We start from the raw sequence: 57,671 nt of genomic DNA on the forward strand, positions 1-57,671 counted from the left end.
GGCCGCTCGTCTGCGTTCATCCCGCCTGGAGCTTCGCCGACGCCGCGTCGATCCGCGCGAGCGTCCGCTCCCGCCCCAGCACCTCGACGGACTCGAACAGCGGCAGGCCCACGGTCCGGCCGGTGACCGCCACCCGTACCGGGGCCTGTGCCTTGCCCAGCTTCAGCCCGTGCTCCACGGCGGCCTCCTCCAGCCCGGCCTTCAGCGCGGCGGCGGTCCACTCCACCTCGGCCCAGCGGGCCCGGGTGGAGGCCAGGATCTCGGCGGCGCCGGGTTTCATCGCCTTCGTCCACGACGCCTCGTCCTCCACGGGGACGTCGAGGAACAGGAAGTCGACGTACCGCGTGATCTCGCCCAGCACGGTGATCCGGGTCTGCGCCAGCTCCGCCACCGCACGCCACGCGCCCTCGTCGAAAGCCTCCGGAGCCCACGTTGCGTACGGGGCCTCCAGCCAGCGTCGGCACACCCGGACGAACTCCTCCAGAGGCAGCGCCCGGATGTACTCCCCGTTGAACGCGGACAGCTTCTTCACGTCGAAGAACGCGGACGACTTGTTCACGTCCTCCAGCCGGAACAGCTTCTCCAGCTCTTCGTACGGCCGGATCTCGACGTCGTCACCCGGCCCCCAGCCCAGCAGCATCAGGTAGTTGACCAGCGCATCGGGCAGGTACCCCTCCGCGAGGTAGTCCTCCAGAGCCACCTTGTCCCGCCGTTTGGACAGCTTCTGCCGTTTCTCGTTCACGATCACCGGCAGATGCGCCCACACCGGAGGGCGCTCCCCGAACGCCTCCCACAGGAGCTGCTGCTTCGGCGTGTTCGACAGGTGCTCCTCGCCGCGGATCACGTGCGTGATGCCCTCGCGGATGTCGTCCACCGCGTTCGCCAGGACGAACACCGGAGACCCGGTCCCGCGTGCGATCACGAAGTCCTCGATCGCCACGTTGGGAAACTCGGTGCGCCCGCGCACGACATCCTCGACGACGGTGACGCCCTCGTCCGGCGTACGGAAGCGCAGCGCCCGCCCCTCCCGGTACTCCAGAGCGCGTTCCCGGCAGAAGCCGTCGTACCCCAGATGCTGCGAACCCGTCCGCGCGGTCAACTCCTCGCGGGTGCAGTCGCAGTAGTACGCCTTCCCCTCACCGAACAGCCGCAGCGCCGCCTCACGCTGGCCCTCGGTGTTGTGGGACTGGAAGTACGGTCCCTCGAACGTGGGGTCGTCGGCGTTGATGTGGATCGCAGACAGCGCGTTCAGGATGCCGTCCACCCATTCCGGCCGGTTCCGGGCCTCGTCCGTGTCCTCGATCCGGAGCACGAACCGGCCCTGCTGCTGTCGCGCGACGGCCCAGTTGTACAGGGCGGATCGAGCGCCGCCGACGTGGAACATGCCCGTCGGGGACGGGGCGAATCGGACACGGATGGTGTTGGACATGGCCACAGAGTAATGGCGGCAGGGCACTCGGACGTCCTCGATCAGTGACGTACTCGCAGGGGTCCACCGCACCGGACTTCACCAGCCGGCTCAGCTCCTCGACGATGTGCGTCTGCGGGGAGATCGGATAGGCGGCGACCATCTCGGGCCGGCAGCGCGCGACGCTCTCGGCGACCGCGCGCGACCCCTCAGTCTGCTTCAGCATGGGAGTGCTCCTCACACAGGTTGCGCACGAGCGCGTACGCCTCCCGGGCGGCGTCCGCGTTGGCCGGACCCAGCCGGCCCGGGAAACGGTCGCGGATCGCCTCGGTCAGCGCGTCGATCCCGACACAGCCGGCCAGCGCGGCCAGCCCGCCCAGCAGGGCGGCGTTCGGCACCGGGCGGCCGATACGGCGCAGGGCGAGCGCCGTCGCGGGCACGGTGGGGACCCGGCAGGACAGCGCGTCGAGGCCCAGTTCACGGGTGTCCAGCGGGGAGTTGACCAGGGCGGCGACACCGGGGCGCACCCCTTCGAAGACGTCCACCTGGTGCAGCAGCGTCGTGTCCTGGACGACGATCGCGTCGGGCCGGGTGACCGGTTCACGCACCCGGATCGGCCGGTCGTCGATCCGGCAGAACGCCGTCACCGGCGCGCCGGTGCACTCCGAGCCGAAACTCGGGAACGCCTGTGCGTGGCGGCCCTCGTCGAAGGCCGCCACCGACAACAACTCCGGGGCGGTGACGGCTCCTTGACCGCCGCGGCCGTGGATACGCACCTGGAACAGAGGACGAACAAACAGTCGGCGAGGTCCGCAGACGGCTGCGGAAGTCCGGCGTCCACCTCGGCTTCGCGCTGCGGCTCAGGAACGTCCGGCACGCCTTCGTGCAGAGGTCCTCGCGCTCCGCCGTGCCGGGAGAGCGGAGCCGGTGCGGCTCGTTCTCCGCCAGTTCGTCGTAGCGGTGCTGGAAGGCGGGCCACCACCGGCCCTCGTGCCGACTGGTCGCCAGCCCCCGGACCTTCCCCGCGTCACCATGGTGCCGGAGCAGGACGTCGAGTTCACCGACCCTGCCGTCCGCGTCGTCGACCACGATCAGCCGGTCCTCGTCCAGGTCCATCAGGCGTACGACGTCCTCCGGCTTCGCCAGGGGTGCGAGCGGTCCCGCCACCCAGCCGAGCCCCGTCATCCGCTCGCACAGCTCCCGGGTGAGACGAGTCTTGCCCGCCGAGCGGTCGCCGGTTGACCGGTCGCAGGGCCCGCAGCCTGAAGGGGTTGGCGTCGCGCGCACGCAGGAGGGCGAAGCCGTCCACCCCGGTCTCGCGGACGCCGTCGCTCAGCGCGACGCCCTCGAACGCTGCGGCCGGACTCGCCTGCCCGGGGCACGACGCCAGGTCGATCCGCTCGTTCTCGGACACGGGTCCTCCTCGTAAGGCGTGTGCCGTCCCCCTCAGGGGGATGGCCGTTCCTCACCCTCCGACCGTCACCGGCCCGCAGACCCCTGCCCCAGCTCATCGGCGATGCCGGACGCCCACTCCTCGACGGCCTCCCAGTCCCGGTAGTCACGGAACCGGCCGCCCAGGAGGTGGAACAGCAGCCGCCCGACGCGCGACAGCTGGTCACGTGACACGACGCCGGAGAACAACCGGTGCTCCCGGTACGACAGTTCGCCGGGGAGTGCCGCGAGGATCAGCGGTATCTCCTTCGGCCCCAGCCGCCGCCACGGCCCGCGCAGCGCGGCCGGCATCCCGACGCTGAACAGCCACACGGGCCGCGCGGCCAGGACACCGAGGTTGTCGTACGCGAAGTCCCGCGCGGGCACCAGCCACGCCTGGCCGTGCACGGCGCTGCCGAGGACGAACGCCCGGTACGCGTCGGCGTCGTCGACCGACTCCACCGGCCGGGCCTCGGCGCTCAGCCCCGCCGTGCGCAGCCGGGACGCGATCCGTTCGGCGACCTCCCGCGTGGAGCCGTGCGCGGTCGCGTATCCCACGAGGACGTCCATGGCCTTCCCCCTCCGTTCCCGCGCACAGCGCCGTGCACGGTGTGCCCAGGCCACCCTGGGCCGCCGACGGCGGCGCCCGGCAGGGGCCGTACGGTCCTCTCCCGCCGTACGGAGGGACCCCGGGAAAGAGCCGTACGGACCAACGCCCCCTGCCCGTCCGGCACTTGGAGTGCCTGGGGGAGAGGTGTCGGATGGGACCGTCGGGAGGAGACCGTCATGAGCACCGCGAAGCCGGCCACGCGCCGGATCCACCGTTCACTGCTCCTCGCCACGGCCGTCGCGCTGACGGCGTCCCTGGCGACGGCGTGCGGGAACAGCACCGCCGGGACGTCCGCCGGGAACACCGGGAACACCGGGAACACGGACGGCACGAGCGGGGGAGTGACCGGCAGCTCCGGCTCCCTGTACGGCCGCGGCACTCCCGGGTGCTCCGGCGCCGTCGGGACGCCCGGCGGCTTCGGCATGCCGATGCACCCCGGAACCGGACCACACCCGATCCGGACCTCGGTGTACTTCCTGCACGGCGAGCAGGTCTCGCCCGCCCCGCGCACCGTGGCCATGCCCACCACGGCGGCCGGCGCCCTGCGCGCGCTCCTCGTCGGCCCCGACCGCTACGAACGCGACCACGGCCGCACCACCGCCATACCGGCCGGTACCCGGCTGCGCTCCGTCGTGGTGCGCCGGCACGTCGCCACGGTCGATCTGACGGGCCGGTACGACGACGGCGGCGGAAGCCTCTCCATGCGGGCCCGGCTCGCGCAGGTCGTGTTCACCGCGACCCGCTTCCCGTCGATCCAGAAGGTCGGCTTCGCCCTCGACGGCAAGCCGGTGACGGTCTTCGGCGGCGAGGGCATCGTCCTCGACCACCCCGTGGGCCGCGCCGACTTCGAGGACCTCGCGCCACTCGTCCTGGTCGAGTCGCCGCTGATCGGCGACACCGTCCGCACCCCGGTCCGGGTGTGGGGGAGCGCCAACACCTTCGAGGGGACGCTCAGGCTGAAGTTCACCGACGCCGCCAAGCACACCGCGGCCGACGTCCGGGTCACGGCCACCTCCGGAACCGGCACCCGCGGCACGTTCGACGTGACGATCCCCTACAAGGCGGCCCGCTCCGGCGCCGGGACGCTCACCGCGTACTGGAACTCGCCCAAGGACGGCCGCCCGGTGATCGAGGACACGGTCCCGCTGAACCTCCTGCGGTGACCGCCGACGGCGGGAGCCAGGACGGCCGCCCGGTCGGTGACCTTGCGGGACAGACCGGAGAGGAAGCGCGGCACCTCGCGCCGGAACCGGGCGCCGCCGGCGATGAGCAGCCCGGCGAGGGTGGTGCCGATGGCGGCGTTGCGCACGGTGAGGTGCCCGGCCCCGAAGAGGCCGAAGTCGGCTCCCTCCTCCCTCCCCCTCACTGCCGCGCGCGTGGGGGAAGTGGGCCCTTCGGACCGGCAAGTGAGCCGTTCGGCCCATGCTCCGGTGCCGCCCGGGATGAAACGGTGGGAGACGTGCCCGTGAGACGCGCGGTCTCTCGGGAAGGGGAGTGAGCCGCCCACCCCGGTGCCGGGTCCGCACCGGTCGGGACGGGGAACGACGTCGTCGTCGGAGGGGATCCCCGTACGGCCGAGGGGGCCGGCACTCACAGGGAGGGCGGCCGTCTCCTCAGGGACGGGACGGTGACATCCTCACGGCACGCCCCCCGCGATGCGCGCTGGTCGGACACGCACGAGGTGACCGGACCCGACGTCCCGGCCTCAGCCGATCTCGACCGTGATCCCGGGAGGAGCCCACAGGCTGTTGTGCACGGCGCAGCGGTCGATGACGGCCCGCAGGCCCTGGTTCAGGACCGCGGTGAGAGGCGCCGGCGGCAGGACGCGCAGGCGGACGGCCGCGATGCGCGGTGCCGGAGCGTCGGCGAGCGTGAAATCGGCCCTGACCCGCAGGTGTTCGTACGGCTGCTCCAGGAGCCGCAGGAAGCGCGTCGCGTCCGACGCGACGCAGGAGGCGAGCGCCGCGACGAAGAGCTCCAGCGGGGTGGGCCCGTCGTTGTCGCCGCCCTCCTCGACCGGTTCGTCCACGGTGAGTTCGTGGTCGCGTACGAAGAGGGCGAACGCCCGGTCCGCGACGTGGGTGACGTCGATCCGCCCGGGAGACTCGGCGAGCGCCCCGCCAGGCGTGAGGACATCGGTGTCACGGACTGGGGAGAGCTGGTTCATGGGACACCTCCTGGGGCGCGGTGGACGCGGGTGCGGGCCGACGCCCTCCGCTCGCGCAGCGCGTCCGCGCGGCCGGCCGCTGTCTTCATCGTGCGACGGCGGACCGCACCCGCGGACGGGCCGGTCGGACCCTTGCGAGGGCCGGTCGGCCCCCACCGGGCGCACGAAGGGCGCCTCGCGGCACGGAACAGGCTGCCCCGCCCGACAGGTGAGCGTGACCAGGCTCCCGCAGCGTCCGGCGCCGCCGTCCCGGGAGACGGACCACTGGACGGGGACGAACATGCCGTCCTGGTCGCGTTCCGTGACGGACGGGTGCCGAAGGTCCGGACCCAGGACGGCGGGCCGGAGCGCGGCGGGGTGGACGCGCCTCACGCGTTCGTCCGAGAAGGAGCGGGCTGTTTCGCCCTGTCGTTCTGGTCGGTTCGGCGTATTCGTGCCATCACCGCCCAGGTGTTGCGGCGGTTGCCGAAAACCGACTCCTTCCAGGACCCGGAGCGGCCGTAGTCTCCTGTTCCGCGCCCCGGACCCCGGCCGTCCCAGCACGACCAGCGCAGCGGAGATGACTCGCAGTGAGGGGATTCCTCGGCGCCGTGCCGTCCGCTGTGCCAGCGACGGCCGAGTCCCGGTCCGGGTGTCCCCGCAGTGCTGCCCGAGTGTCCGGCCCCCGCCGCCGCGCACGATGCCGCGCGCCACCCCGACCCGTACCCCGCAGTGTCGTCCGGCCGTGCCGTCCCGCGTCGCGGGTACCCGGCCGAGGGGGTGACGGGGGTGATCGATGACCTGGTACACGACGAGCCGATCGGAAGTTCGCGGCGACCGGTGCCGTACCCGGTTGTGCCGAGAGCGCGGGCCCGGTCGAGCCGTCGACCGAGGGTGGGGAGACGAACGTGAGCACGGAGAGCGGCGGACTGCTGCCCAGGCTGCGACTGGACGACTTGCTGGACGACCTGCACGCACGCATCGGCGAGGTCCGCAACGCACGCGACCGGGTGCAGTCCCTGCTCCAGGCGGTGCTGGACGTGGGTCACGGACTGGAGCTGTCTCAGGTGCTGCATCGGGTCGTGGAGGCGGCGGTGACGCTGACGGACGCCGAGTACGGAGCGCTGGGCGTGATCGGCGAGGACCGGAGTCTGTCGGCCTTCGTGCCGGTCGGGATGGGCGACGAGACACAGGAGCGGATCGGACCGTTGCCGCGGGGACACGGCCTGCTGGGCACGCTGATCCGGCGCCCGGAACCGGTCCGGCTCGCGGACGTCGCCCGGCACCCGGACTTCCAGGGTTTCCCCGAGCACCACCCTCCCATGCGGTCGTTCCTCGGGGTACCCATCAAGGTCCGCGACGACGTCTTCGGCAACCTGTACCTGGCGAACAGGCGCGGCGCGCACGGGTTCGACGCCGAGGACGAGGCCGTGGTCTCGGTGCTCGCCGCCGCGGCCGGGGTCGCGATCGACAACGCCCGGCTCTACGAGGAAGGACGCCGCAGGGAGACCTGGCTGGCCGCCGGCGCGGAGATCACCTCCGCCCTGCTGGCGGGCAGGCCGCAGACGGAGGTGCTGCGGACGGTCGCCTGGCACGCCCTGCGGAACGTCTCGGCCGACCTGGGCGCCGTCCTCGTCCGCACGGACGGCGGCCAGGCGCTGCACACGGCGGTCGCCGTCGGAGAAGGCGCGGAACTCTTCGCCGGCCTGCTACCGCTCCCGCGGGCGGGCCCCCTGGCGGCGGCGCTCACCGGTCGCGGGGCCGTCGTCGTCGACGACCTCGTCCGCGAACTGCACGCCGACGAGGAACTGGGGCTCGGAGCGGCCGTACTCGTGCCCCTGAGAGGCGCCGGACCGGCCCGCGGCGTCCTGCTGCTCGCCCGGGGCAAGGGACGCGCACCCTTCGGGACGGCGGAGACCGGCCCGCTGGCCGGGTTCGCCGCCCAGGCGGCCGTCGGCATCGAACTCGCCGAGCGCGGGAAGCACGCGCGCCGGACCGCCACGGACGAGGAGCGCGAACGCGTCATGGACGACCCGCACGATGTCGCCGTACAGCGGCTGTTCACCCTGGGGATGGGGCTGGAGAAGCTGCGGCGGCTCGTGAGGTATCCGCCGCAGGCCGTCGAACGGCTCGCACGGCTGGTCGACGACCTCGACACCACCATCAAGCTGATCAGCTCGGAGGCCCTGAGGCTGCGCCTGCGGGAGCAGCCGGGGGCACCGACCCTGTGGGCGCGAGTGGCGGCGACGGTGGCGGAGGCGGCCGGGCCCCTCGGTCTGGCCCCCGTCCTGCGGATGGAAGGCGTACCGGACGGCGCGACGCCCGGTCCCGTCGCCGACCAGGCGACCGCGATGCTCACCGAGGCGCTGGACAACGTCGCCCGCCACGCCCGCGCCCGGTCCGTCGACGTCCGTCTCGTCGCCGGGGACGGGATGCTGGCCGTCGACGTCACCGACGACGGCACAGGGATCCCCGAGGGCGCCGTCCTCGGGGGACTCGCGGACCTGGAGGTCCGGGCAGCCGCACTGGGCGGCGGCCTCGTGCTGGAGATACCGCCCGGTGGCGGCACCCGCCTGCGCTGGCGTGTCCCCCTCACCGGCCGTCCCACCACCGGCGGACCGTCCCACATGGTCCGCCGGTGGTGGGACGGCCGACGGCAGTTCGTGGAACTGCACGGCGAGATCGACTTGCTCGCGGCTCCCCCCGGCAGCGACTTCCTGGACGACACTCCCGGCGCGCGGGCCGACACCGTCGTCGACCTGCGGGACGTCACCTTCATCGACGGCAGCGGCATCAACGCCCTGCTGCGTACGGCCGTGCGGCTCAGCGCCGCCCAACACCGCCTGGCCGTCGTGGTCACCGATCCGCTGCACCGGCGCCTCCTGCACCTGGTCGGTCTCGGCCCGGACACCACCCTGCACACCACCGTCCCCGAAGCGGACCCGGCGCCGGACGTGACGCCCCCGGGTCCGGGCCACGACGCGTCGGAGTCCGGTACGGGCGGCGGCGGACTGCGCACCGGGTGACGGGCCGGCCACGAGGACACCGGCCCGCTGTGACCGTCACCCCGGCGGGTCCCCGTCCATCGCCTGCCCCACCGGTCGGCGCGGTGTCGCGGCGCCCTCCGGGCCGTAGCCCAGCCGGATCACCATCTGTGCATGGGCCTTGCGGCCGTCGGCGCCGGGGACGAGCTGTTCGCGCAGGTCGGGCCATTCCAGAGCCTGATGCAGCAAGGAGGCGCGCAGCCCGTGGACGGTGGCCACCAGCAGGACGCGTTCCAGGGCCTGACCCGCCCGCAGCCAGTCGGTTCGCCGGTCGTGCGCGGTCGACAGCACGGCGAGCCGGGGCCTGCGCTCGAACGGACGCGAGGGCAGGTCCGACGGGTGCCGGTGGGCGCCGAAGTCCCGCACGGGAAGCTGTTCCCGGAAGTCCTGCGGCCCGAGCACACCGGGCGGCATACCGAGCCGCCCCCCGTCCGGCCCGCGCACCCAGTGACGGCTCTCCTCGGCCCGGTCGGAGTCGGCGGTGTTGCGGTGCTCGGCGTCCCAGGTGAGCCGCAGCAGCCGTTCGGTCTCGCGCGGACCGGGACAGCTCAGCACGGCGCCCTCGTAGTGCGCCGCCTCGGCGAGCTCCGTCAGGACCGCCCAGGGAAGCGGTACGTCGTAGAAGGGGAGCCGGCTGCTGTGCCGGTACCACAACGCCTCGTACAGCCGGGCGGCCGGGGCGCCCCGTGCCGGCCCGCCGAGCCGCACGGTGGCGAGCAGCTCCGGTTCACCGGGGGAGGGCAGCAGCCGGGTCACCGGCTCCCGGCCGAGCCGGGCCACCGCCACCCGCAGGTTGAGGACCGCACAGCCGACGGACAGGTGCAGGGCACGGCCCATGGGGTCGGTGTGCCGCAGTCCGCGGTGCGCCGCGGCCAGGACCTCGAACGTCGCGCCGTCCGGGGCGAGGCGGAACCGCCAGGGCTGGGTGTTGTGCAGGGACGGTGCCGTCACGGCCGCCGAGACCAGTGTCTGTGCCGTGGGTGCACCGAGCGTCGCGGACCACATCGGGACCTCCTTCCCGCCCCGTGCCACGGGGCCGGTGGGCCTGGGAAGCGACCCTGCCCAGTGTGCTGACGGCGCGGCACCCCCGGCAGGGGCCGTCCGGCACCCCGGGGTGGCCCCATCGGCACCCTGTGGCGCGGTCCGGCCCGTGATGGTCTTGGAGGAGACGGCCGAGAGGAGGCGTGACGTGCACGGATCACCGTGGTCGGCGGGCCTGGGGCCCTACACGCTCCTCGCGGTGGGCTCCGCGGGCGTCGCCTTCGTCCTGAGCGCCCTGCGGGACGCGCGGGTGCCGCGCCGTGCGGAGGAGCCCGCCGCTCGGCCGGAGACAAGGACCGGGAGGTGCTCATCATGCCGCGTCACGTGACCGCGGGGATCGACGGATCGGCGGAGAGCCTGGCCGCCGCCCACTGGGCGGCCAGGGAGGCCCTGCGACGGGGTGTCGGACTGAGGATCGTCCATGTGTGGCCGCGCCCCCTCATACCGGGCCGCGCCGGCGCCGTCCACGAACAGGCCGAGCACACCCTCGACCGGGTGGCCTCCGGCGTCCGCACCAGCCATCCCCGGCTGGCGGTCGTCGAACGGCTCGTGCGGGACGCCGCGACCGACACCCTGGTCGCGGAAGCGGTCCGAGCCGATCTGCTGGTGCTCGGCTCCCGGGGACTGGGCGGGCCGCACGGGTTCGTCGTCGGATCGGTCTCCCACCGGGTCCTGGCCCGGTCGACGGCTCCCGTGGTGCTCGTCCGCGCGGGGGTGACGTACGCGGCCGAGCACCTGCCGGCCGCGCACGGGGTCTCGCCGGAGGAGATTCCCGGCCTGCCCTACCGGGACGTCGTCCTCGGCCTGGACACCTCGCACCCGTGCGACGAACCGGTCGAGTTCGCCTTCGCGTCCGCCCTGCGCAGGGAGAGCGGACTGCGGGTCGTGCACACCTACCGGGTCCCGGACGGCGAGAGCGCTCACGGCACGGCACCCGGGCGGCTGCGCGCGCGGGAGGAGCAGGCGCTGGCCGTGGCGCTGCGGCCGTGGCGGGAGAAGTTCCCGGCGGTGACCGTGACCGGGACGGTCACCGAGGGGAGCGCCGCCGCGGAACTCACGCACGCCTCGGCCCGGGCCGCCCTGCTCGTCGTGGGCCGGCGGACCCGGGACGGCCGCGCCGGGCCGTACCTCGGCGCGGTCACGCACGCGGTGCTGCACCACGTGGGCTGCCCCGTCGCCGTCGTCCCGCACGCCTGAAGCCGGCGGACTCACCGGCCCGGACACGGGGCCGGACGGCCCTATCAGACAGTCCCGCCGCACCGGGACGCTGGAGACGGTCCACGGAAAGGTGGAACACCATGCCAGCGCCGCACGCAACCCCTGTCTCCGCGAGGCCGGGCCACGCGGCCTTCCACCTCGCCCGCGCCGCCGGCACCGCGCCCTCGGTGCACAACACCCAGCCGTGGTCCTTCGTCGACGAGGGCGGCGACCACGGGTTCGAACTGCACGCCGATCCCGGACGGTGGCTGCCCCTGACCGATCCGGGGGGCCGGCAGATGGTCATCAGCTGCGGGGCGGCCCTGTTCAACGTGCGGATCGCCGTGCGGCACCTGGGCTTCCGGCCCGTGGTGGCCCTCTTCCCCGACCTCGCACGCCCGGACTTCCTGGCCCGCGTACGGTGGGGTGCCCACGCCCCGGTGACCCGTGAGGTGGCCGTGCTGGAACGGGCGATGGCCATGCGCCACACGCACCGCGGGCCGTTCGGCCCCGGGCTCCTGCCGTGGACCCTCGTCGAGGAGCTGCGGGAGCACGCCCGCGCGGAAGGCGCCCTGCTACAGACCATCGACCATCCGGAGAAACTGGGGATCCTCGCGGCGGCGGTACGGGAAGCGGAGTCCGCGCACCGCGCCGCCCCCGGGCACGTCTCCGAGATCGCCGGGGGATTCGGTCCCGCCGTACGGCCGTGGCAGGAACGGGTGCCCCACGACGCCTGCCGTCTCGATCCGGACCGCACGCTTCTCGCCGGGCGCGACTACACCGGCCGCCTGACCGAGTGCGCGAGCGGGGTGCGCCGCTGGACGGAGCGCTCCGGCACGGTCGCCGTCCTGTCCACCGCCCACGACACCCGCGCGGACTGGCTGCGGGCGGGGCAGGCGCTCCAGCGTGTCCTGCTGTGCGCGGCGGCCAACGGCGTGCTGGCGGCCTTCCACACCCAGCCGCTGGAATTCCCCTCGCTGCGCGCGGAGTTGCAGGACAGGCTGACGGGAGACCGCTTTCCCCAGATGATCCTGCGGCTCGGCCGCACCCCGGACTCCTGGACCTGCCCACGCCGCCGCCCCGCACAGACCCTGGCCCCGGCGGCCGGGTGACCCAGCGTCACTCCCCGGTCGGGCCTGCGCCGGCTGAGGCAGGTGGCGGCGAGGGTTCTTCTTGATGGCCGGGCCCGGCCGGGCTGCCGTGGCCCGAGAGTGGACGCGTCGTGTGGGCGGTACCGGCGCGGGGAACGGTGCGGGGGCTCCTGGAAAAGACGGAGGGCCGTCGTCACGCGGGCCTGGCATCGGGCCCTGGCGCACGAGGACCGCCCTCGCGGCGTGTTCCCCGGCCGGCTGCCGTGGCCGTTCGAGGTCACGCGGGAAGCGAAGCCGCGCCCTCCGGTTCCGTGCCGCCCTGGTCCAGCCGGAACGGCGGGTAGACGTCGGTCAGCAGGAGGGCGTAGGCGAGGACCCGTACCGTCCACCGGTTGAGGCCGGTGACCAGGTCGAAGATGCCGCGCGGATAGACCCCGGTGAACAGGAGGGCGACCCCGGCGAAGAACACCAGGACCGAGATGAGGCCGCCCGAGGCCCACAGCACCCTCGGACCGCCGCACAGGAAACTCAGGACCACGTAGTGGGGAAGGGCGAGGAGCCACCACTTCACCAGGACCAGGCCGCGGGAGAGCTCCTTGGGGTAGGCCACCTCCAGGCGCGCGGGGTAGTCGGGGACATCGGCGAGCGTGAAGGGCGGGTAGCGGTCGGTGCCCAGGGCGGCGCCCGCGTAGTAGCCCACCCGCCAGCTCCAGCGCAGGACACCGGCGGTGAAGTCGAACAGGGCCCGCGGATAGCGGCCGGTGAACAGGACGGCGAAGAACGCCACCACGCTCACCAGGGCGCAGGCCACCCACAGCAGGACGAGGACGAGGTAGTGCGGGAGGGCCAGCAGCCACTTGACCAGCCACAGCCAGCGCGACAGCCGGGCGTCGAGGACGGCCGTGAGCCGGACCGGATGAACCGGAGGCGGGGCGGCTTGCGGGGATGCGTGCGATGTCATGGTTGTCGTTCTCCTCAGGATCGGGATCGGAACAGGACGACCTCCCGGGCCACCTCGGCCGTCGTGTGCGGGGAGGTGACCGCACCGGTGCCCTCCACGGCACCGACCGCCCCGGCGCACCTCTGGTTCGAGATCGTGGACGGCGGGCCGGTCCGTCTTCGGGAAGCGGCGGGTGACCTTGTCGAAGACGACCCTTGCCATGCCCCTCCCTCCCGTGCCGCGCCCCGGGCCGCAGGTGTGCTCCGGCCGGGCGGCACGGCTCCAGCGTCGTACGCCCGGCCCGGTCCGCAGCAGAGGCCGGACGGCCCCCGCCCCCGGCCGAACGGCTCCCGAAACCTGCGGGCCTGCGCACCGTGCGTGGCCGGGGTGATGGTGGGGCAGGGGGCTGCGGGGTGGGCGCGGCTGCCGTGGTGGCTCGCCCCGCAGCACGAGCCACCGGCCGACGGCGGCGTCCGGGGGCTCCAGGGCGCCGCCCCTCTCTGCTCCCTGCGCGTCCACCTGCTGTCACCGCCGTCACCGGTGCGTGGACGAGCGTGGCCGGTCCCGCCCTGCCGGTCCGGTGCGGCGGATCTCCAGAAATCGATGCCTTGTCGAAGCGAAGTGGACAGGTTCGGCAGCCGGGGAACCAGTAGAGGGCATGCGGGAACGCGGGGCCCGCCGATGCGCTGTGATGGCCCGATTCACCGTAGATGTGCCAGCCGGTTGGGATCGACATGGACGACAAGGTCAGGACAGCGTCAGCGGGCGAGGAGCGGTTTCGGGGGCTGTTGGAGGCGGCGCCGGATGCGATGGTGATCGTGGATGATGTGGGTCAGATCCGGTTGGTGAACGCGCAGACGGAGTCGTTGTTCGGGTATCGGCGGGCGGAACTGCTGGGTCAGCCGGTGGAGTTGTTGATTCCGGGGCGGTTTCGGGTGCAGCATGCCGGGCATCGGGAGGCGTATGCGGGGGCGCGGCAGGTGCGGCCGATGGGTGCGGGTCTGGAGTTGCACGGGCTGCGCAAGGACGGTACGGAGTTCCCGGTCGAGATCAGTCTCAGTCCGCTGGAGACCGCGGACGGGCTTCTGGTCTCCGCTGCCGTCCGCGACGTCAGCGACCGCAAAGCCGCCGAACAGCGGTTTCGGGGGCTGTTGGAGGCGGCGCCGGATGCGATGGTGATCGTGGATGATGTGGGTCAGATCCGGTTGGTGAACGCGCAGACGGAGTCGTTGTTCGGGTATCGGCGGGCGGAACTGCTGGGTCAGCCGGTGGAGTTGTTGATTCCGGGGCGGTTTCGGGTGCAGCATGCCGGGCATCGGGAGGCGTATGCGGGGGCGCGGCAGGTGCGGCCGATGGGTGCGGGTCTGGAGTTGCACGGGCTGCGCAAGGACGGTACGGAGTTCCCGGTCGAGATCAGTCTCAGTCCGCTGGAGACCGCGGACGGGCTTCTGGTCTCCGCTGCCGTCCGCGACGTCAGCGACCGCAAAGCCGCCGAACAGCACATCAACCAGCTCGCCGCCCTGGTCGAGTCCTCCCAGGACGCGATCCTCGCCAAGACCCTCGACGGATACATCACCTACTGGAACGCCGCCGCCCAGCGGCTCTACGGCTACAGCGCCGAGGAGGCACTCGGCCACCACGTCGGTATGCTCGCCCTGCCCGACCACACCCACGAGATCACCACGCTCCTGGAACGCCTGGCCCACGGCGAGAAGATCGAGCACTTCGAGACCCTCCGGGTCACCCGCGACGGGCGGTTGCTCGACGTCGATGTGACGCTGTGGCCCACGCGCGCCGCCGACGGCACGGTCGAGGGCGCGTGCGCCATCGTGCGTGACATCAGCGACCGCAAGCGGGCCGAGGACGAACTCCAGGCCCTGTACGAGCAGCAACGGCACATCGCCCTCACCCTCCAGCGCAGCCTGATGGGCACCCCGCCCGCCATCCCCGGCCTGGCCACCGCCAGCCGCTATCTGCCCGCCACCCAGGGCGCCGGCGTCGGCGGCGACTGGTTCGACCTCATCCCGCTGGGGGCGGGCCGGGTGGGCATCCTGATCGGCGATGTCATGGGACGCGGTCTGGAGGCCGCCGCCGTCATGGGCCAGCTGCGGGCCGCCGCCCACGCACTGGCCAAGACCGGCATGGAGCCGCGCCAGCTGATGCAGGCCCTCGACGCGATCGTCGCCGACCTCGGCCAGCCCGAACAACTCGTCACCTGCTGCTACCTCGTCCTGGCACCGGACACCGGCGAGGTGACCCTCTGCTCAGCCGGCCACCTGCCCGCCCTGCTGGCCGACCCCGCGGGCGGGGTACGGGAGCTGGAGGCCCCCACCAGCGCGCCGCTCGGCGTCGGCGGCGTCCCGCACGAGCAGACCCGCACCGCGGTACCCCCGGGCGCCGCGCTCGTCCTCTACACCGACGGCCTGATCGAGACCCCCGGCAGCGACATCGGCTACCGGCTCGCCGAACTCACCCGCACCCTCGACGCCGCCTTCGCCACCGTCAGCGGCCTGGAAACCATCGCCGACGGCGTCCTGGCCGCCCTGCTGCCCGACGTCGAGGACCACAACGACGACGTCACCCTGCTCTTGGCCAGGCTGCCCGACGCACCACTGGCCAGCGCCACCACCGCCCTGCCCGCCCTCGCCTCCTCCATCGGTGACGGACGCAGTTTCCTCACCAAGACCCTCACCGTGTGGAACTGCGCCCACCTCGCGGACGATGCCCGGCTCCTGGTCTCCGAGGTCCTCACCAACGCCCTCCAGCACGCCCAGGGCCCCCTCGGCCTCCACCTGCGCCGCACGACCGCCGACGTCACCATCGAGATCAGCGACCACAGCCCCCACCTGCCCCAGCCCCGCCTGGCTGCCCCCGACGACGAATCCGGCCGCGGACTCCTGCTCGTCGACACCCTGGCCGACAGCTGGGGCGTGCGCCCCACCGACGACGGCAAGACCACCTGGTTCACCCTCCAGACCCGCCGCGGAGCTCAGTGAGGGACCACCACGAGCAGCCCAGTGGAGCGCGAGGCGTGCACCGGCGCCGCGCACATCCGGGCACTCGTCGCACGGCGTGTGCCTCCTGGCCTCAGGGCGCGAGGGAGAAGTAGTTCTCCTCCTCCTGCGTGAAGTGCAGGCGCAGCACCGTGTACAGCCCGTACAGGCAGGCCCGCAGGTCGTCGAGTTGCTCCGGCAGCGGGGCGCCGCCCGGCGCGGCGAGCGCGAGGTGGGTGGCGAGGCGGCCGGTGAGACGTTCGATCTCGGCGTGGGCACGGCTCATCGTGGCGGTCGCCTCGGGCCCGCCGAGCATGGGGGAGAGCGCCGGGTAGAGCTGGTGCTCCTCGGCGTACTCGTGCGGCAACAACCGTTCGGTGAGCAGCCGGTGGGTCCGGACCAGCGCGGCGTACGACGTCGGGCCGGGGTCGTCGCACAGGAGGTCCGCGGCCGACCGGACGGCCTCCAGTACGTCCTGGAGGTCGTCGTGCTCGGCGGCGAAGCGCCGGACCAGCGCCTGGGCGGAGGGGCGCAGCGCCGGGTGCGCGGCCCGGCCGCCGCCCAGCGCGCGCAGCGCGTTGAGGATCACCACGACGTCGATCCCCTCCTGGAGGAGGGCCCCGGCGGCCGGCGGGAGCAGCCCGAGGCCGGCCGCCGCCATCGCGGCCAGCGACAGCGCCATCCCGCCGAGCGCGCTCTGCACGGCGATGCGCCGCGACCGCACGGCGACGCCGACCGTGTCGGCCAGGCGGTCCACCCGGTCCGTGGTCAGCACCACGTCGGCGGCCTCCGAGGACGCCGTGGAACCCCGCGCCCCCATCGCCACCCCGACGTCGGCGGCGGCGAGCGCGGGCGCGTCGTTGACCCCGTCGCCCACCATGACCGTGACCGCCCGTCCGCGTTCCGCGCGCACCGCGGCGACCTTGCCGGCCGGATCGAGCCCGGCCTGCACCTCGTCCAGTCCGAGCACGGCGCCGACCTCCGCGGCGGCCTCGGCCCGGTCACCGGTGAGGAGCGCGATCCGGGTGACGCCCGCCGCGCGCAGCCGGCGCACGGTGCGTGCCGCGTCCGAGCGCAGCGGGTCACGCAGCAGGACGGCGCCGACGGGTTCCCCGTCCACGGTGAGCCAGGCCACGGCGGCTCCGTCGAGGACGGCCCGGTTGGCCGCCGTGCGGGCCCAGCCCGGCAACCGTGCCGACGGGTCGAGGCGGCCGACGGCCGTGCGGCGGCCCGCGAGGGTCCCGGCGGCACCGCGTCCGGGCAGCTCCGACATGTCCTCGGGCACGGACAGCCGCAGTCCCCGCCGGTGGGCCGCGTCCACGATCGCGCGGGCCAGCACGTGCGGCGAGAACTGGTCGAGGGAGGCCGCCAGCCGCAGCACCTCGGCCGGGCTGCGGCCCGGTGCGGCGACCACGTCCAGGACCTCGGGCCGGCCCCGGGTGAGGGTGCCCGTCTTGTCCAGCAGCAGGGTCCGGGCCCGGCCGAGCGTCTCCAGCGCCCCGCCGTCGCGCACCACCACGCCCAGCCGCGAGGCCCGCGACAGCCCGGAGACGACGGCCACCGGCGCCGCCAGCAGCAGCGGACAGGGTGTCGCCACCACCAGCACCGCCACCGCGCGCACCGCGGAACCGGTCACCGCCCAGGCCAGCGCGGCGGCGCCCACCGACAGCGGCAGGAACCAGGCCGCGTACCGGTCGGCCAGCCGCACCACGGGCGCCGCCTCGGCCCCCGCCTCCCGGGCCAGCCGGACGATCCCCGCGTAGGTGCTGTCCCGCTCGGCCGCCGTGGCCCGCACCTCGAACGCGTCGCCCGCGTTGAGCACGCCGCTGCGCACGGCGTCGCCGGGCGGGCGGCGGACCGTCGCCGCCTCGCCGGTGAGCGCCGACTCGTCCAGCACCGCTGCCGCGCCGCTGACCCGGCCGTCCACGGGGACGACCTCGCCGGGACCCACCACGACCAGGTCACCGGCCACGAGGTCGGCGCACGGCACGACCCGCACCTCGGAGCCGGTGCGGCGCCGCGCGGTACGGGGCGCGCGCTCCAGCAGGGCCCGCAGGTCGCGGGAGGCCCTGCGCTGCGCCGCGGACTCCAGGGTGCGGCCGGAGGCGAGCATCACCGCGACCAGCGCCCCGGCCAGGTACTCGCCCACGGCCAGCGTGCCGGCGAGGGCCAGCACCGCGATCACGTCCACCCCCGCCCGCCCCCGGCGCAGGGCGCCCAGCACCCAGCCGACCGAGGGGACGACGGCGACGGCCGTGCCCAGCGCCCAGCACAGGCCGGCCGGGCCGTGGGCGCCGGACAGCCAGGCCGCGCCGCCGGCCGACAGCGCGGCGGTGGTCACGACGAGGAGGGTGGGTTCGGCGCCCGGGAGCCGGAGCCGCCGGGCCTGCGTGGGCTGCTGCATGGTGGACCTCGCTCGGGCGACGAGGGCGACCGGACCCGCGCGGCGCCCCGGGGAAGGGACCGGTGCCCGCCGCGCGAACGCCCTCCCGCCCCAGCCTGTTCGCGCCCCGGCCCCCGGACGAGGGCCGACCGGTGCGCTCCCGAGGGCCGTACGGCCCCGGGCCGTGGCACACCGGGGAGATCCGGCGCCCGGACACGGCGGCCCGGGACCCCGGGCGCGGACCCGGCGGGAGCAGGACCCGCCCGAGGCGGGCGGGAGGGACGGGACCGGCCCGCCCCGGGACCCTCGGCCGGCTGCCGAGGGCCGTTCGGCCCCTGGAGGGGACCCGCGCCGCAGCCCACCGTGGAGGTCATGACACAGAGTCGGCCCGTCGTCGTCATCGGCGTCGGCAACGAGTTCCGCCACGACGACGGCGTGGGCCGGGCCGTGATCGCCCGGCTGCGCGAACGGGCGAAGCAGCGGCCCCTGCCCCCGGGCACCGCGCTCACCACCTGCGACGGAGACCCCGGCCGGCTGATCGGCCTGTGGGACGGCGCCGCCCTCGCCGTCGTCGTCGACGCCGCCCACGCCCACCCCGGCACACCCGGCCGCGTGCACCGCCTCGCCCTCGACGGGGGCCGCCTGGCGCCGCCGTCGGCCACCAGCTCCCACGGACTGGGCCTCGGCGAGGCCGTCGAACTCGCCCGGATCCTGGACCGCCTGCCCGAGCACGTGATCGTGTACGCGGTGGAGGGCGCCGACGGCTCCTTCGGCACGGGCCTGTCACCCGCCGTCGCCGCCGCCGTCCCGGCGCTCGCGCGAGCCGTCGAGGACGACATTGCGACCGGGCAGCGGCCATGACCGTACGCCGCTTCCACGTCGAGGGCACCGTCCAGGGCGTCGGCTTCCGCCCCTTCGTCCACCGCACCGCCGCCGAACTCGGCCTGGACGGCTGGGTCGCGAACGTCGACGGCCACGTCGAGGGCGAGGTCGCGGGCCCACCGGCCGCCGTCCGCAGCTTCGCCGCCCGCCTGCGCGGCGACGCACCACCCCTCGCCCGGGTCCGCCGGGTACGGCTGACCGACAGCACCGCGCGCCCGGCCCCCGGCTTCGCGGTCCGCCCCAGCACCCTCGCCGGCCGAGGCCCCGGCAACCGCGAGATCCCGCCCGACGCGGCGATCTGCGCCGCCTGCCTGCGCGACCTGCGCGACCCCGCCGACCGCCGCCACCGCTACCCGTTCGTGAACTGCGCGGACTGCGGCCCGCGCGCCACGATCATCGAGGACCTGCCCTACGACCGGATCCGCACCACCATGGCCCGCTTCCCGATGTGCCCGGACTGCGCGGCCGAGTACGCGGACCCCGCCGACCGGCGCTTCCACGCCGAACCCGTCGCCTGCCCCGCCTGCGGCCCCTGCCTGGCCTGGGACGCGCTGCGCGGCGAGGCCGCCCTGGACGCGGCCGTCAAGACGGTCGCCGACGGCGGGATCGTCGCCCTCAAAGGGCTCGGCGGCTACCAGCTCGTGTGCGACGCGGGCGACCCGCGCGCCGTCGCCGAACTGCGCCGCCGCAAACACCGGCCGGCGAAACCGTTCGCCGTGATGGTGGGCGACATCCACGCCGCCGCCCGGCTGGCACGCATCAGCTCCGGGGAACGCGCCGCCCTCACCTCCCCGCAGCGCCCCGTCGTCCTGCTCGCCCGCCGCCACCTGCACGGCACGCCGCACCTGGCACCCGGCGTGCACCCCGGACTGGCCCGCATCGGCCTGTTCCTGCCCACCACGGGCCTGCACCACCTCCTCCTGGACGGACTCGGCCGCCCCCTCGTCGTCACCAGCGGCAACCTCGGGGACGACCCCATCGCCATCGACGACGCCACCGCCCGGGCCACCCTGGAGGGGATCGCGGACGGCTTCCTCACCCACGACCGCCCCATCCGCGCCCGCCACGACGACTCCGTCGTCCAGTTCGCGGGCCGCACCCGCCTCACCCTGCGCCGCGCCCGGGGCCTGGCCCCCGCCCCCCTCCCGAGCGCCGCCAGGCAACCGGTGGCGGGCCTGGGCGCCCACCTGAAACACACCGTCACCCTCGCCGCCGACGGCCGCGCCCACCTCGGCCCGCACACCGGCGACCTCTCCGGCCCGGCCACCTACGACGCGTTCCTGTCGGCCTACGACCGGCTGCGCCACCTCACCGGCATCCAACCCCGCCTCCTCGCCCACGACCCGCACCCCGGCTACCTGTCCACCCAGTGGGCGCTGCGCCAGCCCCTGCCCCGCACGGCCGTCCAGCACCACCACGCCCACGTGGCCGCCTGCGCCGCCGAGCACGAGGTGCGCGGCCCCTTCCTCGGCGTCGCCTACGACGGCCTGGGACTCGGCGACGACGGCACCCTGTGGGGCGGCGAGATCCTCGTCGCCGACCTGCGCGGCTACCGCCGCGTGGGCCGGTTCGCGACCGCCCCGCTGCCCGGCGGCGACGCCGCCGTACGCCACCCCTGCCGCACCGCGCTCGGCCATCTCCTCGGCGCCGAGGCGCTCGGTTCCCCGCTCCCGCCCGACCGGCTCACCGCCATCCTCACCGGCCGGCTCGACCCGAGGGAGAGCGCCACCGTCCGCGCCATGGTCGCCCGGGACGTCAACTGCCCGCGCGCCTCCAGCGCCGGACGCCTCTTCGACGCCGCGGCCTGCCTCCTCGGCCTCGCCGACCGGGTCACCTACGAGGGCGAGGCCGCCGCCCTGCTGGAGACGGCGGCCGGCGACACGCACGCGGCGCCGCTCGCCCACCGCGTGGTGCGCGCCGGCGGACTGTGGGTGTACGACTCCACCGCCACCCTCACCGACCTGCTGCGCCGCCGCCTGGACGGGGAGCCGGTGGACCGGTTGGCCGCCGCCTTCCACCTGACGCTGGCCGCCGCCACCGCCGACCTCGTGGCTCGTGCCGTCGCCGAGGGCGCGCCGCGCACGGTGTGCCTGGGCGGGGGCTGCTTCGCCAACCGGCTGCTGCTGACCGGCGTCCGGCGCCGCCTGCACGCCCAGGGCCTGCGGGTCCTGGTCGGCTCCGAGGTCCCGGCCGGGGACGGCGGCATCAGCTACGGCCAGGCGGCGGTCGCCGCCGCCCGGCTCACCGACAGGGAGTGAGGACCCATGTGCCTGGGCATCCCCGGACGCGTCCTGGAGATCCACGACGACGCCGGACTGCGCATGGCCACCGTCGACTTCGGCGGCGTGCGGCGCGAGGCGTGCCTGAGCTGCGTCCCCGACGCGGACATCGGCAGTTACGTCGTCGTGCACGTCGGCTTCGCGATCACCCTGGTCGACGAGGCCGAGGCGCACCGCACGCTCGACGTCCTGCGCGCCATGGCGGGCGCGGTCGAGGGCGAACTCGGCGAGGAACTGCCCCCGAGGTCCGGCGGGCCCGCCCCGCAGGGCCGGTCGGCCCCTGCCCCGGGCACGGGCGGGGCCGCAGGCTGGCGGTGCAGGAGCACGGCACCAACCCCCACGACGAAAAGCGACGAAAGGTGTGGACCGTCATGACCGTCACCGTGCCCCCGGCCGTGATCGACGAGGACGGACTGGAGGTGCTCGTCGCGACCCTGGTGGCCCAGGACCGCACCGTCGTCGGACCGACCGTGCGCGACGGCGCGATCGTGCTCGCCGAGCTGACCTCCGCCGCCGAACTCCCCTACGGCTGGGGCGTCGAACTCGACGCCGGCCGCTACCGGCTCGTCCCCCGAGCGGACCGCGCCGCCTTCGCGCACAGCGCCGGACCCCAGTCCTGGAAGTCCTGGCTGCACCCGGCGCGCGAACGCCTGTGGAGCGCCGACCGGACCTCCGGGGGCGACGTCACCTTCACCCCCGCCGACCCCGAACCCCCCGCCTACGCGTTCCTCGGCGTACGCCCCTGCGACCTGCGGGCCATCGCCATCCAGGACCGCGTCCTGACCGGCGGCCGGTACCAGGACACCGGGTACGGCCGGCGCCGGCGGCGCGCCCTGCTGATCGCCGCCGAGTGCACCGAACCCGGCGCGACCTGCTTCTGCGTCTCCACCGGCGGCGGCCCCGCCGCCGACCCCGGCTACGACCTGGCGCTCACCGAGATCGTGGACGACGCCGGGCACCGCTTCCTGGCGCGCGTCGGCAGCGAGGAGGGCGCCCGGCTGCTGGACGCCGTACCGCACCACCGGGCCGACACCGGCACCGAGGCCACTGCCCGGGGCGCCGTGGACGCCGCCCGCGACCGCATGGGCCGCGCCCTGCCCCCGGTCGACGTCCGCGCCCTGCTCGGCGAGAGCCTGGACGCCGAGCGCTGGGACGACGTCGCCGCACGCTGCCTGACCTGCGGCAACTGCACCATGGTCTGCCCCACCTGCTTCTGCGTCACCACCGAGGAGGTCACCGACCTCACCGGCGACCACACCGAACGGTGGCAGCACTGGGACTCCTGCTTCGACGTGGACTTCTCCCTCCTGCACGAAGGTCCGGTCCGCGCCTCGGGCCGGTCCCGCTACCGGCAGTGGCTCACCCACAAACTGTCCACCTGGCACGACCAGTTCGACAGCTCCGGCTGTGTCGGCTGCGGCCGGTGCATCGCCTGGTGCCCGGTCGGCATCGACCTCACCGAAGAGGTCGCCGCCCTGGACGCCGAGCACGGGACGGAGACTCCCCGATGACCGTCGCGAGCAGGCTGCGCATGGCGAAGGCGCTGGGCGACGAGCACCGGGAGCGGCTCCTCAGGGCCGCCCGCGAAACAGACCTGCGCCCGGGGACCAGGCTCTTCGACGAGGGCGAGTACGCGGACCGCTTCTGGGTCCTGCGGGAGGGCACCGTCGCCCTGGACGTGCACATCCCCGGCCGCCGCGCGGCCGTCGTCGAGACCCTTGGCGCCGGGGACCTGACCGGCTGCTCCTGGCTCTTCGAGCCCTACGTGTGGCAGCTCGGCGCCACCGCCACCACCCCGGTGCGCGCGTACGCCTTCGACGCCGTCGCCGTGCGCCGGATGTGCGACGAGGACGCCGGCTTCGGGCGGGCGGTCGGCCAGTGGGTCGGCCAGGTGCTGGCCGGGCGTCTCGCCGCCGCCCGCACCCGCCTCGTCGACCTGTACGGCACCACCGGCACGGGAGGCGCCCCATGAGCGCACTGCCCGTACCGCACGTGGTGACCGACCGGCGTGTCGAGACCGCGGACACGGTCACCCTGCGGATCGAGCCCGTCGGCGGGGAACTCGCCGGGTTCACGCCGGGCCAGTTCGCGATGGTGCACTGCTTCGGCCGCGGTGAGATCCCCCTGTCGGTCAGCTCCGTCCAGTCCACCGGCGGCCTGGCGCACACCGTGCGCGCCGTCGGCGCGGTCTCCGCCGGGCTGTGCGCGACCCGCGTCGGCGGTGTCCTCGGCGTGCACGGCCCCTACGGCACCGGCTGGGAGCTGGAACGGGCGCGCGGCCGGGACGTCCTCGTGGTGGCCGGCGGCATCGGACTCGCCCCGCTGCGCCCCCTGGTCCTCGAAGCGCTCGCCGAACCCGGCCGCTACGGCCGGATCAGCGTGCTCGCCGGGGCCCGCACCCCCGCCGACCTCATCGTCCGCGACGACCTGGAGAAATGGCGCACGGCGTACACCGGGGTGACCGTCGACCGCCCCGACCCGGACTGGGACGGCGACGTCGGCGTCGTCACCCGCCTCCTCGACCGTGCCCCCTTCGACCCCGCCCGCACCTGGGCGTTCGTCTGCGGACCCGAGCCGATGATCCGCGCCACCGCCCGCGACCTCGTCCACCTCGGCGTGCCCCCCGAGCGCGTCCGCGTCTCCCTGGAACGGAACATGCGCTGCGCGACCGGCCACTGCGGCCACTGCCAGCTCGGCCCCCTCCTGGTGTGCCGGGACGGCCCCGTCGTCGGCTGGGACCGCGCCGAACCCCTGCTGTCGGTGAGGGAGCTGTGAGATGAGCACACCGGACACCCCGACGCTCGCCGTCTTCAAACTGGCCTCCTGCGACGGCTGCCAGCTCACCCTGCTGGACTGCGAGGACGAACTCCTCGGCCTCGCCGGCGAGGTGCGGATCGCGCACTTCCTGGAGGCCACCAGCGCGGTCGAGCCGGGACCCTACGACCTGACCCTCGTGGAGGGCTCCGTCACCACCCCCGAGGACGCCGAACGCGTCCACGCCATCCGCGCCGCCTCCCGCCGGCTCGTCACGATCGGCGCGTGCGCGACCGCCGGAGGCATCCAGGCCCTCAGGAACTTCGCCGACGTCGACGCCTACCGGCGCGTGGTCTACGCCCACCCCGAATACATCTCCACCCTGGCCACCTCCACCCCCGTCTCGGCCCACGTGGACGTCGACTTCGAACTGCGCGGCTGCCCCGTCGACCGGCGCCAGCTCCTCGAAGTGATCACCGCGTACCTCGCCGGCCGCAAGCCCGACATCCCCGAACACAGCGTCTGCTTCGAGTGCAAGCGGCGCGGCACGGTCTGCGTCACCGTCGCCGACGGCACCCCCTGCCTCGGCCCCGTCACCCACGCCGGCTGCGGCGCCCTGTGCCCCGCCTACCGGCGCGGCTGCTTCGGCTGCTTCGGGCCGTCCGGGTCGGTGAACCTGCCCGCGCTCATCCCGCTGCTGCGCCGCGACGGCCTCGACGAGGACGCCGTCGGACGCTTCCTGCACACCTTCAACGCCACCGCCTTCGACAAGGAGCTGAACTCGTGACCCACCGAGGTTCCCGCGTCCTGCACGTCGGCTCCCTCTCCCGCGTCGAGGGCGAGGGCGCGCTGAGCCTGCGCGTCCACGACGGCACGGTCACCGAGGCACGCCTGGAGATCTACGAACCGCCCCGCTACTTCGAGGCGTTCCTGCGCGGCCGGTCGTACACCGAGCCGCCCGACATCACCGCCCGGGTCTGCGGGATCTGCCCGGTGGCCTACCAGATGAGCGCGTGCGCGGCGATCGAGGACGCCTGCGGGGTGCGCGTCGACCCGGCGATCGGCACCCTGCGCAGACTTCTGTACTGCGGCGAGTGGATCGAGAGCCAGACCCTGCACATCTACCTGCTGCACGCCCCGGACTTCCTCGGCCGCGCCGGCGCCATCGAACTGGCCCGCACCCACCGCGCCGAGGTGGAGCGCGGCCTCAGGCTGAAGAAGGCGGGCAACTCCCTGCTGGAACTGCTCGGCGGACGCGCGATCCACCCGGTGAACGTCCGCCTCGGCGGGTTCCACCGGACACCGGCCCCCGGCGAACTGCGCTCCCTGGAACCGGAACTGAGGCGCGCCCTCGACGACGCCTGGGAGACCGTGCGCTGGGTGGCCGGCTTCGACTTCCCCGACGCCCGCACCGACGCCGACCTCCTCGCCCTGGCCGCCCCGGACACGTACGCGATCGAGAGCGGCACCCCGACCGTCCTGCGCGCCGACAAAACCACCGGCTCCTTCCCGCTGCGGGACTTCACCCAGCGCGTCCGCGAGACGCACGTGGCGCACTCGACCGCCCTGCACTCCCGGCTCGACGGCCGCACCCACCTCACCGGTTCCCTCGCCCGCTTCGCGGTCAACGGCCGCCGCCTGTCCCCCCTGGCCCGGCAGGCCGCCGTCGAGGCCGGACTCGGGGACCCCCGCGAGGGCGGCGTGTGCCGCAACCCGTACCGCTCGATCCTGGTCCGGGCCGTGGAGGTCGTGTACGCGCTGGAGGAGGCCCTCAGGATCATCGCCGCGTACGAGCCCCCCGCCCGCCCGTACACGGAGGTCCCGCCCGTCGCCGGCGTCGGACACGGAGCCACCGAGGCCCCGCGCGGCCTCCTCTACCACCGCTACGAACTCGACGCCCGAGGCATCGTCACCGACGCCGTCATGGTTCCGCCGACCGCGCAGAACCAGGGCGCGATCGAGGCCGACCTGCGCCGGCTCGCCCAGCGGGCCGTGAGCGGACAGGACCTCGGCGACGCGGAGCTGACGGACCTGTGCGAGCGGGCGATCCGCAACCACGACCCGTGCATCTCCTGCTCCACCCACTTCCTCGACCTGAGGATCGTGCGCACCTCGGGGGACCGGTGAAGTACCTCGACGAGTACCGCGACCCCGTCCTCGCCCGCCGCCTGCTGGACGCGCTGCGGGCCACCGCCACCCGCCCCTGGCGGATCATGGAGGTGTGCGGCGGCCAGACCCACACCCTGGTCCGCCAGGGCATCGACGAACTCCTGCCCGCCGGCATGCGCATGATCCACGGCCCCGGCTGCCCGGTCTGCGTCACCCCGCTGGAGACCCTCGACCGGGCCATGGCGATCGCCGCCCGCCCCGGCGTCACCTTCACCAGCTTCGGCGACATGCTGCGCGTCCCCGGCACCACCACCGACCTGCTGTCCCTGCGGGCCCGCGGCGCCGACGTCCGCGTCGTGTACGCCCCCATGGACGCCGTACGCCTCGCCGCCCGCCACCCAGGCCGTGAGGTGGTCTTCCTCGCCGTCGGCTTCGAGACGACGGCGCCCGCCGCCGCGACCGCCGTCCTGCACGCGGCGCGCCTGGGTCTCACCAACTTCACGATGCTGGTCAGCCACGTCCTCGTCCCCCCAGCGATGACCACCCTGCTCGACGACCCCGACTGCGAGGTCCAGGCGTTCCTCGCCGCCGGGCACGTGTGCGCGGTCACCGGCTGGCGCGCCTACGAACCCATCGCCGAGCGCTACCGGGTGCCGATCGTCGTCACCGGCTTCGAACCGCTGGACCTTCTGGAAGGTGTCCTGATGGCCGTGGAGCAGCTGGAGTCCGGCCGGTACGAGGTGGCCAACCAGTACGCGCGCGCCGTGCGCCGCACCGGCAACACCGCCGCCCAGGACGCCGTCCGCACCGTCTTCCAGGTCACCGGCCGAGCCTGGCGCGGCCTGGGCGCACTGCCCGACAGCGGACTCGAACTCGCCGCCCCGTACGCCCGGTTCGACGCGGTCAGCCGCTTCGACGTCGGTGACCTGCACCCCGTCGAGGACCCGGCCTGCATCGCGGGCGCCATCCTCACCGGCGCCCGCATCCCCACGGACTGCCCCGCGTACGGCACCCGCTGCACCCCCCGCCACCCGCTCGGCGCGCCCATGGTGTCGTCCGAGGGGACCTGCGCCGCCTACCACGCGGCCGGACGCGCAAGGAGCGCCCCATGACCATCGAGTGCCCGGCACCCCTGCGCGAGGACGAGGTCGTGCTCCTCGGCCACGGCGCCGGCGGACGCCTCACCGCCGAACTCCTCGACGAGGTGATCCTCCCCGCGACCGGCGGCGGCCACGGCCCCCTGGAGGACGCCGCCCTGCTGCCCGGCCATCAGGACCTGGTGATCAGCACGGACAGCCACGTCGTCAGCCCGCTGTTCTTCCCCGGCGGGGACATCGGCTCCCTCGCCGTCCACGGCACCGTCAACGACCTCGCCATGCGTGGCGCGCGGCCTCTCGCGCTGGCCGTCTCCCTCATCGTCGAGGAAGGGCTGCCACTGGCCGATCTGCGGGCCGTCATGCAGTCGCTGGGCAAGGCGGCCCGCGAGGCCGGGGTCCCCGTCGTCACCGGGGACACCAAGGTCGTCGGCCGGGGCGCCGCCGACAAGCTGTTCGTCACCACCACCGGCGTCGGACAGCGCCACCGGGCACTGTGCCCCTCCGCCGCCCTCGCCCGCCCCGGTGACGCGGTCCTGCTCTCCGGGCCGATCGGACTGCACGGCACGACCGTCCTCAGCACCCGGGAGGGGCTCGGCTTCGAGAGCGACATCGCCTCCGACACCCGGCCGCTGCACCGGCTGGTGGCGGCCCTGGCCCCGCTGGGCCCCGCGATCCACACCCTGCGCGACCCGACGAGGGGCGGGCTCGCCGCCGCCCTCAACGAGATCGCCCGGGACTCCTCGGTGGCCGTCGAGATCGACGAGCACACCGTCCCCGTCCCCGAGGCGGTCGCCTCCGCCTGCGACCTCCTCGGCCTCGACCCTCTCGTTGTCGCCAACGAGGGCTGCCTGGTCGCCTTCGTCGCCCCCGAAGCGGCCGAGGCGACCCTCACCGCCCTGCGCTCCCTGCCGGAGGGCGCCGGGGCCGTCCCCATCGGCGAGGTCCTGCCGTCCGGCCCCGCCGGCCGGGTCACCCTGCGGACCCTGGTCGGCGCCCGCCGCATCGTCGAGATGCCGCTCGGGGAGCAACTGCCTCGGATCTGCTGACGGGGGTCTGCCGGAGGGGGCTTCGGCGCAGGCACGTCAGGAGTGCGGCGGATGCGCTCCGCGCCCCGGCCCGCTGCTTCAGGGCGCGAGGTCGGTCAGCGGGACGTCCAGGACGGTCTCCTCCTCGACGCGCCCGCCGAGTTCGGCGAGGGCCGGGGCCAGGTCAGGATCCCAGGGGGCGGTCGTGGGGGTGCCGGTCAGGGGTGGGGCCAGGGGAGCGGCGGCGGTGCAGCGCCAGGGGACCAGGAGACGCGGCTCGGTAGCGCGCCGGCGATGCGCAGGCCGCCCCAGCCGAAGTCGCCGTGGTGGCGCAGCCGGGATCCTCGGGTGTGGAGGTGGCGCAGCAGGGCGGGGGCGGCGGCCCAGGGCTGGCCCTGGAGGCAGATCAGGGGCGGGCATGCCGGGCCGTAGGCGTCGGCGGCGGTGGCGGTGGCGAGGACGGCAGGGTTCTCGTAGACGTGGACGACTGCGGGCGCAGTCCTCAGCGGGGTGCGGGTGAGCTGACGCAGGGTCAGGACGGCCGGTTCGCCCGGTCAGGTGCCTGGTACCGGCCTTGGCGGCGTCGGTGAGGCTGGGAGCGAAAGGGGTGCTGCGCGCGCGGAGGATGACCCCTGTGGGCGTCTCTTCTTGTCGAGGCCGATGGTGAGACCGGCCGAAGCCACGGTCTGTCGCGCGCGCTGAAGGTCCCGTTCCGCGTTCGGCACGCGAGCCGAAGCGACGACGCGGGGAGTCCGGAGCGGATCAGGGGGACGCGACGACCAGTTCCGCGAGGTCCAGGAAGGCGCGCGTCGTCGACGCCCGCAGCCGGTCCGGCGCCCAGTGGGTCGAGCGCAGCGCGTTGTCGAAGGGAATCCGGACCGTCCGGGCGGGACCGATGCCCAGCTCCTGGACGAAGCTCGTGTACAACCGGGTGCGCGCAGCGCTGTCGAGAAGCGTGGTCACCAGAACGGCCTCGTCGACCAAATGCTGGTGTCCGCTGTCGCGCAGCGCGTCGAGCGTGCGGAATGCCCCGTCGAGGGACAGGCCGTGGGAGCCGCAGCACAGGATCAGCCGGTCCGTGTGATTCAGGACGGCGTCGGCCGACCAGCCCAGGAGGCGGGGTGACCAGTCGGTGAGCACGAAGGAGTAGTACGGCGCCGTGTGTTCCAGCACGCGCGTGTACTCCTGTGCGTGCAACGGGTTGGGGGTGTAGCGGCCCGGACGATGGGCGGCGATCTGGAGGCCGGACGCGAGCCGTGTGGTGAGGGCGCGGATGTCCGCGTACGCCGGACCGGTCCGCAGGGCGGCGAGATCCCGCAGGGTGGCCGGGTTGCGGTCGGTGAGGAATCTGTCGAGCGCCCCCTCCGAGGGAGCGCCGTCGAGGGCCAGGACCGGCTCGCCCCGCACGGTGGCGAGGACGGAGCCCAGCATCACCGCCGTCGTGGCCCGCCCGCTGTGCGGGCCCGCGCCGATCAGAGTCAGCCGCCTGCTGTACGGCAGCAGAACCCGCAGTCTCCCCATACGGGCCTCCGCCTCCCGGCGTCCCGGGCCGAGACGCGGCAACCGCAGCGGGAGATCACCGGGGGTCTCCTGAGGCAGGGCGAGCGGAACCCGGGCGAGGGCGTCGCCGCGGCCGACGGTGTGGGCCTGAGCGTCGCCGGGACGGTGCAGGGCGACGTACCGGGCCAGCGCGTCGGCGATCTCGCTCGCGGTCGGCCGCAGCCCGGGATCCGTCTCCTGGCAGCGCAGCACCAGCTTCCTGAGCGGCTCCCAGGTGTCGCCCTGCCACAGGTGCATCCCCTCGGGCAGCCCCGGCACCCGCAGCCCCGCCTTGGTACTGATGAGCTGGAGCAGCCCGCCCAGCGAGCGCACGTTGTCCGCGGCCGTGGGGACGGGGCCCGCGCCCAGATGCTGCCCGTCGACGACGCAGTCCGAGAGGCCACCCAGCACGACGGTCCGGCGCAGCACGTAAACGGTGTCGGCGCCGAGGTCCGCGAGGACCAGACCCGAGGCGTGGCACTGGGCGAGGGCGCTGGCCAGGTGGTACCCGACCAGGAGACCACGGAGCGTGTCGAAGGGGGCGGCTCTGCGGCGGAACGCCTCGTCGACGAACTCACCGAGGTGGACGGGGCGTGCCCGGGGCGACTCGCTGTCCACGACCGCTGTCATCGCGAGCCACGGCGGGGAGTCCTCGAACCCGGTCCCGAGCAGCGCCGGAGCGTACGGTCCCCGGAGCCGGGTCAGCGCCTGCGCCTCGACCTCCAGCAACCGCGCGTTCGAGGCGGGCCGGTCCGGCCGCGGGACCCGCAGCACGGCCTCCGCGCCACCGTCGGCGACCGCCCGGTAGAGCAGCGTGCGCCTCCCCGGACGCCGGCCGCGCAGCGCGTACGGGCCCAGCCGGACGGGATCCTGGCCGGTGAGCGGTCCCCAGTCGTCGGCAGCTTCGGGGGCCGCCTGCTCCGGGTCCGGGCCCGGCAGCGGTGAGCCGCGCTCGAAGGACACCCCGAACCGGCTGAGCAGCCGCCGCTCGACGCTGGTGAACGGCTGGTGTGCGGCGGGCAACTGGGCGGAGCCCTCGGGGTGGGCCAGCCAGGAGGGGAAGTCGGGGGATCTGCCGGCCAGTTCCTCCAGCCGACGGCCGATCAGGCGGCCGGTGCGCAGGAGCTCGGCCTGCGGAACCGCGTGCAGCAGGACCGCCTTGGTGTCCTCGGAGAAGTCGAACACCCGGTGTTTCGCGGGCAACGGCCCCGGCACGGGCGCGGGATGCGGCCGGATCAGGCCGCCGAGGAATACTTCCGCCAGGTGCGAGGGCCGTGCCGCCGGCACCTCGCGCTGCACCAGCCGCATCACCGGCACCGACAGCGGGGACACCGCCGCGAGATGGGCCGCCAGGCGGTACGCCTCCGGAGTGGCCGCGTCCCGGAAATGCTGGGCGCTGCCGGCCTCGCGCGGCGCGGCGACGGCCCCGTACGGGTCGGGACGGTCGAGCAGCGGCAACTCCGCGGTGGCGCCGGGTGAGGCGAGCAGCCGTGCCCAGCGGTGCAGGGACGTGACGGTCGGCTCCAGGACGGCTACCGGTATCCCCTCGAAGACGGCCAGCTCAGGAGGCAGCACCGGATCGGTGATCCCCCAGAACATGCCGGGGCTGCCGATCCGCCGGGTGGTGACCTGCCAGTGCTCGGCGGCGATACCGGACGCCTCCCACAGCTCGGGCGGCAGGGTGTGCAGGACCGCGACCGGCCCGTGCGCCGCCCGCCCGGCCAGCAGACTGTGCAGGGTGCCGGTGCGCCATGCGGCTCCCATGCCGTCGCTGACGACCAGGACGAGAGTCCGGCCCGACGGGTCGTTGATCGCGGAGAGCGGCACTCCGGGACTGTCGGGCTTGAACGCGCCCGCGTGCAGGCACGGCTCGCGGCCCCGCGTGTCGAGGCCGAACACCCGGATGGTGGCGAAGGCGCCCAGCCGCTCCAGCAGGACCCGCAGTTCGGCACCGAGCCGGTGCCACAGCAGCATGGACAGGCCGTCGTCCACGAGCAGAGCGAGGTGCAGCCGGCGTTCTCGCACCGGGCGCTGCACCACCTCCGGCAAGCCGGTCTCGGCGAATCGGGCGGCGGTGCGCTTCTCGTCGATCTCCACACGATGGCGGCTGCTGCTGCGAAGCCGCAGCGGTCTCAGCGCGCGGCCCACGGCGAGTTCGTCGCCGAGTGCCTTGTCCTCGGGGACACGGACCGGCATCGCCTTGCGGGATATGGGCCGCGACCCGAGCGACGGGACCGCTGGTGCCTGGCGAGCGGCTCCGTACAGGGCCGAGGGGATGAGGTCGGGCAGGTCCGGATCGTCGGGGTCGGGCTGCCGGGGCTCGACGGCGGTCCGGTCCGGCTCGGGAGCGGGCGGGGGAGCGGGCTGCGCGAGCGGCGAGGCCGGTCGTGGAGACAGGGGGGAGTCCGCGCCGGCGGGCAGTCGGCGGGCCAGCCACAGGACGTCGAGGATCTGGTCGGCGTCGAGTTCCTGCATGCCGTGCCCGCACGCCTGGAGAATCCGTAGGGCCTCTCCCAGCGGCCCCTCCCCAGTCGCCATCGTCACAGAGCCCCGGTCAGCTGGTGCAGCACGGCGTCGAGCAGCCCTTCCGCGTCCAGGTCGACACCGCCCGTGCGCAGGAAGACGGCGTTGAGCAGTTGGTCGGTGGCGAGCTCACCAGGCGCACGGCGGCCCAGGAACGCCTCGATCAGGTCGTCCGCCTCGCGCATGGCCTCCTCACCCAGATGTGCCGCGACGATGGCCCGCAACCGGTCCGCGTCCGGCACCGGCAGGTCGAGCCGGACACACCGGCGCAGGAACGCGGGCGGGAAGTCCCGCTCACCGTTGCTGGTGATGACGACGACGGGGAACTCCGTGCACCGGACGCGCCCCCGGTGCACCCGGACCGTGCCGCCGTGGTCGTGGGTCTGCACCTCGACGTCGGCCATGTCCTCCGGGAGCCTGGAGAGTTCCCCGATCTCGAAGACGCCCTCCTCGAAGACGGTGAGCAGGTCGTTGGGCAGGTCGACGTCCCCTTTGTCCATCTCGTCGATGAGCAGACAGCGCGGCGCGGCCGTCGGCACGAGCGCGGTGCCGAGCGGGCCGAGGCGGACGAACGTGCCGATGGACGGCTCGCGTTCGCCGCGGTCCCGACTGAGCGCCGCCTCGTGCAGACGGCCGATCGCGTCGTAGTCGTAGAGGGCCTCCTCCACGGTGGAGCGGCTGTTGACCGGCCAGTGCAGCAGCTCGCCCAGACCCAGCTCGTGCGTGATCGCGTGGGCCAGGGACGACTTGCCGGTCCCGGCCGGTCCGGTGACCAGCAGCGGGCGGCGCAGATGGAGCGCGGCACTGACGACGTCGGCGTGCCGGGGCTCGATGAGGTACGGCCGTGTCGGGCCCAGCCCCGGGACCGGCGAGAAGCGGCGCCACGGCGGGGCGGACGGGAGGGCGACGGACCTCGGAACGTTGTCGCCCCGGAAGAGGCGCCAGTCAGCCTCGGAACCGGACGCGGATGTCATGCGCTCTCCTGTGGCTCGCTCAGCTGTAATCGGGGCACGGCGCGGTCTGCGTCGGCCCAGGCGAGGACCGGACGGCCGGGGAACCCGGGCCGTCCGGCCAGAACGTTCGCGCGGTAGCCGCGCACTTCGTCCGGCAGCTCCCGCGTGGCGACCTCGGCCATGCACTTGACGACATGCGACCTCCCGTTCGAGCCGCGGTCCCACACCACCACAGGGATACCCAGGACGAGGCAGGTCTGCACGATCCTGCGTCGGGACGGACCGGGCGGTACATCCACGAAGACGCAGACCGTGTCGAGCCGGTTGACCAGTTCCGGGTAGACCGTGTCAGGACTGACGGACTCGTCGACCGTGAACGGTCCACCCGAGTCGAGCCGGCTCCATCTGGCACGCCAGTGGGACAGGAAACGCCCGTGCCGGCGCAGCAGTTCGGGACAGTGCACGACCACCGGGAACTCCACCCCGAGCACCCCGGGCACGAGTTCTCCCGGCATCCGCGCCGCCCACTCGTCGACGGGCAGGTCGAGGCTGTCCCGGTCCACGAGCACCTCGACCATCGGCGGCGGGGCGCCCTCGGCGGCGGGCGAGAGGGAGGTGACGACCCGCAACACCTCCCGGGCCGCCTCCGACGGCGTGTACGACACGACGCTCTCGTTCGACACCCGCCGCGGCCCGGACCCCTCGTCGCACCAGATCCCCAGCCGATGCCGGCCCGGCCGGGCCCGGGTGACCTCCACCAGCACCCGCACGCGCACGGAACGCTCCCGCGCCGAGCGGGCCCACACCAAGGCGTCCTCCCGCCGCTCGGCCAGGGCGCCCCGCGCGACGCCGAGCCGCGCGGCCACCCCCTTCGTCCACAGCCGCAGTTCCGCCCGGAGAGGCTCCGCGCACAGCTCGGCGACGTACTCCATGGCGCGCAGCAGCGCCGGAACCCTTCGTTCCCCGTCGGTGAGGCGGCCGTCCCCGGGCAGCGCCTCCAACTGTCCGACCAGACTGTCGAGATCCTTGCCGTCGGGGTAGACGGCAAGGTGAGGGAGAGCGGCGCGCACCGCCTCGGCCAGTCGCCCGCGGTCCGCGCGGTCCATGAGCAACAGATGCCCGCGGAGTCCGGCGTACTCCTGTGGGGTCAGCAGCAGGGCGGCCGGCACGAGACCGGCCGCTGCCAGGACACGGTCGGCGCCGCTGCCGGCTTCACCCCGCAGAAGAGCGGTGAGGGCGGGCAGGGCGCGTGGATGTGTGAAGAGGAACGCGGCGAACTCCTCGGGCGTCGGCGGGGTGACGTCGCTCGCGTACCGGACACCGCAGGACCGGGCCAGCCGCCGGCCGTACTCGACGCGTCCGTTGCCCGGGGGCAGCAACTCCGCCAGGAGATCCGCCAGCACCCCGAGGGCGGGCTCGTCGGGGTCGAACACATCGGGCGCCGCGACGTCCAGCACACCCAGCGGGCGCAGTTCGTCCTCGATGCGCTGCCAGGGGATGACCAGGCTGCGCCGGATCGTGTCCTGAGGGCTGTACGACCCGGACGACCCGGAGACCGGGTCCCGGCCCGGCATGATGTGAGCGGCGATCAGGCCGACCATGGCGTGGTGGTCCACGGACCACAAGGGGCTGCCGCTGTAACCGGGACTGACGGCCTTCCCGGTGGGTGCCCCGTCGACGTAGCCCACGGGGCCCGCGATCAGGGTGACGGTGACCTCGGCGAACGTCTCCCGGCGGGCGCTGCCGTGCCAGGCCACCGCCCGCTGGTGGAGCGTCATCGCGGTCCTGCGCGGTGGCGCGGGCAGGTCGTGCGACGTCCCTTCGAGCCGCAGCACCGCCAGGTCACCGAGCCAGGTGTGGGCGCCCGTGCGGACCCTCTCGCCGTTCGCGGAACGCGGCGGGATCCAGTGTTCGACATGCGCGTAGTACCGGCGGGAGCCGAGAGTGCCGTGCAGTTCCACCGGGATCGTCCTGAGGTCCGGATCGCGGGGGTCGGACCAAGGGCGGCCCAGCGCGTCGTTGACGACGTGGGCACAGGTCAGGACCGCGTCGGCGCCGACGACGACGCCCGCACCCGCGATCCGGTCGGTGTCCGTGCGACGCACCGAGACCACATGGTGAACCGGATCCTCGTCCGAGGCCGTCTCGTCCAGGAACCAGCTCACCGCTCACTCCGCCGCAGTCGGGTCCGAGTCGGCCGGGACCGTTGTCCAGGTGGCGGTGACCGTGAGATGAGCCTGCCCGCTTCCGTTGACGATCCCGAGCCTCAGGTCCTGCCCGACCTGCACTCCGAAAGTCACACTCAGCTCGCTGGGCGGCTCGGGCACAGCCCGCACGGCGTCGTGCACCTCTTGCAGAAGCGGCCCCAGCGGGCGCAGCGCCAGACGCAGAGCACCTGCCGTGAACTCGGCGGCGGCCCGCCTCCCGGAGGCCACCGGGACGACGGTCCCCATGCCCTCGGGAAGGTCGTCGTCCTGCTCGGACGCGTATCCGTCCGGAGTCTCGGTCAGCAGGAACCTCACGGGCGTTCCGTCGACGAACTCCCCATCCAAAACCGTGGACATGACCACATTATGACCCAACTCGCCCAGCCTGGCAGCCCGTTCGCCAGGACGACCCCGACCTGCCGCAGAGCGGAAGGTCTTGCGCGCATGGCTGTGCCGGTGCCCCGCGGATCAAGGTCTCGGACGGGGATGTCATGGACTTCTCGGCGACGATGGTGGGCTGCCGGCCGTCGCCCCACCGGCGAAGAGCCCGTAGGCGGTGGCCCGCCGCTCGCCGGGCACCAGGCCGGCGACCGTGGCGGTGCCGGTGGACCGGACCGGTGAGACCCGGCGGGCCGCGCGATCCCCAGCTCGTCGGACGGCGTTTCCGTGCCTCCGGCGGCGCGGTGGGGTGCGGATCGTCGGGATTCAGGTGATCGACTGATGGCCCTGGAGAACCTTCACACCAACGAGACCGCCTTCTGGGACCCGCTGACAGCGGTCAGTCCCGCGGTCCCGCCACCGTCACCGTGCTCAGGGCCGAACGGCCCCCCTGCGGACCCTGTCCGGCACTCCCTCTGGGTGATCACGGCTGCGAGCATCGAAGAGCCGGACACGAGGTACGAGGAGAGGAACGGCGATGACCGTGACCACGGCGGCGGACAGCCGGACGGCCTGGCGGGGCTTCGAGGGGAGCGGCTGGCGGGAGCGGATCGACGTGCGCGACTTCATCCAGGCCAACTACACCCCGTACGAGGGCGACGCGGACTTTCTGGCCGGCCCCACCGACCGCACCCGCGCCGTCTGGGAGAAGGTCAGCGCGCTGTTCCCCGAGGAACGCGCCCGTGGCGTCCTCGACGTCGACACCGCCACCCCCTCCACGATCACCTCCCACGCCCCCGGCTGGATCGACCGCGACCGCGAGCTGATCGTCGGCCTCCAGACGGACGAGCCCCTCAAGCGCGCGATCATGCCCAACGGCGGCCTGCGCATGGTGGAGAGCGGCCTGCGGGCGTACGGCTACGAGCCCGACCCGTTCGTGACGAGGGTCTTCGGGACGTACCGCAAGACCCACAACGACGGCGTCTTCGACGCGTACACCCCCGAGATGCGCGCCGCCCGCCGGGCCGGCGTCATCACCGGCCTGCCCGACTCCTACGGACGCGGACGGATCATCGGCGACTACCGGCGCGTCGCCCTGTACGGCACGGACCGGCTGACCGAGGCCAAGAAGGCGGAGCGGGCCCTGCTGGACGCCCGCCCCTCCAGCCCCGACGTCATCCGCGACCGCGAGGAACTCGCCGAGCAGATCAGGGCGCTGGGCGAACTCACCACGATGGCCGCCTCCTACGGCTGCGACGTCTCCCGCCCCGCCGCCACCGCGCACGAGGCCGTCCAGTGGCTCTACCTCGGCTACCTCGCGGCGGTGAAGGAACAGAACGGCGCCGCGATGTCCCTCGGCCGCACCTCCACCTTCCTGGACGTCTACCTCCAGCGGGACCTGACGGACGGCGTCCTCGACGAGACCCGCGCCCAGGAACTGATCGACGACTTCGTCATCAAGCTCCGCATCGTCCGCTTCCTGCGCACCCCCGAGTACGACGCCCTCTTCTCCGGCGACCCGACCTGGGTGACGGAGTCGATCGGCGGCATGGGCGGCGACGGCCGCACGCTGGTCACCCGCACCTCCTTCCGCTTCCTCCGGACCCTGTACAACCTCGGCCCCGCCCCGGAACCCAACCTCACCGTGCTGTGGTCGCCCCGACTGCCCGCCCCCTTCAAGGAGTTCTGCGCCCAGGTCTCCATCGACACCAGCGCCGTCCAGTACGAGTCCGACGACCTGACCCGCCCGCACACCGGCGACGACACCGCGATCGCCTGCTGCGTCTCCGCCATGACGGTGGGCCGCCAGATGCAGTTCTTCGGCGCCCGCGTCAACCTCGCCAAGGCCCTGCTGTACGCCGTCAACGGCGGCCGGGACGAGATGACCGGCGACCAGATCGCGCCCCCGGCGCCCGCGCTGACGGGGGAGTACCTGGAGTACGAGGAGCTGTCCGCGGCGTACGACAAGGTCCTCGACTGGCTGGCGGCGACCTACGTCAACACCCTGAACGTCATCCACTACATGCACGACAAGTACGCCTACGAGCGCCTGGAGATGGCCCTGCACAACCACCCCGTGCACCGCTTCATGGCGTGCGGCGTCGCGGGCCTGTCGGTCGCCGCCGACAGCCTCTCGGCCGTGAAGCACGCGCGCGTGAAGGTGTTCCGGGACGCCACCGGCCTCGCCGTCGACTTCCGCACCGAGGGAGACTTCCCCGCGTACGGCAACAACGACGACCGCGCCGACCGGATCGCCGTCGGCCTCGTCGAGTCGTTCATGGCGAAGGTGCGCCGCCACCCCACGTACCGGGACGCCGAGCACACCCAGTCCGTCCTGACGATCACCTCGAACGTCGTCTACGGCAAGCACACCGGCAACACCCCCGACGGCCGCCGCGCCGGACAGCCCTTCGCGCCCGGCGCCAACCCGATGAACGGCCGCGACCGGCACGGCGTCGCCGCCTCCGCGCTGTCGGTGGCGAAACTGCCGTACGAGCAGGCCCGCGACGGCATCTCCCTCACCACGACCATCACCCCGGAGGGCCTGGGCCACAACCCCGCCGAACGCGCGGGGAACCTGGTCGGCATCCTCGACGCCTACACGGCCACCGGCGGCTTCCACATGAACGTCAACGTCCTCGACCGCGCCACCCTCCAGGACGCCATGGACCACCCGGAGAAGTACCCGGACCTGACGATCCGCGTCTCCGGGTACGCCGTCAACTTCGTCCGTCTGACCCGCGAGCAGCAGCTCGACGTGATCAGCCGCACCTTCCACGGCTCGCTGTGACCGCCACGACCGGCCGGATCCACTCCTGGGACCTGTCCACCGGCGTGGACGGTCCCGGGACCCGGTTCGTGCTGTTCCTCTCCGGCTGCCCGCTGCGCTGCCTGTACTGCGCCAACCCCGACACCTGGCACCTGCGCGACGGCCGGGAGACGACCGCCGACGAGGTGATGGCCAGGATCGAACAGCACCGCCCCTTCCTCACCGCCTCGGGCGGCGGCGTCACCCTCACCGGCGGCGAACCGCTCCTCCAGCCCGCCTTCACCGGCGAGATCCTGCGCCGCTGCAAGGCGCTCGGACTGCACACCGCCCTCGACACCTCCGGCTTCCTCGGCGCCCGCGCCGACGACACCCTCCTCGCCCGCACCGACCTCGTCCTGCTGGACATCAAGTCCTTCGACATCCGGACCTACCGGCGCCTGACCGGCGCCCACCTCGCCCCCACCCTCACCTTCGCGACCCGCCTCGACGGACTCGGCGTCCCGATGTGGATCAGATACGTCCTGGTCCCCGGCTGGACCGACGACCCCGACGCCGTCGACGGCCTGGCCCGCTTCGTCGCCGGCCTCGGCACGGTCGACCGCGTCGACGTCCTGCCCTTCCACAAGCTCGGCGCCCACAAGTACGACACCCTCGGCATCCCCTTCCCGCTGCGCGGCACCCCGACCCCGTCCCCGGACCTCACCGAGAGCGTCCGCGCCCGCTTCCGGGCCCACGGGGTGCCCGCCTACTGACGCCCCTCCCAGGCCCGGTACGCCGCCACCGCCGTCGGCAGCGTAGGGAAGATCCACTCCTCGCCGACCGACTCCACCAGCCCGTACGCCCGCAGGTCGGCCAGCAGATCCTGCTTCACCCGGGCGAGCGCGAACACCACACCCCGGCGGCCGAGTTCACGGCGCAGCTCGTCGACGGCGTCCAGCGCGGTGATGTCGACCTCGACGTTGGCCTCCGCGTTGAGGACGAACCAGCGCACGGGAGTGGTCTGTCCGTCGACGGCGGCCAGCGCCCGGTGCCTGAAGTTCTCCGCGTTCGCGAAGAACAGGGGCGAGTCGTAGCGGTACACCAGCAGCCCGGGGACCGTACGGGCCTGCGGATAGTCGTCGACGTCGTGCATGCCGGCCACCCCCGGCACCAGCCCCTCGACCGCGTCGTGCGGACGCGCCACCCGGCTCAGCAGCTCCGCCACCGACAGGCCGACGGCCACGATCACCCCGTACAGGATGTCCAGCGCCAGCACCCCGGCCAGACAGCCCAGCGCCAGGAGCAGTTCGCGGCGGCGGAAGGACGCCAGGCGCCGGAAACCCGCGAGGTCGATCATCCGGGTCGCCGCGTACACGACGAGCGCGCCGAGGACCGCCGAGGGCATCCGGGTCAGCAGCGGGCTCAGGAACAACAGCACGGCCAGCACCAGCGCGCCCGCGACCAGCGAGTACGCCTGGCTGCGGGCACGCGCCGAGGCGGCCAGCGCGGTACGGCTCGCGCTGCTCGACACCGGGAAGCCGTGCAGGACGCCCGCGCCGAGGTTGGCCGCGCCCAGCGCCAGGAACTCCTGGTCGGCGTCGACCCCGGGACCGTCACTGAACGCCCGCGCGGTCAGCACGAAGTCCGTGTAGGCGACCAGCAGCACACCCAGCGCGGGCAGCACCAGGTGCGGGAGTTCGCCGAGGTCGGGGAGGGCCGGGCCCGGCAGGCCGGACGGGACCTCGCCGATCACCTTCAGGCCGTACCGCTCGTCGAGGTCGAACACCGCGACGGCGGCCGTGGACAGGACGACCACGACCAGCGGGCCGGGGACGGACCGCGCGGCCGTCAGGAGGAGGAACGCCAGGGTGACGGCGGACAGGATCGCGGTCGCCGGGTGGACGTCCGGGACGTGGCGGACGAAGGACCACAGCTGGGGGAGGAACTCCTCGCCGGACGTGCGGACGCCGGTCAGCTTCGGCAGCTGGTCCACCATCATGATCAGGGCCACGCCGGTCAGGTAGCCGATGAGGACCGGGCGCGACAGCAGGTCCGCGAGGAAGCCCAGCCGTACCGCGCGCGCGGCCAGGCACAGCAGGCCGACCGTCACCGCGAGGGCCGCCGCGAGCGACGCGTACCTCCCGGGATCACCGGCCGCGAGCGGCGCGACCACCGTGGCCGTCATCAGCGCGGTCGTCGACTCCGGGCCCACCGACAGCAGCCGCGAGGAACCGAACACGGCGTACAGCCCGAGCGCGGGCAGGATCGCCCACAGCCCGGCGACCGGCGGCAGCCCCGCCACCCCCGCGTACGCCATGACCTGCGGCACCAGGTACGCGGCCACCGTCACCCCGGCGAGCAGGTCGCCGGTCAGCCACGTACGCCGGTAGCCCCGCAGCGTGACGAGACCGGGCGCCAGCCGGTGCCATCGGGGGGCGTGCCTGTCCTCGGGCATCTCCTGCCTTCCGCCGGGGTTCCTCATGATCCGCCTCGGTACGACCGGACGCGAGCATCGCGCTGAACGGTCCCGGAGGACAGGGCCGTTCGGCCCCCGGCGGCGGACCTTCGGCATCCGGCGGTGGTGACGCTGGGGGAGAAGGGTGAGGGGTGTCGGGCAACGACCTGACCATCCTCGAAGGGAAACCACCGCCATGGCCGTGCACGAGCACCCCCACCGTCTCCCGCTCCTCCGTACCCGCGCGGGCGAGGCCGTGCGCACGCACTCCGTGTCGGCGTACGCGTTCGCGTCGTTGCGGCTGGTCACCGGGTTCGTGTTCCTGTGGGCGTTCCTGGACAAGACGTTCGGCTTCGGTTACGCCACCGCGTCCGGCAAGGGCTGGATCGACGGGGGCTCGCCGACGAAGGGGTTCCTGTCGCATGTCGCGGCGGGCCCGATGGAGTCGACGTTCCACTCCTGGGCCGGGGACGCCTGGGCGGACTGGCTGTTCATGCTGGCCCTCCTCGGGATCGGCCTCGCGCTGAGCGCCGGTGTCGCCCTGCGGATCGCCGCTGTCGCGGGGACCGCGCTGATGGCGTTCATGTGGATCGCCGAGTGGCCGCCCGCGAAGCACCTCTCCGACGGCACGGCCAGCATGTCGACGAACCCGTTCGCCGACTACCACCTCGTCTACGCGATCGTCCTGATCGCCCTCGCGGCCTTCGCCGCCGGTGACGCCCTCGGCCTCGGACGCGCGTGGGCCCGCCTCCCGGTCGTCCGCGACCACGCCTGGCTGCGCTGACCACCCCGGACGCGCGGTGGGCCCGCTCCCTCGGCCCACCGCGCCCATCAAGGAGACGACCACCATGCCCCGTACCGTCACCGTCGGCCTCGACGGCTCCCCCGAAAGCCTCGCCGCCGCCGAATGGGCCGCCGCACTCGGCCTCCCGCTCGACCTCGTCCAGGTCTGGGAGCCGGTCGCCGCCCCCATGGCCCACGCCCCGCTCCTGGGCCCCGAGAACCAGCAGCACTGGACCGACAGCATCCCCCGCGAAGCAGCCGCCGGCCTCCGGCTGAGCCACCCCGGCATCGAGGTGACCACCACGCAGGTCACCGGCCACCCCGCCGACGCCCTGATCGAGGCGGCGAAGGACACCGAACTCCTCGTCCTGGGCTCACGCGGCCTCGGCGGGGCCGTCGGCTTCCTGCTCGGCTCCGTCGGCCTCAGCGTCCTGGCCCACGCCCAGCACCCCGTGGTCTTCGTCAAGAAGGACCCGCGGATCTCCACCGGCCCCGTCGTCCTCGGCCTGGACACGGACCACCCGGACGCCGCCCTGATCGCCTTTGCCTTCGAGACCGCCGCCCGCCGCGCCGCACCCCTGCGCGTGGTGCACGCCTGGAACCCGCCCCCGTACGTCGCGTACGGCACCCCCGCCGACCCGGCCCTGCACGAAGCCCTCCTCCAGGGCGAGGCCGAGAAGCTGGCCGAGACCCTGCGCCCCTGGCGCCGCGATCACCCCGGCGTGGAGGTCACCGAGCAGGTCCGCTTCGGCAGCCCCGCCGTCCGGCTCGTGGACGCCGCCCGCGACGCGTCCTTGGTCGTCGTCGGACGCCGTACCCGCCACAACCCGTTCGGCACCCACATCGGCCACGTCACCCACGCCGTCCTGCACCACTGCGCGGCCCCCGTCGCCGTCGTCCCCCACAAGTGAAGGAGGAAACCCCATGAAGGCAGCGGTCGTACGAGCTTTCGGCGAGCCCCTGGTCATCGAGGACCGCCCCGACCCGCAGCCCGGCCCCGGCCAGGTCCGCGTCCTGGTCGAGGCGTCCGGGCTGTGCCACACCGACATCCACGCCGCGCGCGGCGACTGGCCCGTGAAGCCGGCCCCGCCGTTCGTCCCCGGGCACGAGGGCGTCGGGCTGGTCGAGGCGCTCGGCGAGGGCGTCACCACGCTCGCCGTCGGGCAGCGGGTCGCCGTACCGTGGCTGGGCCGGGCGTGCGGGCGGTGCGAGCACTGCCTGTCCGGGTGGGAGACGCTGTGCGAGGCGCAGGTCAACACCGGGTACGGCTGCGACGGCGGGTACGCGGAGAAGATGCTCGCCTGGGCCGACTTCGCGCAGCCGGTGCCCCAGGGGGTCTCCCCGTTCGACGCCGCGCCGCTGACCTGTGCCGGCGTCACCACGTACAAGGCGCTCAAGGTCGCGGGGGTACGGCCCGCGCAGCTCGTCGCCGTCTCCGGGATCGGCGGGCTCGGGCACCTCGCCGTGCAGTACGCCAAGCTCGCCGGGGCCACCGTCGCCGCGATCGACGTCACCGACGACAAGCTCGACCTCGCCGCACGCCTCGGCGCCGACCTCGTCATCGACGCCCGCAAGGAGAACGTCGGCGAGGTCCTGAAACGGCACGGCGGGGCCCACGCCGCGATCGCCCTCGCGGTGGACGACGCCGCCTTCGAGGCCGTCAGCGCCGGGCTGCGGCGCGGCGGCAAGCTCGTCATGGTCGCCCTGCCCGCGCACGGCACGGTCCGGCTGCCGATCTTCGACACCGTCCTCAACGGCATCAGCGTGATCGGCTCGATCGTCGGCACCCGGCAGGACCTCGCCGAGGTCTTCCAGTTGCACGCGGCCGGCCGCACCGAGGTCCGCTACGAGACCCGTCCGCTCGACGCCGTCAACGACGCGATGGGCGAGGTGCTGCGCGGCGAGGTCAGGGCGCGGATCGTGTTCGACCTGGGCGCGGGGTGGTGAGGGCGATGACACTCCCGGTCGTCGTCGGCGTGGACGGCTCCGCATCCAGCCTGCACGCCGTCGACTTCGCGGCCGACGAAGCCGCGCTGCGCGCCGCCCCGCTGCGCCTGGTCCACGCCTCCCTGTGGGAGCGCTACGAAGGCTCCTCCCTGGCCGAGGACCTCGGCAGGCCCGCCGAACGGGTCACCGCCGAGGACATCCTGCGTACGGCCGAACACCGGGCGGCGCTGCGCAGGCCCGGCCTTGAGGTCTCCCTCGACGTCCTGCCCGAGGAACCCGAGTACGCGCTGATCCGCGAGGGCCGCGAGGCGTCCTTGCTGGTGGTCGGCACCCGGGGGCGCGGCGGGCTGGCGGAACTGCTCCTCGGCTCGGTCAGCCTGGCCGTCGCCGCCCGCGCCGCCTGCCCGGTGATCGTCGTACGCGGCGACCACGAACCGCAGGGGCGCGTGGTGGTCGGCATCGGCGAGCGGGGCACGGACTCGGCGGCCCTGGACTTCGCCGTCCAGGAAGCCCGGCTGCGGCACGCCGCCCTGGACGCCGTACGCGCCTGGCGCTGCCCCGCCCGCGAGTCCACCGACCACCCGCTGCTCGCCGGGGAACCGGCCCGGCTGCACGAACAGCACGCGGCCGAGGCACTGGAGCAGGCACTGAAGAACGCGCCCGCGGACGTGAACCGGCGCACGGTCGAAGGCCCCGCCCGCACGGCCCTCCTGACCGCCGCCAAGGGCGCCGACCTCCTCGTCGTGGGTGCCCGCCGCCACTCAGGACACACCGGCCTCCAACTCGGCCGCATCGCCCACGGGGTCCTGCACCACAGCCCCTGCGCGGTCGCGGTGGTGCCCGAACCGGCGTGAGCGAAAGGCCGAAAGCCGAGGACACCGGTCCGGGAACGTGCCCGGACCGGCTGTTCCTCATCGCCGGTGCATGGTCTCCAGCGCCGCTGCCGGGACGACCTCGGGCCGGTCCCCGTGCCGGCGGACCAGGAACTGGCTGGTGATGTACGGCATCACGCACGGTACGGCCGTGGAGGTGGCGAGGATCCGCTCGCGGGTGCCGGCGTCGAACGGCAGGTGGTGCCACAGCAGCCAGGCGTCCGAACGCTCCGGCGCGGGCGGCGGCGCCGAGGTGTGCGTACCGAGGCTGGAGGCGTCGGTCATCGACCCGTTGGTGACGAACACCAGGTCCTCGGGAGCCACCGCGATCCGCTCCGCACGGCCGTGCCGGCTCAGGTGGATCGCGTCCACCGTGCCGCTGCGGACCCCGGGCGCGAACCCGAGGTCGGTGACCCGGCAGCCCGTGTGCACGGTGACGCCCTGCTCGCCGAGCCACGCGGTGAGCGGCCGGACGAGGGAGCCGTACTGGTGGCGGCGGGTGCGGTGGATGCCCGCCATGGACGCGAACTCGGGGAACAGGTGCACGAACCGCAGCAGGTAGCGGCGGAACTCCGCTTCGAACATCCGCCCGCCGCGCATCGAGTAACCGTGCCTTCGCCATGGCACCACTTTCCGCGAGACCGTTCACGACGCCGCCGAGCCTCGTCCCCCGGGCCGACCGGCCCTGGTCCGCGGGTCAGCCGGTCAGGGAGTCCAGCGCCGACTGGAGGGACCGGCGGTAGCCCCCGCTGGTGTACGTGGCCCCGGAGACCGTGTCGACGTGGGCGCTCTGCGCGGTCAGGGTCTCCTGGGTGAGCCGGGGGACGGCGTACGCGTTGATCTGCTCGTCGCGGGGGTTGCCGTCCGGGTGGGCCAGGACGGTCACGCCGGTGATGCGTCCGGCGCTGACGGTGACCCGGACCTGGACGGGCCCGTAGCGGGTGGGCGCCGAGGCGCCGGTGGCCGTGCCCGTAGCGGTGGACGGCAGGGGAACGGTTCCGGCAGTGGTGGCGCCCGGCGTCGTGTGCGGCTTCAGGGACAGCAGCAGGACCAGCCCGGACACGGTCGCCGCGCTCGTCAGGACCAGACGGCGCAGGGGGTGACGCCTTCTCAACGGGTGCACGGCGGCCTCACAGTTCGAACGACTCGTGGTGGATACGGCGGTCGGGGACCCCGGCGGCGCGCAGCGCCTCGTACAGGTCCTGGGCGAAGCCGTGCGGCCCGCACAGGTACACGTCCTGGCCGGACAGGCCGGGGACGGCCGCGATCAGGGCGGGCGCCGACAGGTCGGGGCGCCGGCCGGCCGGCCCGTCCAGCGCGTACAGCACCCGCGCGCCACGCCACCGCGCGATCTCCTCCAGCTCGCCGCGCAGCGCCAGATCCGCGGCCGTGCGGGCGCGGTACAGGAGGGTGACCTCGCCGGGCAGCGTCTCGAACAGGGCCCGCAGCGGGGTGATCCCGACGCCGCCCGCGACGAGCAGGGACCTCGGCGCGGTCCCCCGGCCGGCGGTCAGCGCGCCGTAGGGGCCCTCCGCCCACACCCGGGTGCCGGGCCGCAGCCGGGCGACGGCCGCGCTGTGGTCGCCGAGCGCCTTGACGGTGATCCGCAGCAGCTCCGGACGCGGCGGCGCCGACAGGGAGTACGGCGTGGACGTCCAGCGCAGGCCCTGGGCGAGGAACCGCCAGCGCAGGAACTGGCCCGGCAGCGCGCCGAGTTCGTCCAGGCGTCGGCCCCGCACGAGGACCGAGTGCACGCCGGGCGCCTCCGGGCGCACCGAGTCGACGCGCAGCCGGTGGCGCAGGTTGAGCCGTACGGGGGTGAGGACCCGGAACCACACCACCAGCGCGGCGACACCCCCGTACAGCAGGTACCAGGCGATCTGCGCGGGACGGTGGCCCACGAAGTCGGCGCCCAGAGCGAGCTGGTGGCCGAAGGACAGGAACACGGCGGCGTACGTCAGGAGGTGGGTGACGTACCAGAACTCGTGGCCGACCCGGCGGCGCACCGCGCGCGCCGAGACGGCCCCGACGGCGACGAGTACGGCCGCCCCGGCGGTGGCCTTGAGCATCTCCGGGTAGTCGAGGACCACCGTGATCGTCTCCTGGACCAGCGGGACGCCGTCCTGGGCGGCGTACCCGGCCAGGATCAGCACGACGTGCGCCACCAGCAGGGACACCGTGAGGCGGCCCGCCATCGCGTGCAAGCGCGACACCTGGTCCGTGCCGACCCGCCGCTCCAGGAACGGGACGCGCGCCATCAGACCGACGAGGACGGCGCAGCCGTACCCGCACAGGAGCCCGGCGATCCGCCCGGCCCCCGTCAGCCAGCCCGCCGCCCCGACGACCGGGCCGGTGTCCTGCCACCACAGGGCGAGCACGGCGGCGGCCCCGGCCCACAGGACGGCGAGGACAGGCCCGGCGGGGGAGATGTGCCGTGGGTGCACCGTCGTCATCCGGGTGACCTCTCTTCGTGGTCCTCGCGTGGTCCGTACGGGTCCGACCCTGACGGCTCGACCTCTGCGTCTCCTCTCAGCCGGGGCGTACGGCGGCGCGGGACCCCAGGCCGGACGGGTGCGCGGCGGTCCGGGACTCAGAGCGAACTCAGAGGTTCGCGGCGTCGGCGTGGCCCGCCCGCAGGGCGCATGCTGGGAGACGAGATGAACACTTCCCGCTCCCGGGGCTTCGGCCGCCCCGCCCTGACCCGCCCCGACGGCACCCCGCCGCGCGTCCTCGTCGTCGACGACGACCCCGACCTCGCGGAGGTGCTCTCGGGCGCCCTGCGCTACGAGGGATGGGAGGTCCGTACGGCGGGCGACGGCGCCTCGGCCGCCGCCCAGGCCCGCGCGCTGCTGCCGGACGCCGTCGTCCTGGACGTCATGCTCCCCGACACCGACGGCTTCACCGTCCTGCGCGACCTGCACACCGTCCGGCCCGACGTGTGCGTGCTGTTCCTCACCGCGCGCGACGGCGTCGAGGACCGCATCGCCGGGATCACCGCGGGCGGCGACGACTACGTGACGAAACCCTTCAGCCTCGACGAGGTCGTCGCCCGGCTGCGCGGCCTGCTGCGCCGGGCCGGCATGGCCCGCCAGCGGGAGGACGGGCCGCGCCTGACCGTCGGTGACCTCGTCATGGACGAGGAGGCCCGCGAGGTCACCCGCGGCGGCGACCTCGTCGAGCTCTCCCCGACGGAGTTCGCGCTGCTGCGCCTGCTCATGCACAACCCGCGCCGGGTGCTCAGCAAGGCGCAGATACTGGACCGCGTGTGGTCCTACGACTTCGGCGGGCAGGCCCATGTCGTCGAGCTGTACATCTCCTACCTGCGCAAAAAGGTCGACACGGGCCGCCCGCCCATGATCCATACGGTGCGCGGCGCCGGGTACGTCCTCAAACCGGCGGCTCCGTGAGACGGCGCCCGTCCTGGCCGCACACCCTGCGCGCCCGCCTCACCGCCGGGCTCGTCGTGCTGCTCGCGGTCAGCTGCGCGGCCGTCGGCGTCGCCGCCGTCCTGGAACTGGACGGCTTCCTCACCGGCCGCCTCGACCAGCAACTGCGCGACGCGGGCGCCCGGTTCCCGGCGAGCCTGGAACACGGCGGGACCCTGCCCTCGGACCACGACGGGGACGAGGACGGCGACACCCGCCTCCAGCCCGCCGGGACCTTCGGCGCCCGCCTGGTCGACGGGGCTGTCACGAGCGCCGCGGTGGTCGCCTCCGGCGGCGGCACCCGTACCGTCCCCCTCGGCGCGCGTGACCTGCGGGAACTCGCAAGGCTGCCCGCCGACGGCCGGGGACGCACCGTCGGCCTGTCGGCGCTCGGCGACTACCGGGTGCTGGCGAGCGCGGGCCGCGACGGCGACGTCCTGGTCACCGGACTGCCGACCGAGCCCGTCGAGGCCGCCGTCCACCGCCTCGAACTCGTCTGCGCCGTCGTCTTCGGCGCCGCCCTCGCCGCCACCGGAGTCGCGGGCGCCCTGTGGGTGCGCTGGTCGCTGAGACCGCTCGGCAAGGTCGCCGCCACCGCCACCCGGGTCAGCGAACTCCCGCTGGCCGGCGGCGAACTGGACCAGTGGCCGCGCCCGCCCGAGGCGGACCCCCGCAGCGAGGTCGGACAGCTCGCCGACGCCTTCGCCACCATGCTGCGCCACGTCGAGAACGCGCTGGGCGAACGGCACGCGAGCCAGGAGAGGCTGCGGAGCTTCGCCGCCGACGCCAGCCACGAACTGCGCACCCCGGTCGCCTCGGTACGCGGGCACGCCGAACTGGCGCTCCTGCACCCCGGACCCGTGCCGCCGGAGGTGACCCGGGCCCTGGAGCGCATCGAGGCCGAGGCCGCGCGCATGGGGGAGGTGGTCGACGACCTGCTCCTGCTCGCCCGCCTCGACGCCGGCCGCCCCCTCGAACACCACCCCGTCGACCTGACCCGTCTCGTCCTGGACGCCGTCACGGACGCCCAGGCCGCCGGGCCCGGACACCGCTGGGCCCTGGAACTCCCCGAGGACCCGGTCACCGTGACCGGCGACGCCCACCGCCTCCACCAGATCCCCGCGAACCTCCTGGCCAACGCCCGCCTGCACACGCCCCCCGGCACGACGGTCACCGTCTCCCTGGCCACCGACGGCTCTGAGGCGCTCCTCACGGTCCACGACGACGGCCCCGGCATCCCCGAGGACATGGCACCCCGCGTGTTCGAACGCTTCACCCACGGGGAACGCCGCCGCACCGAGGACGCCCAGGGCGGCACCGGCCTCGGCCTGTCGATCGTCGCGGCGGTGGCCCAGGCCCACGGAGGCGATGCCACCCTCGACAGCCGCCAGGGAGCGACGACGTTCACCGTCCGGCTCCCCGCCGGACGTCCCTGACCGGGACGGAGAGCGGGCCCGTCCGGGGGGTCCGCGGCGAGGCGAAGGGCTGTTCGGGGAACCCCGGCGCGGGACCTACGCCGGGGCGGATCTGCTCGACCTGGAACTCGACGGAGACTTCTGCACGTCCGTTCCCGACGTTCGCCGGCCCGCCGGACACTCGGGGTGCCTGGGCCGCCCTCGACGCCCGGCGCCGCCGGGCCTGGCTCGACCTGGTCCGGGGACGGGCTTGCCGACGTGCCCACCACGACCGGCCGGCCGGTCACCCCTGCCACATCGACGGCCGGCACGTCATCGACGAACCGGGCCGCTGTCTGGCGCTCGGCGAGGAAGGGAGAGCCAGGTGCGCCGTGGCCCGGTCGCGCGGTGCGGGCGCGCCGGGCCACGGCCGTCCCTGATCAGTAGCCGTAGATCATCTTGTAGGCGACCTCGGGGAGGAACTGACCCGCCGAAGAGCCGCTTCCCACACCGCAGTTGCCGTCGGACTCACCCGGTGTCTTGATCCACAGGAGCATCTCGGCGCCGCCGCCCATCTGGGTGGGGGTGCCGATCTTGCGGCCGGCGGGGTTGCACCACTGGCCGTTGGAGCCGTTGCCGTTGCGGCTGGTGTCGACGACGAACGGCTTGGTGTAGCCGTAGCGGGCGCTGAGCTCGCGGTTGACGGCGTTGCCGTAGTTGGTGTTCTCGGCGGTGGTGAAGTAGTTGGAGATGTTGAGGGAGAAGCCGTGGGCCTGGCGCAGCCCGGCGTTGTTCAGGCGCTGGGCCATGGTCGCGGCGTCGGCCCAGCCGGGGTTGCCGGAGTCGAGGTAGACGAAGGCCTTGGGCGCCTGACGGCTGAACGTGGAGAGCGCGCCGGTCAGCATGTTCTGACGCTCGGTGATCTGCGCCTGGTTCATGCAGCCGTAGTCACCGAGGGAGTCGGGTTCGAGGATGACGACGGCCTCGCGGTTGCCGATCCCGCCGGCGAACTGGGAGATCCACGTCGCGTAGGCGGAGGGCGAGGAGGCCCCGCCCGCCGAGTGCCCGCCGCAGTAGTCACGGTTGTAGACGTTGTACGCGACCATGATGGGCAGCTTGTTCGCGTTCGCCGCGGCCCCCGCGTACGAGCCCGCGGCGGTCCCGATGGCGCCGCTCCAGGAACCGAACCACCGGGCGGCCGGGGTGTTGGCCAGCGAGGAGTTGATGGCGGACGCCCGGCCGTCGCCGGGGTTGGCCGTGACCCACTGCCTCGCGCTGGAGTTGGGGTCGACATAGAACCCGTTGGCCTTGAGGGCCGGACCGGCCGCGTGACTGGACGGGGCGACGGCGAGCGCCAGCGGCAGGGCGAGCAGGGCCGCCGTCAGGGCGCGGAGCTTTCGGCGCATGGATGTACCTCGGTTTCCAGGTGGGGGAGCGCCGCCCGCCCTCGTCCAGGACGGGCGGCGCAGTGAGGAAGTGCGGCGGTACACGTCCCTCGATGCCGGCGGCTCTCCGGCGGGACGACACCGCGAACGACCGGCGACGTGGTGTGGGAGCGCTCCCATATGGAAGCGTTCCCAGTGGCGTCAGGGCCTTCCGGGTGTGGTGGATATCGTGTGGGGAGCCGTGGGGACTGTCAAGAGTGAACGTACGACGCACCCTTCACACGGCCGGGGACCAGGTTCTACAGTCCTGTTCCTGGAAGCGCTTCCAGTCACAGGAGGTCCACGGTTCATGGCAGCAGACGGAGCCCGCCGCCGGCCGACGCTCGAAGCCGTGGCCGAACTCGCGGGAGTCTCCCGCTCCGTGGCCTCCCGCGTCCTCAACGACGCCCCGTACGTCAGCCGCGTCAAGCGCCAGGCGGTCGAACGGGCCGTCAGGCAGCTCGGTTACGTCCCCAATCCGCGCGCCCGGGCGCTGGCCACCCGCCAGACGGGAGCGGCGGCCCTGGTCGTCTCGGGGGAGGACCCGTCGATCTTCGCGGACCCCTTCTTCGCCCAGGTGATCGTGGGGGCGTCGGCCGCGCTGGAGGAGGCGGACCTGCATCTGATGCTGTGCCTGGCCGCCTCCGGCCGGGGCCGTGAACGGGTGGCGGCGCTGCTGCGTTCCCACGGCGTCGACGGCGTCATGCTGATGGCGCTGCGCGAGGGCGACCCGTTGGTGCGCATGGCCGAGGAGGCGGAGCTGCCCGTGGTGTACGGCGGACGTCCGGTGGGGCCCGCTCCCCGCTGGTACGTGGACGTCGACAACGTCGGTGGCGCCCGTGAGGCGACCGAGTACCTGATCGCCCGGGGGCGGACGCGGGTCGCCGTGATCTGCGGACGCCTGGACACCGAGGCCGGGCGGGCCCGCCACCGCGGCTACCGGGACGCGATGCTGGCCGCCGGCCTGGCCCCGCTTCCCCCGCAGGAGGGGGACTTCACCGAGTCGGGCGGCGCCGCCGCCATGGCCGCGCTCCTCGCCGACCACCCCGACCTGGACAGCGTGTTCGCCGCGAACGACAACATGGCGGCGGGGGCGCTGCGCACCCTGCGCGAGAGCGGACGCCTGGTGCCCGCCGACGTCGCGGTGGTGGGGTTCGACGACCTCGCCGTCGCCCGGATCGCCGACCCGCCGCTGACCACCGTCCACCAGCCCATCACGGCTCTCGGGCGGGAGACGGCCCGGATGCTCGTCGCGCTGATCGACGGCCAGGACCCCACCCCGCTGATCCTCCCGGCCCATCTGGTCACCCGCGCGAGCGCCTGACGGCCCGTACGGCCACGCAGACGCGGAGTCGGCCGGTTCGTGAACGTTCCCGTTCGCGAATCCTGTGAGAAGTCTTGACGCTGATCATGACAACCCTATCATCCAATTGACCGACACTTCGACCATTGGTCGACATGTCGAACAATCTGAACCTGCACCACAACCCCACTCGGACAGCCTCTGACCGGGCTGACCGGAGCCGCTTGCTCAAGGATGACGAGGTCCTTATGCGCAGCCGCAGTTTCAGCCGCACACATCTGTCCGCGGCGCTCGCCGCCGCTCTCGCGGTACTGGCCGCACTGGCGGCGATGCTCGTCGCCGCCCCCGCCCAGGCGGCCACCACCGGCGCCGTACGCGGAGTCGCCTCCGGCCGATGTCTCGACGTACCGGGCGCCTCCCAGACCGACGGCACGAACCTCCAGGTCTGGGACTGCACCGGTGCGGCCAACCAGCAGTGGACCCTGACGGACAACGGCCGGCTGACCGTGTACGGCAACAAGTGCCTGGACGTTCCGGGCTCGGCCACGTCCGGTACCCGGGTGGTGATCTGGGCCTGCAACGGCGGCGCCAACCAGCAGTGGCGGGTCAACGCCGACGGCACGATCACCGCCGTGCAGTCCGGGCTGTGCCTGGACGTCAGCGGCGGTGCCACGGCCAACGGCACGGCCGTACAGCTCTGGTCGTGCAGCGGTGCCGGCAACCAGAAGTGGACCGGACTGTCCGGAGGGGGCAACTCCTGTGCCCTTCCGTCGGCCTACCGGTGGACCTCGACGGGCCCGCTGGCACAGCCGGCCAACGGCCAGCTCGCGCTGAAGGACTTCACCACCGTCACGTACAACGGCAAGCACCTGGTCTACGGGACCAGCTCCGACGGGTCGTGGCACTCGATGGGGTTCAGCCCCTTCACGAACTGGTCGGACATGGCGACGGCCACCCAGACCAACATGAGCCAGCTCGCGGTGGCGCCCAAGCTGTTCTACCTCTCGACCAGGAACATCTGGGTGCTGGCCTCGAACGGGTGGGGCACCCCCTGGCCCTTCGTCTACCGCACGTCCAGCGACCCCACCAACGCGAACAGTTGGTCCGCCGCGCAGCCGCTGTTCACCGGCAGCCTCCCCGTCGGCGGCCCGATCGACCCGACCATGATCGCCGACGGCCAGAACATGTACCTGTTCTTCGCCGATGACAACGGCAGCATCTACAAGTCGACCATGCCGCTCGGGAACTTCCCGGCCAGCTTCGGCTCGTCGTACACGACGGTCCTGAGGGACACGAAGGAGCGGCTGTTCGAGGCGCCCGAGGTCTACAAGGTCCAGGGCCAGAACCAGTACCTCATGATCGTCGAGGCGATGGGCGGGAACGGGCGCTACTTCCGCTCGTTCACCGCCACCGACCTCAACGGCGCGTGGACCGAGCAGGCCGGCAGCGAGAGCAGCCCCTTCGCGGGCAAGGCCAACAGCGGTGCCACCTGGACCAACGACGTCAGCCACGGTGACCTGGTCCGCAACAACCCCGACCAGACCATGACGGTCGACCCCTGCAACCTTCAGTTCCTCTACCAGGGATTCGCCCCCGGGGTCCCGCAGGGCACCCCCTACGAGAAGCTGCCGTACCGGCCGGCGCTGCTCACGCTTCAGCGCTGACCACCTTGAGGAACCCCGGCCGTGCGTCGGCCGGGGTTCGCTTTTGAGCGAGGGGCGGCGCCGACACGGAACCGAGGTGGGCGCGGCGGGTCGTCGGCGTGGCTAGTGTCTGCCGCGTGAACCCAGACGACGCGAACCGGCGGTGGACACGGTCCATGCCCGACGCCTACGAACGCCACCTGGTGCCGGTCTTCTTCCGGCCCTTCGCCGAGGACCTGGCCGCGCGGGCGGCGGCGCCGCGCCCCGGCAGGATCCTGGAACTCGCGGCCGGAACGGGGGCGTTGACCTCGGCGCTGCTTGCCGCGCTGCCCGGAGTCCCAGTGATCGCGACCGACCTCAACGAGGCCATGGTCATCGCCGGGTCGGTACGGGAGCCGCGGGCCGTGTGGCGGCAGGCGGACGCCCAGCGACTGCCGTTCGGGGACGGGGAGTTCGACCTCGTCGTGTGCCAGTTCGGGGTGATGTTCTTCCCCGACCGGACCGCCGCCTACGCCGAGGTGCGCAGGGTTCTGGCGCCGCGCGGACGGTTCCTGTTCAACAGCTGGGGCCCGCTGGCCTCGCACGGCTTCGGGTCCGCCTTCCAGACCGCCCTCGAAGAGTCGATGCCGGACGGCGCGCCCTCGTTCCTCGCCGACGTGCCCCACGGGTACGCCGATCCGGCCGTCGTCGCCGCGGACCTCACGGCCGCCGGCCTGTTCCCGGCCGGCGCCGAGGGGGTCACGCTGGACGGCGTCGCGGAGTCGGCCGCTTCCGTCGCCACCGGCCTGCTCACCGGGACGCCGGTCAGTGCCACCGTGGGGGTGCGGGAAGACGCGCAGGCCATCCAGGACGCCGTCGTCCGGCGAATGACGGAACGCCTCGGCACGGGACCCGTGACGGCGCCGATGACCGCGACGGTCTATACGGCGCAGCGGCAGGGGTGAACACTAGGGATGGCGCTCCGGGCGGTTCCGCACGGCGTCGCGGCCTCGCTGCGGGCACCGGACGAAGGCATCCGGGTGGGGGCGTGACGGCGCCGCGAGTTCGCCCCACCGATCGACACCGGACATCCGGAGATCGAGCCGAGGGCTGCTTCAGAAGGTTCACAGAGGTTGGTCTGTGAGGGTTGCCGCCCAGCGCCGGAACGCATGCGTGGTCCTGTCGGCGCTCACGGCCCGCATGCCCCTTCCGGACCACACCATCGGCCCCGGCCCGCCCGGATGCCGGGGCAGACTGCCGCACAGCATCACCACTATCCTTCGAAGGAGCCCTCTGTGGGACTCGACCTGATCAACGGCATCCCCGCACACGTCCTGTTCGTGCACGTCGTCGTGGTTCTGGTACCCCTCACCGCACTCGCCCTCATCCTGTGCGCGGCCTTTCCCTCCGTCATGCGCCGGTTCGGCCTCGCCCTGCCGGCCCTCGCGCTGGTCTCGCTGATCAGCGTGCCGCTGACGACCGACGCCGGAGAGTGGCTGGAACGGCACGTGGCCAGCGATCCCCTGGTCCGCAGGCACGCCGAACTCGGTGACGAACTGCTGCCCTGGGCCATCGGGCTCTTCCTGGTGGCCGCGGCGGTGTGGTGGTTCTACCGGCGTGACACCCGCGGCACCCTTGAGACGAAGGCGGCCGGCAGCACGGTGGCCGCCCCCCTGCGTATCACCGCGGTGGTCCTGTCCCTCATCGTCGGCATCGGCGCCGGAGTGCAGGTCTACCGCATCGGAGACTCAGGGGCCAAGGCCGCTTGGCACGACGGATACTCCGCCGCCGCGCACTCCGATCGCGGCTGATGGCGGCAGCCCCGGGCCGCGCCACGCCGAGCGACTGAGCTCGACCATCCGCTGCCGGTGACCGGGGTCCCCGCTGTGACCTGCGGCCGGCGGCTGATCTCCGGTCCTCGCACCGGATGACCACCGGTGGCCACGGACCCGAACCGGGCTCTACGACGAAGGTGATGGGCATCGAGCGTCGGGGGCCGAGAGGCCGAGAGGCCGAGAGGCCGAGAGTGAAGGGGAGGCCGGGATACGGGGCCCGGAGATGGGCGGAGAGGCCGGGCGGTGCCGGTGGACGTGTGCCGGACCGCAGCCGGACGGGGCCGACCGGCCCCCGGGTGCGCCCCGGGCGGCCCTGCCGGACAGGGGCCGGGCGGCGTGACGCTGGTGGGGACGGGCGGACCGGAGAAGAGCTCGTGCTCCGTGCTCGTCGTCCAGCAGGCACCCGGCATCGAGAGGCGGAACGACCGCGATGGACAAGCCGACCACGTACGTCCGCACATTCGCCGAGGGCGACCGGACCATGGCCGCCCTCCTGGGCGGGAAGGGCGCCGGGCTCGCGGAGATGACACGGCTCGGGCTGCCCGTCCCGCCCGGGTTCACCGTCACCACCGAAGCGTGCGCCGCCTACCTGTCCACCGGCCGGGAACCGGAGGGCCTCGGCATCGAGGTGGCCCGCGCGCTCGCCGCGCTGGAACGGGCGACGGGACGAACCCTGGGCGCCGCCGAGGACCCGCTGCTGGTGTCCGTGCGCTCCGGTGCCCGCTTCTCCATGCCGGGGATGATGGACACCGTCCTCGACATCGGGCTGAACGACATGTCGGTCACCGGTCTGGCCAAGGCGTCCGGCCGGGAGCGGTTCGCCTGGGACTCCTACCGGCGGCTGGTGCAGATGTTCGGCCACACGGTGCTGGGCGTGGACGCCGGCCTGTTCGAGTCGGCCCTGTCGGCACGCGAGCCGGACGCGGCCGGACTCGCCGCCCTGGTCGAGGAGTTCAAGGCGATCATCCGCGAGGCGACGGGCGAGGAGTTCCCGCAGGACCCCGGCGAGCAACTGGTCCGGGCGATCCGCGCGGTCTTCGACTCCTGGAACGGCGAGCGCGCCCGCGTCTACCGGCACCGCGAGCACATCGACGACGACCTCGGCACCGCCGTCAACGTCCAGGCGATGGTCTACGGCAACCTCGGCCCCGACTCCGGCACCGGCGTCGCCTTCACCCGCGACCCCGCGACCGGCGCACGCGGCCTGTACGGCGACTACCTGCCCGACGCGCAGGGCGAGGACGTCGTCTCCGGCGTCCGTGACGCGGTCCCGCTCGCCGAACTGGAGCACCACGTCCCCGGCGCCCACGCCGAACTCGTCGGACACCTGCGGACACTGGAGGGCCATTACCGGGACCTGTGCGACGTCGAGTTCACCGTCGAGCGCGGCCGGCTGTGGATCCTTCAGACCCGGATCGGCAAGCGCACCGCCGAGGCCGCGTTCCGCATCGCCCACGACCTGCGCGAGGAACGGACGATCAGCGCCGACGAGGCCCTGGCCCGCGTGGGCGGCGCGGAGCTGACCCGGCTGATGTTCCCGCGCTTCGCGGCCGACCCCGGCGCCGTCCCCCTCGCCCACGGCGTACCCGCCTCACCCGGTGCGGCCGTCGGCGTCGCCGTCTTCGACTCCGCCGAGGCCGTCCGCCGGGCCGCCGCGGGCGAGCGCACCGTCCTGGTCCGCCCCGAGACCGTCCCCGACGACCTGCCCGGCATGATCGCCGCCGAGGCGGTCCTCACCAGCCGGGGCGGCAAGACCAGCCACGCCGCCGTCGTCGCGCGCGGCATGGGGAAGGTCTGCGTGTGCGGCGCCGAGTCGCTCACCGTCGACCCGG

At 73.8% G+C, this 57,671-nt stretch carries 48 protein-coding genes (1 of these 48 cut by a window edge); 29 read left to right on the forward strand and 19 right to left on the reverse strand.

The features are described from left to right. Positions 1-16: 16 nt before the first annotated feature. The gene (gene gltX, locus ACQCO7_RS42030) at positions 17-1,384 is read right to left on the reverse strand and encodes a glutamate--tRNA ligase (RefSeq protein ID WP_464077430.1); all 1,368 of its coding nucleotides are present in this window, start codon (positions 1,382-1,384) and stop codon (positions 17-19) included. Between the two features lie 233 nt (positions 1,385-1,617). Next, positions 1,618-2,184, reverse strand: coding sequence for a 2-oxoacid:acceptor oxidoreductase family protein (locus tag ACQCO7_RS42035; protein ID WP_464076773.1), 567 nt, complete (start codon positions 2,182-2,184; stop codon positions 1,618-1,620). Between the two features lie 151 nt (positions 2,185-2,335). Here ACQCO7_RS42035 and ACQCO7_RS42040 point away from each other — a divergent pair, with 151 nt between their 5' ends. Beyond that, positions 2,336-2,650, forward strand: a complete 315-nt coding sequence (locus ACQCO7_RS42040) for a hypothetical protein (protein WP_464076774.1) — start codon at positions 2,336-2,338, stop codon at positions 2,648-2,650. A 237-nt stretch (positions 2,651-2,887) separates the two neighbouring features. Here the strand turns inward: ACQCO7_RS42040 and ACQCO7_RS42045 are convergent, their stop codons facing one another. After that, positions 2,888-3,409 (reverse strand): flavodoxin domain-containing protein, encoded by a 522-nt coding sequence (locus ACQCO7_RS42045; RefSeq protein WP_464076775.1) that lies wholly within the window; start codon positions 3,407-3,409, stop codon positions 2,888-2,890. 216 nt (positions 3,410-3,625) lie between these two features. On the opposite strand from ACQCO7_RS42045, the gene ACQCO7_RS42050 reads away from it, so the two are divergent. After that, positions 3,626-4,612 carry a GerMN domain-containing protein gene (locus ACQCO7_RS42050; RefSeq protein WP_464076776.1) on the forward strand — a complete coding sequence of 329 codons (987 nt, stop codon included), beginning with the start codon at positions 3,626-3,628 and terminating at the stop codon, positions 4,610-4,612. Here ACQCO7_RS42050 and ACQCO7_RS42055 read toward each other — a convergent pair. Together ACQCO7_RS42055 and ACQCO7_RS42060 are read right to left on the reverse strand one after the other, a co-directional pair. Continuing rightward, positions 4,504-4,815, reverse strand: coding sequence for a hypothetical protein (locus ACQCO7_RS42055; RefSeq protein ID WP_464076777.1), 312 nt, complete (start codon positions 4,813-4,815; stop codon positions 4,504-4,506). The genes ACQCO7_RS42050 and ACQCO7_RS42055 overlap by 109 nt on opposite strands. A gap of 339 nt (positions 4,816-5,154) precedes the next feature. Then, positions 5,155-5,616 (reverse strand): OsmC family protein, encoded by a 462-nt coding sequence (locus ACQCO7_RS42060; protein WP_464076778.1) that lies wholly within the window; start codon positions 5,614-5,616, stop codon positions 5,155-5,157. 887 nt (positions 5,617-6,503) lie between these two features. On the opposite strand from ACQCO7_RS42060, the gene ACQCO7_RS42065 reads away from it, so the two are divergent. Continuing rightward, on the forward strand, positions 6,504-8,621 hold the full coding sequence (locus ACQCO7_RS42065) for a GAF domain-containing protein (RefSeq protein ID WP_464076779.1): 2,118 nt from the start codon (positions 6,504-6,506) through the stop codon (positions 8,619-8,621). A 36-nt stretch (positions 8,622-8,657) separates the two neighbouring features. Here ACQCO7_RS42065 and ACQCO7_RS42070 read toward each other — a convergent pair whose 3' ends face one another. Then, positions 8,658-9,644 carry an Acg family FMN-binding oxidoreductase gene (locus ACQCO7_RS42070; RefSeq protein ID WP_464076780.1) on the reverse strand — a complete coding sequence of 329 codons (987 nt, stop codon included), beginning with the start codon at positions 9,642-9,644 and terminating at the stop codon, positions 8,658-8,660. Positions 9,645-9,992: 348 nt separating this feature from the next. On the opposite strand from ACQCO7_RS42070, the gene ACQCO7_RS42075 reads away from it, so the two are divergent. Both ACQCO7_RS42075 and ACQCO7_RS42080 read left to right on the forward strand, forming a co-directional pair. Then, positions 9,993-10,877, forward strand: coding sequence for a universal stress protein (locus tag ACQCO7_RS42075; protein WP_464076781.1), 885 nt, complete (start codon positions 9,993-9,995; stop codon positions 10,875-10,877). Positions 10,878-10,978: 101 nt separating this feature from the next. After that, positions 10,979-11,989 (forward strand): Acg family FMN-binding oxidoreductase, encoded by a 1,011-nt coding sequence (locus ACQCO7_RS42080; RefSeq protein ID WP_464076782.1) that lies wholly within the window; start codon positions 10,979-10,981, stop codon positions 11,987-11,989. Between the two features lie 256 nt (positions 11,990-12,245). On the opposite strand, the gene ACQCO7_RS42085 is transcribed toward ACQCO7_RS42080, so the two are convergent. After that, a complete protein-coding gene (locus ACQCO7_RS42085) occupies positions 12,246-12,929 on the reverse strand; it encodes a DUF4389 domain-containing protein (protein WP_464076783.1) in 684 nt (227 codons plus the stop codon). A 713-nt stretch (positions 12,930-13,642) separates the two neighbouring features. On the opposite strand from ACQCO7_RS42085, the gene ACQCO7_RS42090 reads away from it, so the two are divergent. Then, positions 13,643-15,904, forward strand: a complete 2,262-nt coding sequence (locus ACQCO7_RS42090) for a PAS domain S-box protein (RefSeq protein WP_464076784.1) — start codon at positions 13,643-13,645, stop codon at positions 15,902-15,904. 91 nt (positions 15,905-15,995) lie between these two features. Here the strand turns inward: ACQCO7_RS42090 and ACQCO7_RS42095 are convergent, their stop codons facing one another. Next, a complete protein-coding gene (locus ACQCO7_RS42095; RefSeq protein WP_464076785.1) occupies positions 15,996-18,305 on the reverse strand; it encodes a heavy metal translocating P-type ATPase in 2,310 nt (769 codons plus the stop codon). 351 nt (positions 18,306-18,656) lie between these two features. Here ACQCO7_RS42095 and ACQCO7_RS42100 point away from each other — a divergent pair, with 351 nt between their 5' ends. Genes ACQCO7_RS42100 through hypE form a run of 10 tightly spaced genes read left to right on the forward strand, consistent with a single transcriptional unit; the run spans position 18,657 to position 28,451 of the window. Next, on the forward strand, positions 18,657-19,145 hold the full coding sequence (locus ACQCO7_RS42100; RefSeq protein WP_464076786.1) for a hydrogenase maturation protease: 489 nt from the start codon (positions 18,657-18,659) through the stop codon (positions 19,143-19,145). After that, a complete protein-coding gene (hypF, locus tag ACQCO7_RS42105) occupies positions 19,142-21,424 on the forward strand; it encodes a carbamoyltransferase HypF (protein ID WP_464076787.1) in 2,283 nt (760 codons plus the stop codon). Before ACQCO7_RS42100 ends, hypF begins: the two co-directional genes overlap by 4 nt. Positions 21,425-21,430: 6 nt before the next feature. After that, entirely contained in the window at positions 21,431-21,820 is a 390-nt protein-coding gene (locus ACQCO7_RS42110) for a HypC/HybG/HupF family hydrogenase formation chaperone (RefSeq protein ID WP_464076788.1), read from the forward strand. Further along, the gene (locus ACQCO7_RS42115) at positions 21,817-22,956 is read left to right on the forward strand and encodes a 4Fe-4S dicluster domain-containing protein (protein WP_464076789.1); all 1,140 of its coding nucleotides are present in this window, start codon (positions 21,817-21,819) and stop codon (positions 22,954-22,956) included. The genes ACQCO7_RS42110 and ACQCO7_RS42115 overlap by 4 nt, the downstream gene beginning before the upstream one ends. Further along, positions 22,953-23,417: a Crp/Fnr family transcriptional regulator gene (locus ACQCO7_RS42120; protein WP_464076790.1), complete on the forward strand. Its 465-nt coding sequence runs from the start codon at positions 22,953-22,955 to the stop codon at positions 23,415-23,417. Before ACQCO7_RS42115 ends, ACQCO7_RS42120 begins: the two co-directional genes overlap by 4 nt. Next, positions 23,414-24,220 carry an FAD/NAD(P)-binding protein gene (locus ACQCO7_RS42125; protein WP_464076791.1) on the forward strand — a complete coding sequence of 269 codons (807 nt, stop codon included), beginning with the start codon at positions 23,414-23,416 and terminating at the stop codon, positions 24,218-24,220. Before ACQCO7_RS42120 ends, ACQCO7_RS42125 begins: the two co-directional genes overlap by 4 nt. A 1-nt stretch (position 24,221) precedes the next feature. Further along, positions 24,222-24,986: an NADH-quinone oxidoreductase subunit B family protein gene (locus ACQCO7_RS42130; protein WP_464076792.1), complete on the forward strand. Its 765-nt coding sequence runs from the start codon at positions 24,222-24,224 to the stop codon at positions 24,984-24,986. Then, positions 24,983-26,326, forward strand: a complete 1,344-nt coding sequence (locus tag ACQCO7_RS42135) for a Ni/Fe hydrogenase subunit alpha (RefSeq protein ID WP_464076793.1) — start codon at positions 24,983-24,985, stop codon at positions 26,324-26,326. Before ACQCO7_RS42130 ends, ACQCO7_RS42135 begins: the two co-directional genes overlap by 4 nt. Further along, on the forward strand, positions 26,323-27,420 hold the full coding sequence (hypD, locus tag ACQCO7_RS42140; RefSeq protein ID WP_464076794.1) for a hydrogenase formation protein HypD: 1,098 nt from the start codon (positions 26,323-26,325) through the stop codon (positions 27,418-27,420). The genes ACQCO7_RS42135 and hypD overlap by 4 nt, the downstream gene beginning before the upstream one ends. Then, complete coding sequence (gene hypE / locus ACQCO7_RS42145; RefSeq protein WP_464076795.1) at positions 27,417-28,451, forward strand: hydrogenase expression/formation protein HypE; 1,035 nt, start codon at positions 27,417-27,419, stop codon at positions 28,449-28,451. Before hypD ends, hypE begins: the two co-directional genes overlap by 4 nt. 78 nt (positions 28,452-28,529) lie before the next feature. On the opposite strand, the gene ACQCO7_RS42150 is transcribed toward hypE, so the two are convergent. From ACQCO7_RS42150 to ACQCO7_RS42175, 6 genes are all read right to left on the reverse strand, one after another. Then, entirely contained in the window at positions 28,530-28,742 is a 213-nt protein-coding gene (locus ACQCO7_RS42150) for a DUF2399 domain-containing protein (RefSeq protein ID WP_464077431.1), read from the reverse strand. Next, positions 28,649-28,966, reverse strand: coding sequence for a DUF2399 domain-containing protein (locus ACQCO7_RS42155; RefSeq protein WP_464077432.1), 318 nt, complete (start codon positions 28,964-28,966; stop codon positions 28,649-28,651). Before ACQCO7_RS42155 ends, ACQCO7_RS42150 begins: the two co-directional genes overlap by 94 nt. Positions 28,967-29,192: 226 nt before the next feature. Continuing rightward, positions 29,193-32,507, reverse strand: a complete 3,315-nt coding sequence (locus tag ACQCO7_RS42160) for an SAV_2336 N-terminal domain-related protein (protein ID WP_464076796.1) — start codon at positions 32,505-32,507, stop codon at positions 29,193-29,195. A 2-nt stretch (positions 32,508-32,509) separates the two neighbouring features. Then, on the reverse strand, positions 32,510-33,466 hold the full coding sequence (locus tag ACQCO7_RS42165; RefSeq protein ID WP_464076797.1) for an AAA family ATPase: 957 nt from the start codon (positions 33,464-33,466) through the stop codon (positions 32,510-32,512). Then, the gene (locus ACQCO7_RS42170) at positions 33,463-35,610 is read right to left on the reverse strand and encodes a VMAP-C domain-containing protein (protein ID WP_464076798.1); all 2,148 of its coding nucleotides are present in this window, start codon (positions 35,608-35,610) and stop codon (positions 33,463-33,465) included. Before ACQCO7_RS42170 ends, ACQCO7_RS42165 begins: the two co-directional genes overlap by 4 nt. A 3-nt stretch (positions 35,611-35,613) precedes the next feature. After that, positions 35,614-36,009: a CU044_2847 family protein gene (locus tag ACQCO7_RS42175; protein ID WP_464076799.1), complete on the reverse strand. Its 396-nt coding sequence runs from the start codon at positions 36,007-36,009 to the stop codon at positions 35,614-35,616. A gap of 559 nt (positions 36,010-36,568) precedes the next feature. Here ACQCO7_RS42175 and pflB point away from each other — a divergent pair. Both pflB and pflA read left to right on the forward strand, forming a co-directional pair. Further along, positions 36,569-38,821 (forward strand): formate C-acetyltransferase, encoded by a 2,253-nt coding sequence (pflB, locus tag ACQCO7_RS42180; RefSeq protein WP_464076800.1) that lies wholly within the window; start codon positions 36,569-36,571, stop codon positions 38,819-38,821. Beyond that, a complete protein-coding gene (pflA, locus tag ACQCO7_RS42185) occupies positions 38,818-39,552 on the forward strand; it encodes a pyruvate formate-lyase-activating protein (RefSeq protein WP_464076801.1) in 735 nt (244 codons plus the stop codon). The genes pflB and pflA overlap by 4 nt, the downstream gene beginning before the upstream one ends. On the opposite strand, the gene ACQCO7_RS42190 is transcribed toward pflA, so the two are convergent. After that, a complete protein-coding gene (locus tag ACQCO7_RS42190; protein ID WP_464076802.1) occupies positions 39,546-41,234 on the reverse strand; it encodes a SulP family inorganic anion transporter in 1,689 nt (562 codons plus the stop codon). The genes pflA and ACQCO7_RS42190 overlap by 7 nt on opposite strands. Before the next feature lie 196 nt (positions 41,235-41,430). Here ACQCO7_RS42190 and ACQCO7_RS42195 point away from each other — a divergent pair, with 196 nt between their 5' ends. The 4 genes from ACQCO7_RS42195 (at position 41,431) to ACQCO7_RS42210 (ending at position 44,818) form a co-directional block, all read left to right on the forward strand. Continuing rightward, positions 41,431-42,018 carry a hypothetical protein gene (locus ACQCO7_RS42195; protein WP_464076803.1) on the forward strand — a complete coding sequence of 196 codons (588 nt, stop codon included), beginning with the start codon at positions 41,431-41,433 and terminating at the stop codon, positions 42,016-42,018. Between the two features lie 64 nt (positions 42,019-42,082). Then, positions 42,083-42,928, forward strand: a complete 846-nt coding sequence (locus tag ACQCO7_RS42200; protein WP_464076804.1) for a universal stress protein — start codon at positions 42,083-42,085, stop codon at positions 42,926-42,928. A 13-nt stretch (positions 42,929-42,941) separates the two neighbouring features. Beyond that, a complete protein-coding gene (locus ACQCO7_RS42205) occupies positions 42,942-43,964 on the forward strand; it encodes a zinc-dependent alcohol dehydrogenase (protein ID WP_464076805.1) in 1,023 nt (340 codons plus the stop codon). Between the two features lie 5 nt (positions 43,965-43,969). Continuing rightward, entirely contained in the window at positions 43,970-44,818 is an 849-nt protein-coding gene (locus ACQCO7_RS42210; protein ID WP_464076806.1) for a universal stress protein, read from the forward strand. 57 nt (positions 44,819-44,875) lie between these two features. On the opposite strand, the gene ACQCO7_RS42215 is transcribed toward ACQCO7_RS42210, so the two are convergent. The 3 genes from ACQCO7_RS42215 to ACQCO7_RS42225 all read right to left on the reverse strand — a co-directional run bounded on the left by ACQCO7_RS42215 (position 44,876) and on the right by ACQCO7_RS42225 (position 47,289). Next, entirely contained in the window at positions 44,876-45,436 is a 561-nt protein-coding gene (locus tag ACQCO7_RS42215) for an oleate hydratase (RefSeq protein ID WP_464076807.1), read from the reverse strand. A 97-nt stretch (positions 45,437-45,533) separates the two neighbouring features. After that, positions 45,534-45,959, reverse strand: coding sequence for an FMN-binding protein (locus ACQCO7_RS42220; protein ID WP_464076808.1), 426 nt, complete (start codon positions 45,957-45,959; stop codon positions 45,534-45,536). Between the two features lie 7 nt (positions 45,960-45,966). After that, a complete protein-coding gene (locus tag ACQCO7_RS42225; RefSeq protein ID WP_464076809.1) occupies positions 45,967-47,289 on the reverse strand; it encodes a ferredoxin reductase family protein in 1,323 nt (440 codons plus the stop codon). A 204-nt stretch (positions 47,290-47,493) separates the two neighbouring features. On the opposite strand from ACQCO7_RS42225, the gene ACQCO7_RS42230 reads away from it, so the two are divergent. Continuing rightward, complete coding sequence (locus ACQCO7_RS42230; RefSeq protein WP_464076810.1) at positions 47,494-48,243, forward strand: response regulator transcription factor; 750 nt, start codon at positions 47,494-47,496, stop codon at positions 48,241-48,243. After that, positions 48,240-49,697 carry a sensor histidine kinase gene (locus ACQCO7_RS42235; protein ID WP_464076811.1) on the forward strand — a complete coding sequence of 486 codons (1,458 nt, stop codon included), beginning with the start codon at positions 48,240-48,242 and terminating at the stop codon, positions 49,695-49,697. Before ACQCO7_RS42230 ends, ACQCO7_RS42235 begins: the two co-directional genes overlap by 4 nt. A 398-nt stretch (positions 49,698-50,095) precedes the next feature. Here the strand turns inward: ACQCO7_RS42235 and ACQCO7_RS42240 are convergent, their stop codons facing one another. Further along, entirely contained in the window at positions 50,096-51,061 is a 966-nt protein-coding gene (locus ACQCO7_RS42240) for a glycoside hydrolase family 6 protein (protein WP_464076812.1), read from the reverse strand. A gap of 328 nt (positions 51,062-51,389) precedes the next feature. On the opposite strand from ACQCO7_RS42240, the gene ACQCO7_RS42245 reads away from it, so the two are divergent. The 5 genes from ACQCO7_RS42245 to ppdK all read left to right on the forward strand — a co-directional run. Further along, complete coding sequence (locus ACQCO7_RS42245) at positions 51,390-52,403, forward strand: LacI family DNA-binding transcriptional regulator (RefSeq protein ID WP_464076813.1); 1,014 nt, start codon at positions 51,390-51,392, stop codon at positions 52,401-52,403. 227 nt (positions 52,404-52,630) lie between these two features. Further along, on the forward strand, positions 52,631-54,046 hold the full coding sequence (locus ACQCO7_RS42250) for a non-reducing end alpha-L-arabinofuranosidase family hydrolase (RefSeq protein ID WP_464076814.1): 1,416 nt from the start codon (positions 52,631-52,633) through the stop codon (positions 54,044-54,046). Positions 54,047-54,201: 155 nt separating this feature from the next. Then, positions 54,202-54,969 (forward strand): class I SAM-dependent methyltransferase, encoded by a 768-nt coding sequence (locus ACQCO7_RS42255; RefSeq protein ID WP_464077433.1) that lies wholly within the window; start codon positions 54,202-54,204, stop codon positions 54,967-54,969. A gap of 330 nt (positions 54,970-55,299) precedes the next feature. Then, positions 55,300-55,815, forward strand: a complete 516-nt coding sequence (locus ACQCO7_RS42260; RefSeq protein ID WP_464076815.1) for a DUF2231 domain-containing protein — start codon at positions 55,300-55,302, stop codon at positions 55,813-55,815. 454 nt (positions 55,816-56,269) lie between these two features. Further along, a protein-coding gene (gene ppdK, locus ACQCO7_RS42265) for a pyruvate, phosphate dikinase (protein WP_464076816.1) crosses the window boundary here: on the forward strand, positions 56,270-57,671 show its 5' portion. The gene runs 1,253 nt beyond the window's last position; the window shows 1,402 of its 2,655 coding nt (coding positions 1-1,402); its start codon is at positions 56,270-56,272; its stop codon lies off the right edge, out of view.

This window comes from Streptomyces saintjeani (assembly GCF_055409605.1).

Coding starts and splice junctions, on each gene's coding strand:
- gltX (WP_464077430.1), bottom strand. CDS start 1,384: ATGTTCCACGTCGGCGGCGCTCGATCCGCCCTGTACAACTGGGCCGTC.
- ACQCO7_RS42045 (WP_464076775.1), bottom strand. CDS start 3,409: ATGGACGTCCTCGTGGGATACGCGACCGCGCACGGCTCCACGCGGGAG.
- ACQCO7_RS42050 (WP_464076776.1), top strand. CDS start 3,626: ATGAGCACCGCGAAGCCGGCCACGCGCCGGATCCACCGTTCACTGCTC.
- ACQCO7_RS42060 (WP_464076778.1), bottom strand. CDS start 5,616: ATGAACCAGCTCTCCCCAGTCCGTGACACCGATGTCCTCACGCCTGGC.
- ACQCO7_RS42070 (WP_464076780.1), bottom strand. CDS start 9,644: ATGTGGTCCGCGACGCTCGGTGCACCCACGGCACAGACACTGGTCTCG.
- ACQCO7_RS42075 (WP_464076781.1), top strand. CDS start 9,993: ATGCCGCGTCACGTGACCGCGGGGATCGACGGATCGGCGGAGAGCCTG.
- ACQCO7_RS42080 (WP_464076782.1), top strand. CDS start 10,979: ATGCCAGCGCCGCACGCAACCCCTGTCTCCGCGAGGCCGGGCCACGCG.
- ACQCO7_RS42085 (WP_464076783.1), bottom strand. CDS start 12,929: ATGACATCGCACGCATCCCCGCAAGCCGCCCCGCCTCCGGTTCATCCG.
- ACQCO7_RS42090 (WP_464076784.1), top strand. CDS start 13,643: ATGGACGACAAGGTCAGGACAGCGTCAGCGGGCGAGGAGCGGTTTCGG.
- ACQCO7_RS42095 (WP_464076785.1), bottom strand. CDS start 18,305: ATGCAGCAGCCCACGCAGGCCCGGCGGCTCCGGCTCCCGGGCGCCGAA.
- ACQCO7_RS42100 (WP_464076786.1), top strand. CDS start 18,657: ATGACACAGAGTCGGCCCGTCGTCGTCATCGGCGTCGGCAACGAGTTC.
- hypF (WP_464076787.1), top strand. CDS start 19,142: ATGACCGTACGCCGCTTCCACGTCGAGGGCACCGTCCAGGGCGTCGGC.
- ACQCO7_RS42110 (WP_464076788.1), top strand. CDS start 21,431: ATGTGCCTGGGCATCCCCGGACGCGTCCTGGAGATCCACGACGACGCC.
- ACQCO7_RS42115 (WP_464076789.1), top strand. CDS start 21,817: ATGACCGTCACCGTGCCCCCGGCCGTGATCGACGAGGACGGACTGGAG.
- ACQCO7_RS42120 (WP_464076790.1), top strand. CDS start 22,953: ATGACCGTCGCGAGCAGGCTGCGCATGGCGAAGGCGCTGGGCGACGAG.
- ACQCO7_RS42125 (WP_464076791.1), top strand. CDS start 23,414: ATGAGCGCACTGCCCGTACCGCACGTGGTGACCGACCGGCGTGTCGAG.
- ACQCO7_RS42130 (WP_464076792.1), top strand. CDS start 24,222: ATGAGCACACCGGACACCCCGACGCTCGCCGTCTTCAAACTGGCCTCC.
- hypE (WP_464076795.1), top strand. CDS start 27,417: ATGACCATCGAGTGCCCGGCACCCCTGCGCGAGGACGAGGTCGTGCTC.
- ACQCO7_RS42160 (WP_464076796.1), bottom strand. CDS start 32,507: ATGGCGACTGGGGAGGGGCCGCTGGGAGAGGCCCTACGGATTCTCCAG.
- ACQCO7_RS42165 (WP_464076797.1), bottom strand. CDS start 33,466: ATGACATCCGCGTCCGGTTCCGAGGCTGACTGGCGCCTCTTCCGGGGC.
- ACQCO7_RS42175 (WP_464076799.1), bottom strand. CDS start 36,009: ATGTCCACGGTTTTGGATGGGGAGTTCGTCGACGGAACGCCCGTGAGG.
- pflB (WP_464076800.1), top strand. CDS start 36,569: ATGACCGTGACCACGGCGGCGGACAGCCGGACGGCCTGGCGGGGCTTC.
- ACQCO7_RS42190 (WP_464076802.1), bottom strand. CDS start 41,234: ATGCCCGAGGACAGGCACGCCCCCCGATGGCACCGGCTGGCGCCCGGT.
- ACQCO7_RS42195 (WP_464076803.1), top strand. CDS start 41,431: ATGGCCGTGCACGAGCACCCCCACCGTCTCCCGCTCCTCCGTACCCGC.
- ACQCO7_RS42200 (WP_464076804.1), top strand. CDS start 42,083: ATGCCCCGTACCGTCACCGTCGGCCTCGACGGCTCCCCCGAAAGCCTC.
- ACQCO7_RS42205 (WP_464076805.1), top strand. CDS start 42,942: ATGAAGGCAGCGGTCGTACGAGCTTTCGGCGAGCCCCTGGTCATCGAG.
- ACQCO7_RS42210 (WP_464076806.1), top strand. CDS start 43,970: ATGACACTCCCGGTCGTCGTCGGCGTGGACGGCTCCGCATCCAGCCTG.
- ACQCO7_RS42215 (WP_464076807.1), bottom strand. CDS start 45,436: ATGCGCGGCGGGCGGATGTTCGAAGCGGAGTTCCGCCGCTACCTGCTG.
- ACQCO7_RS42225 (WP_464076809.1), bottom strand. CDS start 47,289: ATGACGACGGTGCACCCACGGCACATCTCCCCCGCCGGGCCTGTCCTC.
- ACQCO7_RS42230 (WP_464076810.1), top strand. CDS start 47,494: ATGAACACTTCCCGCTCCCGGGGCTTCGGCCGCCCCGCCCTGACCCGC.
- ACQCO7_RS42240 (WP_464076812.1), bottom strand. CDS start 51,061: ATGCGCCGAAAGCTCCGCGCCCTGACGGCGGCCCTGCTCGCCCTGCCG.
- ACQCO7_RS42245 (WP_464076813.1), top strand. CDS start 51,390: ATGGCAGCAGACGGAGCCCGCCGCCGGCCGACGCTCGAAGCCGTGGCC.
- ACQCO7_RS42250 (WP_464076814.1), top strand. CDS start 52,631: ATGCGCAGCCGCAGTTTCAGCCGCACACATCTGTCCGCGGCGCTCGCC.
- ACQCO7_RS42255 (WP_464077433.1), top strand. CDS start 54,202: ATGCCCGACGCCTACGAACGCCACCTGGTGCCGGTCTTCTTCCGGCCC.